Below are 57,671 nucleotides of genomic sequence, written 5' to 3' on the forward strand. Positions count from 1 at the left end.
GTGTTTGCAATCCATTGCACCGTAAGGATGACCGGTGAGACGAACTGTTGCTATCGTGCCGATGATATGTATTGCCACTCGATTGGGTTGGGGCGCCTAAACCGAAGTATAGGAGGTGGAAATTGGCACCTGACCGCTGCCCTCGGCAATTCGCTTTGCCGCATGCATCCGACAGACGCACAGCGTTTGGGTCACTTGAAGGGCAAGGCTGAACCGACCGGTGTCGATAGAACCTGGATCGAAACTGCCCTCACTCTTCAAAGGGAGCGTTCATCACAAGATCAACTGCCGAAGTCGCCTTGTAGCCTGAAACAAAGCGCTCGCCGAAGTCCCGGGCAAAGTTGTCGTAGGTGGTTTCGGGCCTGATCTCGGCGATATGGCAAAAGCATCGCGTCATCCGCCGCTTCATCCCGAGGCGCGGAAATTCGCCAACGATCTTTGCAATCTCGGCTGACGAAACGAGGCTGTATTGCAAGCCGACGACATCGAGGCAGATGCCGGCTGTGCAGAGCGCCACCTCAGCCTCCTTGTAGAGGCCGATCGACGGCGTCGAGTTGAGGGCGACGCTGTCCCAGATCAATTGGGCGCGCCGCTCGTCGAAGCCGCCCTCCCGAACGAAGGCGCGGGCGAGATCGGCGCCTTCCACTTCGAAACGGCGCGGCCCGGCGAAGTCCTCATTGAGCGTGACGTCATGCAACAGGGTTGCAACCGCAACAACCTCCGCGTCGTGCTGGATATTCTGAATCTGTCCGATCCGGGCCGCAAAAAGCCAGGATCGGGCCACGTGGTTGAACAGGTAGGGTTCACATCGAGCGCGGGCATATTCGATCGCTCGGCCAACAAGCGGAGTATCGGGGACCAAAATCCCCGCAAGTGTGCGGATGGCGATCGAATTCATGTCACTGACCGTCCCTTCGCGTACGCCCCGATGGTCCCGGGGCTGCGATTTCATTTAGCGTTCGTCGTCAGTTCCGTCTCGCTGGTGTCGACGACGAAAATAGCAAGCAGACGAGCGCCTTCCGTCTTGCTGGCGTTTTCGCTGACGGCATGACGGTCGCCAGGGAATTCCGAGAAACTCTCGCCGGCGCGATAAGTCTTCACCGGCCCGTCGTTGACCTGGCTTCGGATCGCCCCCTCCAGGACCGTGGCATAGATGAACGCGGATTTGGGATGGGTATGAGCCGGCGACGTACCCCCAGGCGCGTACTCGACGAGCACGGCTTTCATGCTCTTGCCGGGCACGTTTGGCAGAGCCTGGTCGTAGACAAGCTTCACGCTGGCGGCGTCATTGGCCATTGCTGCGGTGACGGAAGCGGAGGTGAGCGCGGCGCAGAGAAGTGTTTTGATCATGTCTGGTCTCCTTGTTGTGCGAATGGCGGGCCTATCCGATGATTACTTACTTCGGTGGTGTGTATCGGCTGAGCCAATCATCGAAACGCACGGCGCCGATGCGCGCGTTCTCGCCGGGCACCAGCGTTCGATCGTCGATTGCCACTTGGCCGTAGTAGAGCGCGCCGGGATCCGGGACGACTTTGCGCGGGTCGTTGGTGGCCTTCAGGAAGCGCTCGACAAGTTCGCTCATGCGAACACGCTCCGGGCCGGCAATTTCGATCATGCCGTTCAACGGCGCGGCAAGCGCGACGTCCGCCATCGCATCGGCAACATTATCGGCCGCCATGGGTTGGAAGTAGGCCGGCGACATATGAATGGTATCCCCGACGGCGCCCGTGTTTGCGATGGCGGCGGTGAATTCGAAGAATTGAGTGGCGTGAACGATGGTGTAGGGAATTCCGGACTCCCTGATCAGCTTTTCCTGAAGCAACTTGCCGCGGAAATAGCCCATGCCCTGCAGCCGGTCGGTACCGACGACCGACAGCGCCACGTGATGACGGACGCCGGCGGCCGTTTCGGCGGCAAAAAGATTACGCCCGGATGCCGAGAAGAACTCCAGGGCAGCCTTTTCCTCGAACGACGGCGAGTTCGCGAGGTCGACGACGACCTGCGCACCGGCAAGCGCGGCCGCCAGACCCTCTCCAGTAACGGTGTTGACGCCCGAATTCGGCGACGCCGCAAGTACGTCGTGGCCTTTGTTTCGCAGTCTCTCCACGGTCTTTGAACCGATCAGCCCGGTTCCGCCGATGACGACGATCTTCATGTCTAGTCTCCTGGTGTTGCGTGTCTATTTTCGTTGCTCGATCGGATGCTGGGCGTTTCCGGCCTGCTACTGACTGACCGATGCAGCAGCATCCTCGATGAGTGACGTGACCTCGTCGGGATGCGAAACCATGAGCGCGTGGGACGCACCCTCGATGACGACGGTCTTTACCGCGTGCGCACGCTCGGCCATGAAGCTCATGACGGCTGCCGGGATGTTGCGGTCATCCGAGCCGTAGATCATGTAGGACGGCAGCGTCTTCCATGAGGCGACGCCCGAGGCTTCAGCCAGAGCCGCCTGCGCAACAGGGCGTTGAGTGGCAGCCATCAGCAAAGTCTGCTCTTGCGGAACGTCGGCGGCGAACTGGGCGCGGAACTTGGCCGGCTCGATGAAGAGGTCTTGTCCGCCGTCCGGCAACGCGACGGGAGCAAGCGCGCTCCCCAAGGTGCTGCCGGGAAACATGCTGGACAACGCAAGGCTCGATTCGCCGGTATCCGGCGCGAAACCCGCCACGTAGACCAATGCCTTCACATTGGGATTGCCATTGGCGGCCTCGGTGATGACAGGCCCGCCGTAGGAATGCCCCACCAGCACGACCGGCCCGGAAACCGACCGGATGATGGCTGAGACTGCTTTCGCATCGCTGGCAACGCCGCGGAGCGGATTAGCCGCGGCTATCGCTACATAACCGTCTTTGCTGAGCTTGGTGATGACTGCATCCCAGCTCGACGATTCCGCGAAGGCGCCGTGCACCAGTACGATCGTCGGCTTGGGCTGAGAATTCGCGGCCTGCGCCATCCCGCCGCCCGACGCGGCAAGCGCTGCGGTGAGGGCCAGGACTCGAGTTATGTTTCGCATTTGCTTTCTCCCGTGTGGCCTGTGGTGACCAATGCTCAGGAGCATGCGCCGACGCGGCCCGCCAACCTATTGTGCGGAAGGGTCTGTCATACAATGCCAAGGTGCAGGGTAGGTCACCAAGGAGATCAGGTGCCCTGCAGCATGATTGAGGTATCTATGCGGGGTGTGCATTGTCGGCGGTCGCCGGAACAGACACTGAGGGCGCGCGGCCAGAGAGTTGTGTTTGCAAGACGCCGCTGCCGCCGTGGCGAGAACCTGGCGCGGTCGATCCGTTGAGCGCTGGTGAGCCGGCCGGATCGAACACGGCGGCAAAGCCTCCTCTCGTCAACGACATAGTTCCTGGCCTTCGGCCCGCATCGCCCAATGCCTTGGTATGGGTCAAACAGCCGGACCGGCGTTATTCGCCAGTCTATTGGCGCGACATCGCAGTCGTGGCTCAGAGCACTGCCATCCCGCCGTCGACCCGCAGATTGATACCCGTGACGAAACTGCTCGCGTCCGAGGCAAGGAACAGGGCGGCTTTTGCCAGCTCTTCCGGCTGCCCCATCCGGCCCAGGGGTATTGCCTGCGCCATCGCCTTTTCAAACAGCCCGCGCTGCTCAAAGGGTACGCCTAGCTTATCGAGAATAGCCGTATCCACCGGACCTGGGCTGAGCACGTTGACCCGGATGCCGCGAGACTTCAGTTCGATCGCCCAACCGCGCGCAAAGGCATTTATGGCCGCCTTCGAGCCCGCGTAAACAGCATGACCGTCCAGAACCTTCTCGCTGGCCAGCGAACCTGTGAGGATGATTGCGCCGCCATTCCGCATGACCGGAATCAGCTTCTGGACGCCGAAGAAGACGCCTCGCGTATTGACGGCAAATTGCGCATCATATTCTGCCTCGGAGACGTCGGCCGAGTGCGTGATGGTGTTTATGCCGGCGTTCGCCATATAGATGTCGAGCGCCCCGAACCTCTGGCGGATCTGCCGCGCTACCTCGTCATGGTGCGACACGTCGGCCACATTTCCCTGAATGCCCAGCGCGCCTGCCCCGATCTGTGCGACCGCTTCCTCGACCGCCTGCCGCCGGCGGCCGGTAATGACGACTTGCGCGCCCTCGGCCGCAAAGATTTTTGCAGCCGATAGTCCGATCCCGCTGTTTCCGCCGGTGACCACCGCGATCTTGCCCGAGAGTACGCCCATGTCGTTCCTGCCTTCGAAAAATAGCGCCGGTGCTGCTGCGATAGTCGCAATTGCTGGCCAAGAAAATTTCACGCCGAATTGAGACCGCCAACATGAGCGGCAATCGCAAACGGCTACCGATTGATAAACTCCCGGTGCTTAGCCAGTTTGACGTCTTGGAGAGCGCTTTGGCCTTCAAGGCAGAACAAGCGCGCGGCGGCGACCCCCGACAGCGCGACGTAGTGTCGAACGCCGGCGATCGCCTCCGCGCTGCACAGGCGCAGTTGCCCGAATGGCAGCCCTATCGCAGCATATGTTTCGCGCCTTTGCCAGCGCTCTAACTCGATGGCGCAGTGGTTCGGTTCCACAATCCGGGACATGAGCCGACAGAACCGGCATTCAGGCCACCACTCGGCTATGCGAGCGCACAAGGTTTGACCTGGCGCGCCACCCGAAATGCGGTTCAGGGCGCGCGAAATACTGCCAAAGGTGGTCATCGGCGGCTCCAAGGATTGCGGAGAACATGCGGTCGTGACTGAGGGTGTGCTATCCTTTGATGAAGGCGAGCAGGTCAGCATTGACCTGATCTTGGTGCGTGGCCGTGATCCCGTGGGGCGCGCCGGGGTAATAGATATCCTTTGCGCCTTTGATCAATCGGGCCGACTTGACTGCCGAGTCCTTGACGGGGACGATCTGATCGTCTTCGCCATGCAGGACGAGGGTTGGTACGTCGAACTTCTTGAGGTCCTCGGTAAAATCGGTCTCGGAGAACGCCTTGACGCTTTCGTACGCGTTCACGAGACCCGCCTGCATGCTCCAGAGCCAGAACTGATCCAGAGTCCCCTGGGAAACCTTGGCGCCCGGTCTGTTCGCGCCATAAAACAACGGTGCGAGGTCCCGGTAGTACTGCGAACGATCCTTGACGAGGCCAGCCCTTATGCCGTCGAATACCTCGATCGGCAGACCTTCCGGATTGGCCGGCGTTTTCACCATGATCGGCGGAACAGCGGCGATAAGAACAGCCTTGGCCACCCGCTTCGTCCCGTGCCGTCCGATATAGCGAGCAACCTCGCCTCCTCCGGTGGAATGGCCGACCAGCGTGGCGTCCCGGAGATCCAGCGCCTCGATCACGGCTGCAAGATCGTCCGCATAGCCGTTCATGTTGTTGCCGGACGTGGCCTGGCTCGATCGGCCATGGCCGCGCCGGTCATGCGCAACGACGCGAAAGCCGTTATGGGCAAGAAAGAGCATCTGGCCGTCCCAGGCGTCGGAATTCAGCGGCCAGCCGTGCGAGAACGTGACGACAGGACCCTTGCCCCAATCCTTGTAGTAGATTTCGGTGCCATCCTTGGTCGTGATGGTGCTCATCGTCTTGGTTCCTTTGATTGAGGGGAAAGCGGGAAGGTTTTGTTTTCGGCTCGTTGCCGAAGCAGCGCGGGGCAGTCCGGCGGCAACCGTAGAGATCAGGCCTGCCAACAAGACATCGCGGCGAGATCCGCCGACGGAGAAAAGTCCGTCTTTGTTCATCATATCCATCCATGTGCTTTGAGCATCCTGCTCACCATCACGACCGTCGAGTCGGCCTGTGCGGTCGCGTTCGGGGAGGAGCGAGCGAGGAGCGGTAGAAACGCGACGGTCGTGATGGCTTGCGAGGAACAGGATGCATCGATCCGGGCCGCGAACCTATTCTACGGAAGCATCTGTCATACGATGCCAAAGTGCAGGGCAGGCACGCCGAAGATAGGGCCGGGCTGAGGCAAGCTCTTATAGACACACGTCAATTTAGGCTTGGGTAGCGGCGCGGGGACCGACGCGGCATGGCCGGGGTCAGTTGCTGTTGCATGAAATGTTGCGAGTTTGTCGGTCAGACTGGCGCCGCCAAAGGGCGCCGCTTAGTGGTAACCAATGTTTGGCGCGGGCCTTGCCGCGAAACACCAACAGGACCACCGATGTACATCGGGATCACCCGCAGCAGCACGAGCGTACCAACAGGCAGGAGGCCTGGGCGCGCTGAGAAAGCACCTGAAATGGCCGGGCGCGCCGGGCGATCCTATTAGATGGGGCATGGATCGGCTTGTGCCAAATTCTAGACCTCGCGCATCGGCGCGGGCAGCGTTTCCCACGCCCGGATCAGCTCACCGATGGAAGCGGCTTCCATCTTGCGCATGACATTGCCGCGGTGAAGCTTGACCGTCACTTCACTGATGCCGAGGTCGAAGGCGATCTGCTTGTTGAGGCGTCCGCGCGCCACTTCACGCAGGACCTCGCGCTCGCGCGGCGTCAGCGTCTCGACGCGCTCGATGTTGCGCTTGACGATCACGGCATCCGCCCGCCGCTTGGCATCCACCGCAATGCCGGCGATCACAGCGTCAAGCAGCGTCTGATCCCGCACCGGTTTGGTGAGAAAGTCCACGGCGCCGGCCTTCATCGCCTGGACAGTCATCGGGATGTCGCCATGCCCGGTCAGGAAGATGATGGGTTTGGGGTTGCCGTTTTTCGCAAGATGGTGCTGCAGATCGAGACCGCTCGTCCCCGGCATCCGCACGTCGAGGATCAAGCAGCCGGGGCTCTCCAACACGTCGGCGTCAAGCAATTCACGGGTTGAGGTAAAGCACACCGGCAGGAAACCCGCCGACAGGATCAATTCAGACAGCGCCTCCCGAACAGAGGCATCATCATCGACAATAATGACCAGCGGCTGCTCGGCTTCAGCCCTTCGCTGCTGTGATGATGGCGTCGATCTCGGTAAGGGCAATTGGTCAACTCTCATGTTTAGCCTCCGTTTCTGGGTTGCGTAAAGCGTCGCCGATCGCCGCAAGCAGTGCCTGGCCATCGAACGGCTTGCGGAAAAGCCCGCCAATGCCCTTGGCGCGGTGCTGATCCACTATCTCGTGGCGGCCGGTGATCAGGAACACAGGCAGGTCCGGACGCGCCTTCTTGACCAAGTCACGAAGTTCAAAGCCGTCCATGCCGGGCATCCCGATGTCGGTGATAAGCATATCCAATCCAGACAGGCCGCTGACCAGCAACGCCCCCGCCGACGAGAAGCTGCGGGCCACATAGCCGGCGGACTCCAGAAGGTCCTCCAGCGACTCGAGCAGTCTTGGGTCATCGTCGACAATCGCCACGACAGGCCTCCGCTTGCTCACGCTCAGCTCCCCCCTGCCCGGCGCGAGTGCGTGATCGGTATTCCCAATCGCTCGGCGATGCGCACGAGGTCGGCGAGCGACGCCGCGACCATCTTCTGCATGACGTTCCTTCTATGAATTTCCAGCGTAACTTCGCTGATCCCCAGTTCAGCGGCGGCCTGCTTGTTGAGCAAGCCGCTGACCACCAGCGGCAGCACCTCACGTTCGCGCGGCGTCAGCTCGAGATAACGTTGCTTCAACACGCCCAGCTCGGCGCGCTCCGATCGCTGTACCCGATCCTGGGCAATCGCCGCATGGATTGCGGCCATGAGGTCTGCATCGCTGAAGGGCTTAGTCAGGAAATCCACGGCGCCGTGCTTGATCGCACGCACCGAGGACGGGATATCGCCATGTCCCGTCAGGAAAACGATCGGCGGATGATCGCCCTCGGCAATCTGCCGCTGCAGATCGAGGCCGTTAATATCCGGCAACTCGATATCGAGGATGAGGCAGGCAGGGACGTCCGGCTTGTCAGCGCGGATATAATCGCCCGCCGATCCGAACGCTACGGCACGCATGCCATGTGCGGCCAGCAGCTCACTGAGCGCCTCCCGGATGCGTTCATCGTCATCTACGATGAAGACAATTTGGCCGTCCGTCGTCATGACGCCGCTTTCGCTTCAATCGGCAACGTGAAGATAAACGTCGCTCCACGTGGTTCGTTCTTCTCGACCCATAAACGCCCGCTGTGCGACTCGATGATCGAACGGCAGATCGCCAGTCCCATGCCCATCCCTTGCTCTTTCGTGGTAAAGAACGGTTCGAATATCCGGTCGGGAAACTCGACGCCCCGGCCGCGATCTCTGACTTCGGTCTGGACAACATCCCCGATATGGCGCACGCGGATGCTGATAACTCCGTCATCCGCACCAGAGTCCATCGCCTCCATGCCGTTGCGGATGAGATTGACCAGAACCTGCTGGATTTGGACGCGATCGAACGCGACTAGCGGAATGTCGCTTCCGACATCAACGCTGATGCGAACGCCCCGCCGCATCGCTTCCTCGGTCACGAGGTCGCGTGCCTCTGCGATGACACTGCTGAGCGTCGCATTGGTCCTCGTCTCGGTGGATTGCTTGAACAGCGCGCGAATGCGGCCGACGACGTCCGCCGCCGAATTGGCGTCCCGTATAATGCGCTCGGCCGTAATCTTCGCGCGTTCGACGTTCGGCGGGACGGCGCCCAGCCAACGGTGGCATGCATGGGAATTGGCGACGATCGCGGCCAGCGGCTGATTCACCTCGTGCGCGATCGAAGCGGAAAGCTCGGCGAGACTTGCAGCCTGAGTGGCTTGCGCGAGTTTGTCGGAGGCTTGTCGCAGCGCTTCCTGGGCGCGCACCTCTTCGTCGATGTCGAGGGAAACCCCGTACCATTGCACAACCGCCCCGTCTTCATCACGCCGCGGCTCGACCCTGCACTCCGCCCAGCGATAGCCATCTGTTTCGCGCCAGCGAAACCGCATCGCGGAACCGCCGCCTGTTTCGAAACAGCTCAGCAACGTTCGCAGCACCTCGGGAGCATCTTCGGGATGAACCAGTTCTTGCAGCAATTCCTCGATGCGCGGCTCTCCGAGTGTTTCGAAATTGGCGATGACGGCGCGGAAATGGTCCTGGTATCGCTTGTTGAAGTAGACCGGCCCGCCGGTCGGCACCGCGCTCCAAATGCGGACCGGCACAGCGTCGATCATCTGCTGAAGCTGCAATTCGCTCCGCCGCAGGGCCTCTTCGGCTTGCATCTGATCGTCTATGTCGTGACAGAGGCCGTACCACTGCGCGATCAGGCAAGCGTGATCGCGCATCGGCTCCGCCCGGCTCGACATCCAGTGATAGATGCCATCGGCGCGGCGCAAGCGATACCTCATGGAGAAGCGCCCACCGGTGGCGAGGCAGTGACTGAGCGTATCGCCGAATGCTGCTGCGTCGTCCGGATGGACGATGGCCGCTATCATCGCCGCCAGCCGGCTGATGCCCTGTTTGTCCAAATCCGTTACGTCAAGGCCGAGAAAGTCGACCATTCGCTTGTTGAAAAAGGTCGGCTCGCCGTCCGGCGTCAGGCGCCAAACGTGGCTCGGAACCATGTCGACAAGCTGCGAGAGCTCCCGCTCCCGGTCGCGCAATGCCTCCTGCGCGCGCACCTCATCGTCGATGTCGATGCTGGCCGTGTACCATTGCACGATCGCCCCACTCTGGTTCCGCAGCGGCTCGGCGCGGCCCTCCCTCCAGCGGTACACGCCGTCCGCGCGACGCAGGCGATACCTTATGGGATAGGGTTCGCCGGTGGCGAGCGAGCGGCTGAGCCATTCTCTCATCCTGGGTCCATCGTGGGGATGGACGGCTGCCGCGACCACGGTCGCCAGGCGGCTCGTGCCCGGCTCGTCCCAGTCCGCGATGTCGTTGAGGCCGATATAGTCTGTCGTGCGCTTGCTGAAGAAGGTTGGTTCGCCGTTGGGCGCCATGCGGGCGATGTGAGCGGGGATCATTTCGACCAGCAACGAGAGTTCTCGCTCCCGCTCCCGCAAGGTCTCCACACTTTGGCGCAAAGTGAGCACCGCCGCCTGATGCTGCCTGGAAATGGCGGCCACGACGAGCGCCGAAAATGCAGAGATGGCCAGAAAAAGCTGCAGCATGATCTGGTTGTGCTTCTGGGACTCGGGATCGCCGGCAAATTGGCTGGCGCCGGATATCGTGAATACCGCCGTGATCAGAGCGAGGACGGTCAATGCTACGGCGGCGCCTCGGAACTCAAAGCGCACCGCGGCCCAAAGAAGAGGCGGCATGATGATGTAGGCGAAGGGCAGATAGCCGCTCAAGGAAAGGGCGGCGATACCAAGAAAGATCAGCCCCAGGACGCAAGCTTCCATCCACCGCGCCACCGAGAGCTGCGCCTTGCCGCGCCAGTTCTGGAACACGACCAGCGCCAGTGGCGCTACGATCAGGACTCCCGTCGCGTCTCCGATCCACCACAGCGGCCAAGCCGTCGCAAAGGTTTGCGATTGTATGCCAAACCACGAAAGCGCCGCACTTCCCACCGTCGCGCTTGCAACTGGCGCAACTCCAGCGGCCAGTGCGACGAATGCGAGAACGTCCCGCAACGTTTCCAGCCGAACTGGGCGCTTGCAGGCCTGGTTCACAAGCCATGCGCCGGCCACCGCTTCAAGAGCGTTGCCGGCAAAGATCAGGAAGGCCGCGGGCAGCGGAGTGTGGAACCACAAGAAGTTGCTGAACAGTTCTGCCACACAGGCCCCCAGCACCCACCACGGCCAGCTATACCTGGAGGCGAAGACAAGCGTAGCGATGAAAAGCCCGCTCGGAGGCCAAATGGAAATCCCTGTTCCAGGTATGATTGCGAGCGACTGGGCGAAGCCGCAGCCCAGGACATAGGCCGTAATAAAAAGCCCCAGATGTAAGAATTGGGGACGGTGCGACCAGACGCGCGACAACCTGCCTCTTTCAAGATCGCTGATCATGTTGCCGCGAATCAGGCCCGGTTCATTCGTCGCGAAAGATCGGCCACTTCCCGGTCCGGATCGGTCCAAGTCATGCGTTAACGCGCGCGTTGCGCTGGAATCGGTCTCGCCAAGTGAGTTGGGCGCTATCGTCATCGGGTGCCCCTGACGGACAAACAAACTCTGGAGATTGTCGGCGCTTCGTGTAGCACGTGCTCTTGATAGCTGGACTGGGCTGACGGACTCACGTAGCCACCCTAATCCCGCCACGCCCCAACCGCACCTCATGGAAATCCATGCATTGCACGGGCGGCGGCGCCCCTTCACCGAGAGCCGAAAAAACCAAGCGCTTACTGAGCGCCGCCAGTTATTGCGCAGCTTTCGCTTCAACCGGGAGGGTGAAGAAGAATGTCGCCCCACGTGGCACGCTATTCTCTGCCCAAAGGCGTCCGCCGTGAGACTCGATGATCGAACGGGAGATCGCGAGCCCCATGCCCATTCCGTTCCCTTTCGTTGTAAAGAACGGCTCGAATATCTTGTTGGGACGTTCGATACCCGGGCCTCGGTCGCGGACCTCGGTCTGGATCGTGTCCTCTATCCGGCGCACGCGCATTCCGAGAACCTTGTCGCCCGCCGTGTTGTCCATCGCCTCCATGCCGTTGCGAATGAGGTTGACCAGGACCTGCTGAATCTGGACGCGATCGAACGCAACCAGCGGAAGGTTGCTTTCGACGTCGATGTCCATGCGAACGCGACGCCGCATGGCTTCCTCGGCCATAAGGTCACGTGCTTCGGCAACGACGCTGGGGATCGGTGTGCTGGTTCTCATTTCAAGCGAAGGTCTGAACAAGGCACGGATGCGGCTGACGACATCCGCCGCCGAGTTGGCATCGCGGATGATACGCTCGGCCGTGATCTTCGCGCGCTCGACGTTCGGGGGCTCGGCGGACAGCCAACGGTGGCATGCGTTGGAGTTGGCGACGATGGCGGCCAGCGGCTGGTTCACCTCATGAGCGATGGATGCGGAGAGTTCGGCAAGGCTCGCCGCCTGGCTCGCACGCGCAAGTCTCTCTTGTGCCAGCCGAAGCTCCTCTTGTGTCCGCACCTCATTTTCGATGTCGAGGCAGATAACGTTCCACTGCACTATGGCGCCTTCAGCGTTGCGCATCGGCGCGGCGCGCGTCTCGACCCAGCGATATTCACCATCGAAGCGCCGCAGACGGTGCCGTCGCGCATACGGCTCGCCTGTGGACAGGCAATGGGCATATCTCTCTTTGACACCTGTCAGGTCGTCGGGATGAACACCGGCGTCGAGTGTGCCAGCCAGCCGGGACTTTCCCGCTTCGTCCAATTCCTCAAGATTGTATCCGAGGAATTCGCGGAGCTGCTGGCTGCGATATATCGGTTCGCCATCCGGCGCGGCGCAATCGATCATTGCCGGCAGCGTTTCAACGAGCTGCCAGAGAGCGCGTTCTCTCTCGCGCAGCGCCTCTTCGACGCGCAGCTGATCGTCGATGTCGTGCGTAAGGCCGTACCATTGGACGATGCGTCCACCCTGGTCCCGCAGCGGCTCCGCGCGGCCCTCCATCCAACGATAAACGCCATCGGCACGGCGCAGGCGATACTTCATGAAGAAGCGCTCGCCGGTGGCAAAGCAGCTGTCGAGTGCTTCCTTCAGGCTGGCTGCATCGTCGGGATGGACGACGGTGGCAATGAAGGCCGCCAGCAGGCTCGTGTCCGGCTTTTCCGCGTCCGCTATGTCCAGGCCGAGAAAATCTATCAGGCGCTTGTTGAAGAAGGTCGGCTCACCGTTGGGAGACAGCCGCCAGAGGTAGCTCGGAACCATGTTGACGAGCTGCGAGAGCTCTCGTTCCCGGTCGTGCAACGCGGCTTGCGTGGTCACCAGGTCATGGATGTCGACGCTCACGCCGTACCATTGGAGAATGCTGCCATCTTCGTCGCGCAGCGGCTCGGCGCGAGTCTCGGTCCAGCGATAGCCGCCGTCGGCCCGCCTCTGGCGATATCTCTGAACGTAAGGCACGCCCGTTGCGAATGAATGGCGGATCGCCTGCCGTGCGGTGTCGATATCGTCTGGATGGATCACGCTCAGCGACGGCGACCCGTCCGGGGCGGTGATGTCGTGGAGCGTGGCCCCGGTTACATCGGTGAACCGTTTGTTGACGTAGGAAGGCGTCCCTTCCCGTGTCGTACTCCAGATCAAAGCGGGCACGGTGTCGATCAGCTGCTGAAGGCGCCGCTCACTTTTGCGCAACGCCGCCTGCGCGCGCACCTCATCGTCGATGTCGAGAGAAACCCCGTACCACTGCACGACCGTTCCGTCGTCATCGCGTCGCGGCTCGATCCTACACTCAGCCCAGCGATAGGTGCCGTCTTTTTCGCGCCAGCGAAACCGCATAGCGGAGCCGCCGCCAGTTTCGAAACAGGTCAACAACGTGCGCTGCACCTCGGGCGCATCTTCGGGATGAATCACCTCGTGCAGCAACGTTTCGATGCCCGGCTCGCCGAGCGCATCAAAGTTCGCGATAACGGAGCGGAAATGGTCCTGGTATCGCTTGTTGAAGTAGACCGGCCCGCCGGTCGGCATCACACTCCAGATGCGGACCGGCACGGCGTCGATCATGTGCTGAAGTTGCTGCTCGCTCTGCCGCAACGCCGCTTCGGCGTGCATCTGATCGTCTATGTCGTGACAGAGGCCGTACCACTGGACGATGCGGCCAGCGTCATCGCGCATCGGCTCCGCCCGGCTCGACATCCAGCGATAGACGCCATCGGCACGGCGCAGGCGATAGCGCATCGCGAAGCTCGCACCGGTAGCGAAGCAACCACGGAGTGCATCGCCGAATGCTGCCGCGTCGTCCGGATGAACGGCGGCCTGTATCATCACCGCCAGCCGGCTCATGCCCGGTCGGTCCAGATCCGCTACATCGAGGCCGAGAAAGTCGACCATGCGCCCATTGAAGAAGATCGGCTCGCCGTCGGGATCGAGCCGCCAGATGTGACTCGGGACCATGTCCACGAGCTGCGAGAGTTCCCGCTCCCGGTCGCGCAATGCTGACTCGGCCCGCTTCTGGTCCTCAATGTCTATTGTCGTGCCGTACCATTGAACGATGCGCCCCTGGCTATCGCGAAAAGGTCGTCCTGAGCTTCGAAACCAGCGATAGACGCCATCGGCGCGCCGCAGGCGATGCTCGGTATCATAGGGATCGCCGGTTTCGAGGCAATGCCGCCATCTGGCGGCTACAGGATCATAATCGTCGGGATGGATGGCTCGACGCCAGCCGAACTCATCGTTGTCTTCGGAAGTGTTGAGACCCTCATGCGTGTTGCCGAGGAACGCCAGCGTGTTTGGGCTGACATAGGTGAATCTTCCGGCGGCATCGGCTGCCCACGCGTGGCCGGGCATGCTCTCGATGATTTGCAGCGCAAGCGTTGCTTCGGGGTCGATTTCGCCAAGTGAGTTGGACGCTGCTGTCATTGGCTTCTCCTGTCGGACAAAAAAGCCTGGGGACGGTCAGCGCTTGATATAGCACTTGTTTTCAATATCTGGACAGGCGAACTCACCGCCTAAATCTAGTTCCGCCATGCCTCGGCTGCATCTCATGGAAATCCATGCATTGCGCGGAGATATCGCCGCTACGGGGGCCCTAACGATGGCCTCGCGCGAGGAGCGACGCGGATCGATGCATCAACACCTACCACTGGGAATACGAGCCGGACAGGTAAGACGCTACCGCTCGTCGAAGCAGACAGCAGCCACATCGCGCCTGCGAAGAGCAGAATGCCAAATGGCGCAAGCGTGATCAGGCGCATCCCGGTCCTTTGGATGACGAAGCCGGACAACAGAACCTGATCGGTAGTTCGTACTGAACCTCAGCACAGGTCGTATTATCAGTCAGCCGGATTCAGGCGCGCGAACGTGCCGGCGCGGATCTCCGTAGTGCCGAAGACCGCCCACGAGAAAATCCACTTTGAAGTGTTTCCGGATCATCCTGTGGCAGCAATGATCGCAGAGAGCGCCCTCTTGAAGAGTTCGGTTGTCTTAACGTTCACCTATTTTGACAAGCGCAACACGCATTCGCTGTGCGCAGTTGCGAGGGTTCATGAAAACAACCCGCTATCTTGCCGCCGGCTAACGCGGTGCGACACGCAGCCCGGCGGCATCGAAGAGATGCATGCGCTCCGGCGGCAGAGCGAGGTTGATCGGCGGCCCTTGCGATTCAACGCCCTGCTGCTTGAGAACGGCGATAAGTTTGCTGTCGCCGGCAATGGTGGCGTGGACAACTGTTTCCGGTCCCAACGCCTCGGCCAGCGTTACCCGCGCTTCCACCGATCCCTTGCCGCCATTCGAAAGTTGGATGTCGTGTGGCCGGATGCCAAGCGTCGCGTCGTCTCCCGGTTTCAGCGCGACCCCGTCGGCGGCGATCGAGGCCGACAGCCCGCCTGGACCTTCGACACGCACCTCGGCGCCGCTTGCCGAACGCACCTTCACTGGCAGCAGGTTCATCCGCGGCGCGCCGATGAAGCCGGCGACGAACAGGTTGGCCGGCGCGTTGTAGAGATCGAGCGGCCGGCCGACCTGTTCGATCCGCCCCGAGCGCATGACCACGATGCGGTCCGCCAGCGTCATCGCCTCGATCTGGTCATGGGTGACGTAGATCATCGTGGTTGCCAGCCGCCGGTGCAGGCCCGCCAGTTCAGCGCGCATGGTGATGCGCAGTTCGGCATCGAGGTTGGACAGCGGTTCATCGAGCAGAAAGGCGGTCGGATTGCGCACCACCGCACGGCCGATCGCCACGCGCTGCTTCTGACCGCCCGACAATTGGCCGGGCCGGCGGTCTAGATAGGGAGCAATTTCCAGCATGCGCGTCGCTTCCGTGATCCGCGCGTCGATCTCGGCCTTCGGCATACGAATGTTTTCAAGCCCGAAGGCGAGGTTCTGGCGCACGCTCATGTGCGGGTAGAGCGCGTAAGACTGGAACACCATCGCCAGACCGCGTTGCGCGGCCGAAACGTTGGTGACGTCGACCCCGTCGATCTCGACCTTGCCGTCGGTCGGCCGATCGAGTCCGGCAATCAACCGCAGCAGCGTGGACTTGCCGCAACCCGACGGGCCGACGAGGACCAGCATCTCGCCGTCACCGACGTCGAGGTTGATACCGTGCAAGATCTTCATCTTGCCGTAAGCGCGATCGATGTTGGTCAGCGTTATCCGTCCCATGACATCCTCACTTCAGCCCCGTGCCGGCAATGCCGGAGGTGATGTAACGCTGCAGGAAGACGAAGACGAGGACGACGGGGATCATCGTCACCACGGTCATCGCCAGGATGTAGTGCCACTGCACGTTTAGCTGGCCGGCATAGGTGTTGAGGCCGACCTGGAGTGTGTAGAGTTCCTTGCGCGACAGCACCACCAGCGGCCACAGAAAGTCGTTCCAGCGCCAGACGACCGAGAAGATCGCCAGCACGGCGAGCGCCGGTGCTGCAAGCGGCAATACGATGCGCCAGTAGATCTGCCATTCGGAAGCGTTGTCCATGCGCGCCGCATCGAGCAGCTCGTCGGGGATGGTCAGCATATATTGGCGCAGCAGGAAGACGCCGGTTGGCGTCGCCACGGTCGGCAAGATCACGCCCCACAGCGAATCGAGCAGTCCGACGGCGCCCACCACCGAATAGAGCGGCACCAGGATGACCGACAGCGGCACCATCAGCGTACCGACGATCACAAGCATCGTCAGATCGCGACCGCGGAACTTGTATTTCGACAAGGCGAAGGCGGCCATCGAATTGGTGAGCAGCGTGATCAGCGTTGCCATTGCCGTCACAAAAACCGAATTGCGCAGATAGCGCAGGAAGTCGAAATGGACGAAGGGCTCGGTGTAATTCTCCGTCGCGAAGCCGATTTCGCGCACCGGCTGCCGGTCGGCGATGTTGACCTTCACGATATCGTTCGGCGCCTGCGGATCCATCATTTGCGCCACGATGCCGATGCGCCGCACCTCGGCCAGCACCTTGGTCGAACCATCCGGCAACTTCACCCTGTAGAGGGTCAGCGGCTTGTCGTAACCTTCGACCCTCGCGTGTTGGCTGACATAAGGCATTATGGTCGGCGGGAACTCGGCGAGCTGTGCCGGCGTCTTGAATGACGAACCCACCAGCCAGACGGCCGGGCCGAACATGATGACAACGCCGCCGAGCAGCCACAGCCAGCTCACGATATCCGTCCAGTGCCAGCCGCGACCGCCGCACCGGCGGGTCAGGAATGTCACGACCCGGCTCATTCGCGGGCTCCTTTCCGCTCACCCCGGCGTCCGACCTGCAGCTGAACCAAGGTCAGCACGACCAGCACCAACCCCATCAGGATCGAAGCCGCCGAAGCCAGCCCCGGATTGCGCAACAGGGAGGCGAAGCCGATCTCATAGATGTACTGCGTGATATAGAGGGTCGAGGTTCCCGGCCCTCCACCCGTCAGCACATAGACCTCGTCGAAGATCTGCACGGCGCGGATCAGCGCCAGTACGATGACGACAAGCAGATTCGGCATCAGCAGCGGCAGCGTGATGCGCCAGAACACCCGCGCCGGCTTCGTGCCGTCCATCTCGGCCGCTTCGTAAAGGTCGCGCGGGATCGCCTGCAATCCGGCAAGCAAGATCAGCGTATAGAAGCCCATATGTGCCCAAACCGAAACGCTGACCGCGGCGGTGAAAGCCCAGAAGCGGTCTGTCAGCCAGTTGTGCGGCTCGCCGCCCAGATCATGGACGATCAGGTTGAGCAGGCCCTGGCGCTGCAGGATCCAACGCCAGATCAGGCCGGTGACGACGGGCGACAGCAGCACCGGAAAGAAGAACACCGCGCGCCAGAAGCTGCGCCCGACGATCTCGCGGTTGAGGATCAACGCTGTCGCCATCGACACGACCGTCATCAGCGCCACCTGCACGACGACGAACAGGCCGGTATTGTGCACGGCCTTCCAGAAGAGATCCTTGTGGCAAGTGGCAGTGTCCAGGTAGTTGCCGCAATCGAGCAGGCGCTGATATTGCTCGAGCCCAACATAGGTTCGGTCCTGCAGGAAGTAGGCCGTTCCCGACGTGGCCGAATAGAAGAAGTTGATGATCATCGGCACCAGGACGAAAATGCCGAAGATCGCCATGTTTGGGGCGAGGAAGAACGCGGCCATGCCGCCGGTGCCCGTCGCTCGCTGCCAGAACTTCAGCGGCACGTTGACGATCGACGCCAGCCACACGACCGGCGCCGCGAGGGCGGCGCCAATCCATGCCTTCAGTGTCGCGGCGGCGATCACTTCGCCTCGGCAACCTTGTCGGCGATATCCTGGTCGATCCTGCCCCAGGCATCGTCGAGGCTGAGCTCGCCGGCCATCACCTGGCTGACGCGCGTCACCAGCGCGGCGAAGTAAGCGTTGGCCCACTTCCACGGCGGCAGCGCATCGGCCGCCGGCAGGGTTTCACCCGCCGCCTTGACGAACTTGTCGAGCGCCGGACCGACGTTCTTGTCGGCAGAAACCCATTTCAGCCCGCCCTTGTCTACGACGCCCGTGTGCGCGGGCAGAAACAGCGTGCGCTCGCTGAACTCTTTTACCACGTCTTCACGGGCTAGATAATCCATGACCTTGGCGACGTCCTTGGGGTTCTTCGTGTATTTGATGGCGACCAGCGCCGCGCCGCCCTTCACGCCCGAACAGCCTGCGGTACCGCAGGGCGAGCCGGTCGCCACCCAGTCGAAACTATCGCCGATCTTGGTCGATAGATTGGCGACCTGCCAGCTACCCGAATAATAAAACGGGATCTGGGCGTTGATGAAGTCGTCGGCGGCCGCGCGATAGGTCGAGCCTGCCGCCGAAACCCAGGTATCCTTCAGCATCAGGCCCTTGGCGGTCCAGTCGACGAGCTTGCCGACGAAAGCCTTGGTGCCGTCGTCCACTTTCGCCGGCATGCCATCGGGGCCGATATAGTTCGCTCCGAAGGAGACATTCGGACCCGAAATGCGGTGGCCGGAACGGTCGATGGCGAAGGCAGCCGGAAGCTGCTGGCTCTTCGCCACCTCGGCGGCGGCGTTGATCCAGTCGTCCCAGGTCGCCTTGTCACCGGGCAGCGGCACGCCGGCCTGTTCGAACAGCGTCTTGTTGGCGAAGCCGCCGGTGAGCGTGAGCTGGGTCATGAAACCCGGGATGGCGTTGGAGCCGTCGGGGCGCATCCAGTCCAGCGTATCAGCGAAATTGTCCTCCCAATATTTCGGATCGGCCACCAGTGGCCTGAGATCGAGCCAGTGCTGGGCAAGCTCCTTGATGTTTGTGACGCGGGCGATGTCCGGACCCTGGCCGGCTTCGAGCTGGATGGGCAACTGCTCCTGGATCACCTTGTAGGCGACGTTGTCGAGCGTGACGTGGATGTCGGGATTGTCCTTCATGAAGCGGTTCAGAATGTCCTGGATGACATCGCCCTCGACACCGTCCGAATACCACATGATGCGCACGTCGCCGGCAAACGCGCTGGTCGATGCGAGCAGGCTGACCGATAGCGCGGCCAGCAAAGTGCGGGTCTTATTCATGCTTCGTCTCCTCCTTTAGCGGGGCGGCGCCCCGATGGTTCAAGCCTGCTACGCCCTCCTCCTCTTGAGCGTCGCAGCCGATCTCCTCCCTACTCTCTGTGCTTCATGCGCATCGCCTCACCGCGCACGGTCCAGTTGGCCGGATCGAGTGTACGTCCCTCAGCCACGATCCTTGCGTCGGCGAGGAAATGCACCGTGCCGTATTCCGGATCCTCGACGATCAACTCGCCGTCGGGACCCGACCGCACCGACAGGTCCCCAAAAACGGCAGTCCAGGCGTCGAGGGCCGGCCGATTGGCATTCCGGTCACCGAGGCGAACGATCCATGTCGTCCTGCGTCCCGCCGCCCGCAGCTCGTTGCCGGCGGTCGGGCCGGCCACTACCTGCATGAGCGGCACATCCGTCTTCAGCATGACGAAGGCGTCGCCCGATTGCGCGAACGCCCGATCGCCACCCACTTGCACGGCATCGAAGGCACGTGCGGGGAACCAGGCGTGCGTGAAGTCGGGCTGTTCATCCGAGCAGGAGAAGCTGACGACTGCGAGGTCGCGGTATTGGTGAAGCCGGGGCAAAGTGCCTGAGCCACCCCAATATGATGGTCTGCCATATCCCGACTGCAGCACTTCGCCGGGGTGGTTGATCCAGATCTGCGCATCCGGATTCTTGCCCAGCCGGGCGTGAATGACGGTCTCCTGATAACCCCATTGGTTCCAGCGGTAGCCAGCGGCGCTGCCCATCGCATGGTCGCGCGTCTTGTAGTGGTAGAGCCGCGCGATGCGATCTTGTCCCTGCGCAAAAGTCCATTCCCACGCCGTATCGTCGGTGAGGGAAGCAATTGCTGCCAACCCGTCCGGAAGGCTCAAATCGTGATCCCGCAGGCACAATGCCAGCTGCGGCAGCGCGTGAAAGCGCATGCCGTAGTTGCCCTTGCCCCAAAGCATGCGGCAGATGCCGGATAATTCCAGGGAACGCGCGGCGCGCAGCGTGTGCTCATAGGAGCGGCCCTGCGCCCCGGTGAGGATGCCGCGATGCGCCGAGCGGGCGACGATTTCAAGCAGGCGTATGATTGCCTTGCCGGCACGTTCGGCGATGTCCTTGTCCGGGGCCAGCGCGTAGAGCGCGCACAGGCCCTTGAGGTCGATCGGGAAATAAGGCGCCGAGTTGAACTCGGCCATCTCCCATGCCTCGAAATGGTCGAGCCAGGCGCGTACACGCGCGGCTCCAACCGCGGACTGTTCGCGGCCAAGGCGGCCCGACCGCACGAACCGCACATCAGGCAACAGGCCCCCGGCAATATAGGCGGCGGTGTGGAAGAGCAGCGCGTGGTTCTCGGAGAAGTACCACTGCACATCATTGCCGGGCTCGTCCATCCAGTAGCGATAGCCGAGGATGGCGTTGTCGACGCGCGCGCGCAGGCTCGCTTCCAGCCGATCGCCATAGGCCTTGCGGCACCACAGCAGCGGCACCAGGATAAAGTCGGCGCAATCGTGACAATCCTCGATCGCCGGCAGCGTGCCGGAGATCATGGCGTCGGTCTCGGCGCCCTGCCGCCCGATCGCCAGGCGCGCCAGCGCGCGCACCGTATCGGCCTCGGCGTGACCGGCGACCTCGCGCAGGGCTTCATCTATCCGCGCGGTAAGCGTTTCCGGCGCATCGCCCTGACGGCGCGCGTGGCATATCTCGACGCCGAAGATACGCGATACGGCATGGTCTGCGACCGTCAGCGCTACCTTGAAATGGCGAAAGTCGGCCGGCAGCTGCTCGGTATCGGCGATCGGCAGCCGCGTCTGGCCCGCCGGCAGATGGAAGGCGAAGCGCACCGGCGTCTCGATCGACATGAAATCGCCTTCGATCTCGATCTCGACTTGCGCGTCGCGCGGCAGGGCCACGCCGGTGACGAGCGCCACCTCGCCGCCGTCATAGGCGGGACGGTCGAAATGCATGGCGTCAAGGGCTGCTTCCATCGCATCGGCAACGCCGCTCTCGACTTCGATCGGCAGTGCCACCGAAGCAGCCGGACCGGATAGATAATCGAGCTGGAAATAGTAGCGGGCGTCGCGCTCGGCGAGATCGTCGAACCACACGCGGATGTCGTTACGGCCGGCCCGCAGCGCGATCTTGAAATGCTCGGCACTTTCCAGGTTGCGGCCGTAGGGCGCCATCCAGCCGGCTTCCTCGCCATTGGCAAAGAGTGTGGCGCCGCCGCATGTGCGCAGCCGCACCAGCGCCTCGCCAGCCGAGGCCGCCTCGATGGTGGTCTCGGCCCAGGTTCCAAGCACCGTCGGCCGGAACCAGAAGCCCGATAGGTCGATGCGCGGCGAGGCGAAGGGCAGCCAGATGCGCTCGGCGCCGAATTCGGCGCTGACCTGTGGTCGCTTGCCGCGTCGTTCCCCTGCGAACTGCGTGCGGCACGGATATTCATGGGGAATGAAATTCTTGTGCTTGGTCAGGAAGAAGAAGGGATCCATCTCGCCTTGCATAGGCTGGTCGGCCACGTCGTAGCGTTGCTCGGCGATAGACCCGAGCCGCCAATAGACGATTGGCTGCCCCGCCATGAGCGGCCGGCGCAGCGTAAAATCCGTGCGAACGCTTTGCGCGGCCTCGCTCATCGCAAATCCTTCACGGCAACTGGATCGACATCGGTGTAGGCCTGGTTCTCGCCGGTCATGCCCCAGACGAAGGCATAGGGGCCGGTGCCGGCACCCATATGGATAGACCAGGCAGGCGACAGGACGACGTCGCCGTCGGCGACCATCAGGTGGCGCGTCTTGTCTGGCCGGCCCATCAGATGGATTACACGGTCGGCCTCGGCGAGGTCGAAATAGCAATAAGCTTCCATGCGCCGCTCATGCAGATGCGGCGGCATGGTGTTCCACACACTGCCCGGCGCGAGGTCGGTGATCCCCATCAGCAAGAGGCAGGACGGGGCCACTTCGGGATGGATGTACATACGCAGCGTGCGCCTGTTCGCACGGGCCTCCTCGCCGAGCACAAGCGGCCTGGCTTCGCTGCTGACGATGAGACGGTGCGCAATATCGGCGCCAGCCGGCACCGAGTTCATGTAGAAGCGTGCCGGCCTCTCCGGATCGTCGCTCTCCAGCGTCACCTCACGCGCTCCGCGTCCGACATAGACGATGTCGCGGTTAGCCACGTGAAAGCGCCGGCCGTCCACCGCGACCGTGCCATTGCCGCCGAGATTGGCGATGCCCATCTCGCGCGCGTCAAAGAAGAGCGGGGTGCCGACTTCGGCCCCGTTGCCGAATGCCAGCGGGTTGGCCAGCGGCACCGCGCCACCGACGATCATGCGGTCGACATGGGTGTAGACGAATTCGATCGCGCCAGGCCGGAACAAGCCGTCGACGAGGAACTCGGCCCTCAGCCGGTCCGTGTCCATGCCGGCAATATCGCCCGGCGACGCGCCATAGAGCGTCCGCATCATGCCGCCTCCACCTTCGACTGCAGATGCCGCGCCCCTTCGGTCAGGCACAGAATGGCCAGCGCCTGCCCGTAGCCCGTCGGATGGATGGGTATATCGCGATAGAACTGCAGGTCGGCGCCCATGCGTGTGCCATAGGACACGTTCGCCACCACACCTTTGTCATCGATGTTGGCCACCACGGCTTCCAAGGCGCGGAGGCCGGCGGCACGGCACTCTGTCGAGCCGATTCCGAGCCGCGCGGCCTTCATCAACCCGTAGCCGAAGCCGGCCGTGGCGGAAATCTCCTCGTAAGATGTCGGGTCGTCGAGCAGAGTGTGCCATGCGCCCGAACCTGCCTGCACCTCGAGCAGGGCGTTGATCTGCGTGTCCAGCACGCCGAGCAGATAGGCCCGGACCGAAGGTGCAATTTCGGCGAACTCCACCAGTTCCAGGATGCCGACGGTAATCCAGGCATTGCCTCTCGCCCAACGCGCGCGGGCGAAATTGTGCCGTCCCGCGAACGTCCAGCCGTGAAACCACAGCCCTGATGCCGGGTCAGCGAGATAACGGGCGTGGACCAGGAATTGCCTTTCTGCTTCCTCGACGAAGCGACGCTGGCCGGCAGCCTGGCCGTAGGATGCGAGGAACAGCGCCACCATGAACAGCGTGTCGTCCCACAATTCGTCGTCGTTGACCCGGTCCGAAACATCATGCTGGAAACCGCCTTCGGGCGTCCGCGGCAAGGCGGTGGCCACCCGCTCGGACCATTCGCGCAGCACCGGCTCGAAGCGCGGCTGGCGCCGGCGCCGCCACAATTCGCTTAGCGCCAAAAGGGGCGCGGTGGTGTTGACGTTCATCGCAGGGAGACCGGCAGCGATGCGTCGGTCGTACCAGGCCTCGATCGTCTGCAGCAGCCGATCGTCGCCGGTCTGCGCCCACAGCCGAACCAGCCCGTAGAGCCCGACGCCTTGCGGCCATTCCCAGCTGTCGAAGCTGACATAGTCGCCCGGCGTGCCGTCGAGATTCGGCTCATGGAACCGCCCGTCATGACGCAAGCCGGTCATGCCCGCCACGAGGCTGGCAAGCGCGGAATTCAGGCGTTCGGCCGATAGCGGCATCACTCCTCCCGTTTCTCCCGCTTCATCAGAACTGTTTCACAGCCATTTTTCTTGCGCAATCTGAAAATTTTTTGCATTAATCGGATGACTTTGCCGGAGACGACGGAGCGGATGAATATCCAGGGCAAGCGCGGCCGCCCCAGCCGCCGCATTCGACTTGAGGAGATCGCGGCGCGTTGCGGCGTGTCGGTCAGCACCGCCTCCCGTGCGCTGAGCGGTGTCGGCGGCGTGAGGGACGAGCTTCGCACCAGGATCATCGAAACGGCGAAGTCGATGAACTATGCCATTCCCGCCTCGGTTGCCGGCCGCAAGGTCATCCTGGCCGCAAGCAGCGTGGCAATGGTGGACAGTGCCCGCAATCAGTTCACCTACCATGTCCTTGATGGACTCAACGAGCGCGCCCGGTTGCTGGGCGTCGAACTCGTGACCCGGCCGGTTTCGGCGCCCGAGGACGAAATCGCGCTGCTGGGTGAATCCGAGCGCGACGACAGCGTCGCCGGCTGCCTGTTTCTGACGCTGGACGATGACGATGTGCTGACGCTGACAGCCGGATTCGCCAAGCCGATCGTGCTCGTCAACGGCGACGATCCCTCGATGCGCCATTCGAGTGTGACGCCCTGCAATCGCTCTGCCGCCATGCTTGCGGCGCAGCATCTGATCGGCCTCGGCCACCGCCGCATCCTGTTCCTGATGCGGCGTGGCCGGCGCACGATCGAGCGGCGTTATGAAGGTTGGCGCGACGCGCTGATCACGGCCGGCATTGCCGGCTTCGACGACTTCGTGGTCGAGGTGCAGGACTGGCTGCCGGAACTTGCGAGCAGGGCCGTGACCGAGCGCATCGCGGCCCGTGGCCTCGATTTCACCGCCGTGCTGACGGCCGGCGACAGCTTGGCGTTTGGTGCCATCGCCGGCGTCCAGGAGGCCGGATATTCGGTGCCTGGCGATGTGTCCGTGGTCGGTATGGACGACTTGCCGCTCGCTGCCTTCTGCAACCCGCCGCTGACGGCGATGCACATTCCCATGCGCGAGATCGGATCGGCGGCGCTTAGCCTGCTGCTCGACGATATGGCCCATTCGGGGTCGCCGCCGCGTCGCGTCGAACTTGCCTGCAATCTCGTGGTGCGCCAGTCGACGGCACCAGCCCGAAGCGGCGCCGGCGGTCATCAACTGGCCTCTTGAGCGCGCGACTTGCCGCCAGCAAAGAGCAGCGGCAAACCCTCTTGCGTCTGCAGTTCAAGGACACGTCCAAGCAGGATCATATGGTCGCCAGCCGGGAAGCGGTCGGCGACGCTGCATTCGAACCGCGCCAGTGCGCGCGGCAGCAATGGCACGCCGTGCTCGCTCCACGACAGGTCAAGATCGGCAAAGTCCGTCCCCGACTTCGAAAAACGCCAGCACAGATCGATTTGATCTTCCGCCAGCACGTGAATGGCGTAGTGCGCGGAATTGGCGAAGGCTTCGAACCGGCGCGAGTGGCGGCCGATAGACCAGAGCACCAGCGGCGGATCGAGCGACACGGATGAGAAGCTGTTGGCAGTGATTGCGACCGGGCCGTCGGCCGTGCCTGTGGTGACGACCGTGACGCCGGTGGCGAAGCGCCCGAAGGCATTGCGCAAAAGGCGTGGATCGCACACGACATGCTCCATCAGCGGCGCTCCCCCGTTCCCAATGGTGTCGCCGGGGTCCGTTCCGGCACACGGCCATAGGCGTGCGGGAGCGAGCATGTCTTGAGCTGGGGCAACACCTTGGTGCCGAAATGACGCGCCTCGTCGAGATGCGGGTAGCCGGAAAAGATGAAGGCGCGGATCCCCATCTTCATATACGTCTCGATTTCCGACAGAACCTGATCGGCCGAGCCCACGAGCGCCGCGCCGCAACCAGAGCGCGCCCGCCCGACGCCCGTCCACAGATGCGGCTCGACATAGCCTTCGGCATCGGCGATCTGGCGGTTCCTGGCCTGGTGCGATACGCCGAGCGATCGGGCGTCGAGCGCGCGCTCGCGGATCGCCCTGCCCTGCTCGTTGTCCAGCTTCGAAACCAGCTCCCGGGCAAATTCCTTTGCCTCGGCCTCGGTATCGCGCACGATCATGTGGACGCGCAGGCCGTAGTCGAGCGTCCGCCCATGGCGCTCGGCGCGTTCGTGTACGGCCTTCATGCGGCCGGCAAGTTCCTCCCTGGTTTCCGGCCACATCAGGTAGACATCGCACTGTTCGGCGCAAAGCTCGAGCGCGTCGGGCGAATAACCGCCGAAATAGAGCAGCGGGCCGCCATTTTGCTGATAGGGCTTCGCTGGCGCCGTCGAGAGTCCTTTATAGCGATAGACCTCGCCCTCGAAATCGATGCTGTCCCTGGTCCAGGCCTGGCGCAGGATCTGCACAACCTCGCGCGAACGCTGATAACGGTAGGCGCTGTCGGCTGTCTCGCCCGGAAAGTCCGACGAAATGATGTTCACCGTCAGCCGGCCTTCCAGCATGTGATCCAGCGTCGCAATCGTGCGCGCCAGCATGATCGGCTGCATCTCGCCGCAGCGCACAGCGGCTAGCAGATTGATCTTCGAGGTGATCGGCGCGCAGCCGGCTACGAAGCTCAGCGTGTCCTGGCCGACCTGATAGGACGACGGACACAAGATGTTGCGGAAACCTAGTTCCTCGGACGTCTTCACGATCTCAGAGCAATGCGCCCAGCTCGAGCGCAACGCGCCGTCCGGCACACCGAGATAGCGATAGTCGTCCGAGCAGAGTGCGGCGAACCACGAGACTTCGGCTGCATCGAGATCCGGCGAGGTGATTGGGACGATGCTCATTGCCACTCTTCAAAAAAGAAGCCCGGGCCATTCTTCAAAGAGGTCCGGAGCTGCGAATAGGGCTTGCGTAGCATTCGTTTTGGTGTAGATCAATACTGTATCAATTTGAGCCAAACCCGAAACCGGGATGCGATTGGACACCGGATGCATTTGACAAGGGCGGACCCCGGCCACCGATCCAGCCAGATGCGCGGTCCCTTGCCTGTGCACTTGCAGACCAGCGAAATGCTGATCCGCGAAATCGCGGCCGGACGGCTGGCCGACGGGGCGCGGTTGCCGCCCGAGCGCGAGATGGCCGCGAGCCTTGGGATTGCCGTCGGCACGCTCAGGAGGGCGCTGGCAGATTTGACCGAAAAGGGCCTTCTCGACCGCATCCAGGGCTCGGGTAACTATGTGCGGGCGCGCGGCGACTTGCTCGGGGTCTATGCCTTTTTTCGCCTGGAGCGCATCGGCGGTGGCGGCCTGCCGAGCGCCGACGTGCTGTCCGTCGAGCGGCTGCCCAAGCCCGCCGACCTGCCGCAATTCGGCAGCGCCGGCGAAGCCCACCGTATACGCCGGCTGCGGCGGCTCGACGGCGAGCCGGCCGCGGTCGAGGAGATCTGGCTGGACGTCAGCCGCGCCGAGCGGCTCAAGCGCGAGGATTTGTCGGAATCCCTCTATCTCCACTACCGGCTCGCGCTCGGCTTTTCGATCGTTCGCGCCGAAGACCATGTTGCCGTCGCGCCTGCGCCGGACTGGGCCCCGCTCGAATTCAGGCCAACGCCGGGGACGGTCGTGGGGTTCATAGAACGTATCGCCTGGGCTGGCGACGGCGCCAGCGCTGAATATTCCCGCAGCTGGTTCGATCCGGGCGCGGCGCGGTACGTCACGCGTTTCAGATAGGCCGGAGGAAGACGCAGCGTGACCAGATCATCGATCGGCTACGGCATCATCGGCTGCGGCATGATGGGCCGCGAGCATATCCGCAATGTCGCTCTGTTGCCCGACGCGCGTGTGGCCGCGATCTTCGAGCCGGACCCCGGCATGTTGGCGGCGTCGCTGGCGACGGCGTCGGGCGCGCGATCGGCGGCAGCGATCGCCGAACTGCTGGCCATGGATGAGGTGGACTGCGTCTTGATTGCCAGCCCCAACCACCAGCACCTCGGTCAGATGGAGCAGATCGCCGCACTTCGACCACTGCCGGTACTGGTGGAAAAGCCGCTCTTCACCGAGGGCGCCGACGAGGGGCGGATCGCGGCGTTGAAAGCTCGGCTTCCGCTCGTCTGGGTGGCCATGGAATATCGCTATATGCCCCCCGTCGCCGTATTCGTCGAGCAGGCGCGCCACGCCACCGGCGGCATCCGCATGCTGACGATCCGCGAGCATCGCTTCCCGTTTCTGGCCAAGGTCGGCGACTGGAACCGCTTCAACCGCAACACCGGCGGCACGTTCGTCGAGAAGTGCTGCCACTTCTTTGACCTCATGCGGCTGATCCTCGGATCGGACCCCGTCCGCGTGATGGCGAGCGCTGGACAGGCCGTAAACCATCTCGACGAACGCTATGGCGGTGAGAGGCCGGATATCCTTGACCATGGCTATGTGCTGGTTGATTTCGCGAGCGGCGCGCGCGCCATGCTGGAACTGTGCATGTTTGCCGAGGGCAGCCGCTACCAGGAGGAACTCTGCGCTGTCGGCGGCGACGGAAAGATCGAATGTCTGGTGCCCGGACCAGGCCGTTTCTGGCCGACCCACCTTGGCCCTGCGCCAGTGCCCCAGTTGATCGTTAGTCCGCGCAATCCGCCTGGACCACGCGTACTGGAAATTGCCGTCGACCCCCGGCTGCTCGAGGCAGGCGACCATAACGGTTCGACCTATTTCGAGCACGCCCGCTTCACCGCTGCGGTGCGCGGACAAGGCAAGGTGGAAGTGACCTTGCAAGACGGCTGGTGGGCCGTCGTCATGGGTCTTGCCGCCCAGAGATCGGCCCGCGAAGGCCGCGCCATCGAACTCGCCGGTGAATTCGCGTTGCCGACCTAGGCCGACGACGCATTACCGGACCACCGAGTCAGATGCGCCGACCGGTTGCTGCGTCGAACAGATGCGCACATGCGCGGTCGATCTCGATCCGCACCCCTTCGCCTTGCTTGAGCGCAAGCCTTTCTCGGAACAGGCAGGAAATTTCTTCACCGGAGCAGTCGACCTTGGCGAAGATTTCCGAGCCTGTCGCCTCGAGAAGCGTGATCGTGCCCGGCACGCCCTGCCCGGTTGCCCGGATATGTTCCGGTCGAATGCCGTAGACGAGTTCGCGTCCCGCGGCATCCGCCGGCTGGGCGCCTTCCGGCAACGGCAGGATCAACCCGCCGGCGCTGCGGAACACGCCCTCCTCGATGCGGCCGGCAATGAAGTTCATAGCGGGCGAGCCGATGAAACCGGCAACGAAGAGGTTGGCCGGATGGTCGTAGAGGTCCAGTGGCGCGCCGATCTGCTCGACCAGGCCGTCATGCAGCACGACGATCTTGTCGGCCATCGTCATGGCCTCGATCTGGTCGTGCGTGACATAGATCGTCGTGGTACCCAGCCGCTGGTGGAGGGCCTTGATCTCGCCGCGCATCTGGACGCGCAACTTGGCATCGAGGTTGGAGAGCGGCTCGTCGAACAGGAAGACCTGCGGGTCGCGTACGATCGCGCGACCCATGGCAACGCGCTGGCGCTGGCCGCCCGAAAGCTGGCGCGGATAGCGGTCAAGCAGCTTTTCCAGGCCGAGGATGCCGGCTGCCTTCCGGACCCGGCCAGCGGTGTCGGCCGGATCGGCTCTCTTGATCTTGAGGGCAAAGCCCATATTGTCGGCCACAGTCATATGCGGATAGAGCGCATAATTCTGGAACACCATGGCGATGTTCCTGTCCCGCGCGCGCAGATTGTTGACCATACGCTCGCCGATGGCGATCTTTCCGCCGGAGATCGTCTCAAGGCCTGCGATCATGCGCAGCAGCGTCGATTTTCCGCATCCCGACGGGCCGACCAGGATGACGAACTCGCCGTCGGCGATATCGACGCTGACGTCGTGAATGATCTTGGTGGCCCCGAAGGCCTTCTCCACGTTGTTGATCGTTACCGATGCCATTGGAGCTTTCCTGGAAAAAGAGTGATGTCAGGGCGGGCCCTCAGCCGCCCTTGACGGCGCCGGCGGTCAGCCCCGCGACGATCTGCCTTTGCGCGAACATGGTCAGGATCAGCACCGGCAACGTCACCACCAGCGCCGCCGCGGCGAGCGGCCCCCAGCTCACCTGCTCGTAGGACAGCATGTTGTAGACGGCGACCGGCAGTGTGCGCGTCTCACGGCTGGCAAGCACCACGCCGAAGACGAAATTGTTCCACGAGAAGATCACGGACAGGATGAAGGCGACGACGATGCCCGGCTTGGCGATGGGCAGGGCAACCAGCCGGAAAACCTGCCAGGAGCTGGCGCCGTCGATGTTGGCCGCCTCTTCCAGTTCCATCGGCGTGGTCTCGAAATAGCCGATCATCACCCACACCACGATCGGCACCGTCACCACCAGATGGATGATGATCTGCGGCCACAGCGTGCCGAGTATCCCGATCCATTGGAACAGCAGAAACAGCGGGATGAGATAGGATAGCCCAGGCGTCATGCGGGCGATCATGATGACGACCGCCGATCGTTCAGCCTTGAGCCGTGCGATGCCATAGCCGGCCGGTACGCCGATCAGCAGCGCCAGCAAGGTCGCCGTGCCGGTCACCAGAACCGAATTCCAGAGATAGAGCAGGAAATTGTTCTCCTCGAATACCTTTACATAGTTCGACCAGGCGAAGCGTTCGGGGATCAGGATCGGCGGATAGGCACCGTTGTCGATCTCGAATTTCAGCGACAGCGAGATCATCCAGAGGAAGAACAAGATCGCCGGGGAGACGAAAACCAGGGCAGCGAAAAACAGACCGATCTGGTTGAGCAGCCGTGAACTCATCTATTTGCCCTCCGTATCGATCCACTGCGAGCGTTGGCGCAGCATCAGCAGGACAAACGACAGGGCCACGATGACAATGAAGAACACCACGGCCATGGCCGAGCCGTAGCCGATATCGTAGTAGGAGAAGGCGGTGTTGTAGAGATAGATGTTGATGGTCTCCGACGCCGTTCCCGGCCCGCCCTGGGTCATCGCGTAGATGATGTCGAAGCTCTTCAGCGCATCGATGGTGCGGATGATGACCGCGATCATCAGGAACGGCGCGATCATCGGCAGAGTGAGATAGCGGAATTGCTGCCAGGCATTGGCGCCGTCGATCTCGGCGCTTTCGAAGGGCTCGCGCGGCACCGAGGCCAGCCCGCCAAGCACGATCAGCATGACCAGCGGCGTCCACTGCCAGGTCTCGACCGCAACCAGCGACGGGATGACCGTGTTGGCGTTGAATATCCATTCCTGAGCCGGGATGCCGACCAGCGACAGCAGGTAGTTGAGCACGCCAAGCTGAGGATGGAACATCATTGTCCAAACCAGTGCGACGGCAACGGGTGTCGCCATCATCGGCATGACGAAGACGCCGCGCAGCAAGCCGCGCAGCGGAAACCTGGCATCGAAGATCAGGGCGGCCAGAGTGCCCAGCAGCATCGGCGCTGCAACCGAGAGGAAGGTGTAGGTCAACGTATGAACAAGGGATTCCCAGAAACGTGGGTCGCTGGCCAGGCGGAGATAGTTTTCCATGCCGGCAAAGCTCCGCGACTGGCCGAGCGTCCAGCGATTGACGCTCATCCACAGGGTGAAAGCCCAGGGGAAAACGATGACGGCGCCGACGACGACGAGTGCGGGGACAACGAAAGGCCAGTAGTTGGGAGCCAGCCGGATCGTCTGGCTCCCGTCGACAACCGGCATCGTCACCCCGGTCTGTTCTGGGGTGGTGGCCGACATCAGCCCTGCTCGCTCCTGTCGAGAACCGGCTGGAATTGTTCGGTGGCCTTCTTCAGCTCCGCGGCTGGATCGGCGCCGGCAATCATGTTGGTCAGCGCCACGCCATAAATGTCGCGGAATTCCGTGACGGGGATGATGACCGGCAGTGCCAGCCGACTGATATTGCCCGAGCCGACCACGGCATCAAGCCAGCTTGCCGGCATGGTGACGCCTTCGCGCACCTTGGGATCCTCCAGCACGGATTTGCGGAACGGAACGCCGGCGCCGGCCTGCAACAGCCGTGCACCCATGGTTGGCGATACCGCCCACTGGCAGAACAGATAGGCAGCCTCCTTCTTCTCGCTGGCGGCGGTAACGCCAATCCCGTCGCCGAAGGTGCCCGAGGCATGCGCCTTGGGACCCTTGGGCATCACGCCGTAACCGACCTTGCCGACCACCCTCGATTTTTCCGGATTTTCCATCGGCGGGGCAAAACCCACGCCGTCGAGCCACATGCCGATCTTGCCCTGCAGGAAGGCCGACTGTGCTTCGGCCCAGTTGAACCCGGTAACGCCCGGAGGGGCGGACTTGGTCATCAATCTTTGATAGAGCGCGGCAGCCTCGATCGCCTCGGGAGCCTCGGTGCGCAGCTTGCCCTTGTCATCTAGCGGCGTCATGTCGTAGCCGAGCATCAGCGACGTCCACACCGGCGTGTTTGCGTTCTTGAGCCCGCGGGCGACGAAGCCGTATGTATTGGTCGAGGGGTCGGTCAGCGCTTCGGCGGCTGCCACCAGTTGCTCGAAGGTCTCTGGGTATTTGAGGCCCTTGGCCTCGAACAGCTCCTTGTTCCAATACAGGATCCAGTAGTCCACCGAGAACGGTAGCGAGCGCAGCACGCCCTGGCCGTCCTTGGCAAACAGAATGCCGGCTTCGGCGAAGTCGCTTTCGACCAGCGCCGGGTCGGTGAGCGACGGATCGGCGAGATAGCCGGCGATGTCGGCCAGCCAGCCACCCTTCTCGAACTGGCGCTTCTGCACGTGGTAGCTCAGATGCACGACGTCGAAGCTCGGCTTGCCCGAGCTCAACTCGATCACCGTCTTCTGGCGCTGCTGCTGCTCGGGCGTTGCCTCGGCATTGACCTTGATGCCGGTCAGTTCCTCGAACTCGGCGAGATATTTCAGGATGGTGTCGCTGCGCGGGCTTTTCACCAGATTGACGTCAAGCGTCGTCCCGGCAAAGCGTTTCCAGTCAACGCCTGCGGCAAAGCCGGGGCGAAGCCCCACAAGGCCGGCAGCGGTTAGCGCCGCGGTTCCGGCAAGGAGTTGCCTCCTGGTTGGGTTGAACAGATTGGACGACATTTCTTCCTCCCGGTTGCTGTCGTTGTGGATGCGCCGCGAACCGCGGCGCGGCTATATTTCCTCAGATCTGGAGCGCCAGCCGGCGCGCATTGTCGATATGCAGACTGATCGCTTCAACCGCTTTTTGCGGATTGCGGCTCTCCATGGCTTCGATGACCGCCAAATGTTCGCGCATCACCGGCACCACACGACCGTCGATGCGGAAACGCTCCTGGTGGATCAGCCGGATTTTCACCGAGTTGACCAGATAGGCCTTGGCGATAATCTCGTTGCCGAGCGCATTGATGAAGGTGTCGTGCATCGCCCAGTCGATGTTCTGGGCCTTGGCTTCCATTTCCGGCGTCGGCGCCTGCCCGAGAGCTTGAGCCAGCATCTCTTCATGTTCGCGCCGCATGCGGGCAAGTTCGGCATCAGAAGCGCTGGTCGTGAATAGCGCCACTGCCTCGCGTTCCATGAACAACCGAAACTGGAACGCCTCGCGGATCAGATTGATATCGATATGCGCGATCTGCATGCCGCGCTGCGGGATGGTGGTCAGCAGTCCCTCGGCCTCGAGACGCGGGACGATCTCGCGAATGGCACCCAGCGGCAGCCCGGTGAAAGCGACCAGTTCGCGCTGTGACACGAACTGCCCCGGCCGCAGATCGCGGGCCAGCAAATGCCGCGTGAAGCTGGCATAGGCCTTCTCCCGGAGAGTGATCGGTTCGCTGCCGTCTTCCACTTAAGCTCGCTTCCTTGTCGGTCAGCCTGGCCTTGTCGGTCAGGCCGCCTCTGTCGCAAACAGCCTGTCGTAGGCAGCGGCAAGCTGCCGCTGTCCCTGCGGATCGATCGCCTCTAGGGGCGGACGGACCGCCAGCCAGCGCTCGTCGCCGGTCTTGCGCGCGACCATGACCTTCACCGCCGGCGTGACCGGGTATTTGAGCAATTCGAGCACGAAGTCTTCGACGCGTGGGTCGTCGCCCCCGTTTTCGACCATTGCCCGGATTTCGCCGGTAACAAAATTAGCCATGCCGGAAATCGCGCCCTGTCCGCCGCGGCGCACGCTTCTCGCCAGATGCCGTTCGTCGCCGATGAGGATCACCAGATCGCCGTGCGCCTCAAGCAGCGCCTCACTGTAGCTCCAGTCCCCGCCGGAATCCTTCACCCCGGCCACCACTGCGGGAAAAGCGGCGCGCAGCCGGCCGATCAGCCCAAGCGGGAGCGGCACCATGGTGACTGAGGGGATGTTATAGAGCAGCACGTCGCGCGCCAGCGGACCGAGTGCGGCGAAGACGGCGGAAAACCATCCGAACAGCCCGTCCTCGCCGACATTCTTGAAGTAGCTCGGCGGAGCGAGCAGAATGTTGCGAACGCCGCGCTGCAAAGCGTGCCGGGCCTGATCGGCGGCATCTTCGGCTGCATCGACCAGCACTCCGGCGACGAGCTGATGTGGCGGAATACCGGCCGCCAGCATGGCCTCGGTGACGATCCGTCGCTCGTCGGTGCCGACCGAGGCTCCTTCGCCGGTGGTGCCGAACAGCGTCGCGCTGCTGCAGCCGGCGCCAAGGCAGGCTCGGGCATGCGCGATCATCGGCGCGAGCGCTATCTGCCCCGACGGGTCGAAGGGTGTGGTCAGGGCAACCGAAAGACCAAAGCGGGAAGCCAATGCGATCTCCGTTGAAATCAATGTGGACGTAGCGTTAGCACGCTAACATGTCAGATGTAAACGGGTGACCTTGCCAACTCGGCATCGCCGAACGGCGCTGCCGCGGCAGCGCCATCGCCGATCATTTTCCGCCGCTCGAACATCACATATGCAGCTGTCCCCGAGCCTCTGCGGGATTGGCTGGACGAGGCAGCCTAAGCTCGATCAAGTGGCGACGAGGTGGCCGTCGCCAACATCTTCGAGCTTGAGTTTCCGGGGCTCGTCACCGATGCGCCGCACAGCGCTTGGAATTTCGCTGTCCAAACGGGCGAACCTGGCGCGGCGCCGGCCTGGATCGGGAACCGGAACGGCTTCGATCAGCCGCTTTGTGTAAGGATGGCGTGGGTTGGAGAAAATCTGGTCGCGGGTGCCCATCTCGACGATCTGCCCCAGATACATTACCGCCACGCGATCGGAGATGTTCTCGACCACCGCCATGTCGTGCGAGATGAAGAGATATGCGACGCCGAATTCGCGCTGCAGCTCCTTCAGCAATCTTAACACGCGCGCCTGCACCGACACGTCGAGAGCAGAGACGCTCTCGTCGGCAATGATCAGCTTTGGTCGCAGCGCCAGCGCCCGTGCAATGCAGATTCGCTGGCGCTGCCCGCCGGAGAATTCGTGGGGATAGCGCTCCATCTGGTCAGCGGAGAGGCCGACGCGTTCGAACAGAGCGGCGATCTGGGCATGCCGTTGCTCTCTGTCGCCGAGGCCGTGGATCAGCAGAGGCTCGGCGACGAGATCGCCGACCCGCATGCGCGGGTCGAGGGACGCGAAGGGATCCTGAAAGATCATCTGCACATTGCGGCGGACAGCCTTGCGCTCCTTGCGGCTGAGCGCCGACAGGTCGTGGCCGCCGATTGAAATGCTGCCGGTGAAGGGCACCAGTCCGGCGATCGCCTTGGCCGTCGTCGACTTGCCGCAGCCCGATTCGCCGACCAGCGACAGGGTTTCGTGCGGCGCGATCGAGAAACTCACGCCTTCGACCGCGTGCACGCTGCGGTCAACGCGGCCGAAGAAGCCGCCGTGCAGGTCGAAGCGGACGTGAAGATCGCTGACAGATACAAGCTCGGCCGGCATGTTGGCGGCATCTTGTCGGTCTTCGGCCGTCCGTCCGCCGCCGATACGCGGCACGGCGGCCAGAAGCTCGCGTGTATAGTCGGCCTGCGGGCGATTGAAGATGTCAGCCGCCCTGCCCTGCTCGACCATCCGGCCATCGCGCATGATGATGACGCGGTCCGCCATCTCGGCGACGACGCCCATGTCGTGCGTGATCAGGATAACACTGGTGCCGTGCTCGCGCTGCAGGTCGCGCAGCAGCTCCAGCACCTCGCCCTGAACCGTGACATCGAGGGCGGTCGTCGGCTCATCGGCGATCAGCACGTCCGGGTTCAGGGCCAGAGCCATGGCAATCATCACGCGCTGGCGCATGCCGCCTGAGAGTTCGTGGGGATAGTGCTCGAGCCTCCGTTCGGCATCCGGAATTCGGACTGCCTTCAGCGCCTCGAGCGCCCTCAGCCGCGAGTTGGAGCGCGACATCGAGGTGTGTGCCTCGATCGCCTCCGTCAGCTGACGGCCGACGGACAGAACCGGATTGAGCGATGTCATCGGTTCCTGAAAGATCATGGCAATACGGTTGCCGCGGATGCGGCGCATGCCGCTCTCGCTGAGAGCGGCGAGATCCTGATTGCCGAGCCGGATGGAGCCTGATCCGATGCGTGCCGCCGGCTGCGGCAGCAAGCCCATGATGGCCAGCGCCGTCATCGACTTGCCGGAACCGGACTCGCCGGCGATGCAAAGCGTTTCGCCGCGCATCAGGCCGAATGTCAGGTCGGAAACGACGTCGCGCTCGCCCTCCTCGCCGCGCACGGCGACGCTCAGACCTGAGACGCTGAGTACCGGCCTGACAGAGCCACTCTCCGCGGCGGCCTGCCCGGATCGTTTGATGTCCTCCACCTTCATTCAAAGACGCAGCGGGGGAAGTAGAACGAAACCACCCAGTTGGGCATGTCGACGATCTCGCTGATGCGCAGGTCACCGCAAACCGAGACGAGCATATAGGCATCTACCGGATCCATGCGGTAGCGGCCGGAGAGCAGGTCGATCATCTGGGAAACGGCGCTCCTGGCGCCGTCCATCAGATCCGGCCCGATACCGGTTGTCACCTCGTAGCCCTTGGCGTCGAGATGCCGCGACACCGGACCGGGCGTTGTGAAACGCGGCGTCCGCAGCCGGGCATCCTTGACCAGATCGAGCGTCAGCACGGCGTTCATGGGGCTCTCGATCGCCGTGCCGCAGACCTCGCCGTCACCCTGCGCGGCGTGCGTGTCGCCGACCGAGAACAACGCTCCCGCGACCTCCACAGGGAGGTAGAGAACCGTGCCGGCGGCGAGATCACGGATGTCCAGATTGCCGCCCACGCGCCGCGGCGGGACCACCGAATGCAGACCCGGCTCAGCCGGGGCATTGCCGATGGTGCCGGCGAAGGGCTTGAGCGGCACCCGGCCGCTCTTGCCGAACAGCGCCGGTTCGAGCGAGGCGGCGTCGTACTTCCAGATATTCAGTGCCGGTTGAGTGAAGTCATCCGCCAGCAGACCGAATCCCGGGATATTCGCCGTCCAGCCGAAGCCGGACGGCTTGAACGCCTCGATGGTGATTTTCAGGGCATCGCCCGGCTCTGCCCCTTCGACATAGATTGGCCCAGTGACCGGGTTCACCTTGGCAAAATCGAGCAAAGCAACGTCGTCGACGGTGCTCTCCATCGTCAGCTGCCCGCCGGACGAGTCCAGGCACTGGAACTCGATCGTCGACCCTGGCGCGACCCGTTCGGTCGGGACAAAGGAATTGTCCCAGCCGAAATGATGGTGGCGCCCGTGGATGGTGTAGTCGCAGTTATTGCACATCGGTCACATACACATTGTCGTAGTTGATCGGGATGTGGACCGGGTCGACATAGAGGTTGTCGGCACCACCCATGCGGGTTGATTTCATGGTGAAACGCTGCTCGTTGAAGACCGGTGCCCAAGGCGCGTCTTTCATGATCTTGCCGTAGATCTCGCTCCACATCTTGGCGCGTTCGCCAGCCTTGGCCGGGTCGACGATGGAGTCGGCTTCGGCCGCCTTGGCGTCGAGCTCCTTGTTGCAATACCACGACCAGTTCCAGCCGCCCGGGACGGCACCAGCGCAGCCGAGGATCGGGCCGTAGAAGTTCGACGGATCGGGGAAGTCGGCGATCCAGGCCATGCCGCCGGACCAGATCATCGGCGCACCGGCCTTGTCGCCGCCGGCGGCGATGACGTTGGCCTGCGCGAGCGACTGGATGCTGGCCTTGATGCCGACCGCCGCCAGATCCTGCTGAATGGCCTGCGCGATGCGCGGGTTGGGATCGGTGTTCATGGCAAACAGCTGCGTGTCAAATCCGTCGGGATGCCCGGCCTCCGCAAGCAAGGCCTTGGCCTTGGCCACGTCATAGGGATAGCCCTTGAATTCCTTGTCATAGCCGGGCATCGACGGCGGCAACGGCTGATTGGCCGGCACCGCACGGTTGTTGATCAGCTGGACGATGCGGTCCTTGTTGATCGCCATGTTGACCGCTTGCCGCACCTTCACGTTGTCGAAGGGCGCCATGGTGGTATTCATGGTGATATAGCCGGTGTGCAACTGACCGCCCTCGACGACACGGGCCTTCTGCTCGGGATCGGCCATCACCTCCTGGAATTTCGCGGGCGGAATGCCGTCGCCGGGAACGTCGATCTCGCCTTTCTGGAGCCGCAGCAGCGCCACGATCGGCTCCTGGCCGATCTCAAAGGTGATCTTGTCGAGATGCGGCAGACCCTTGTGCCAGTAATCCGGGTTGCGCTCGAAGACCACGCGCTGGCCGAGCGTCCATTCGGCGAGCTTGAAGGCGCCGGTTCCGACCGGATGTTTGCCGAAGTCCGCGCCGTATTTTTCGACTTCTTCCTTCGGCACGACATGCGAGAAGTTGATCGCCATGACATGCAGGAAGGTGGCGTCGGGCCGGGTCAGCTCGAACTTGATCGTGTAGGGATCCACGACGGTTATGCCCGCCAGGCTTTCCGCCTTGCCGGCAGCGACGTTGTCATAGCCTTTGATCGAGCCGAAGAAGCCGGCACCCGGGCTCTGTGTCTTTGGATTGGTGACCCGGTCGAGCGAATATTTCACGTCGTCGGCGGTCATCTCGCGGCCATTGTGGAACTTCACTCCGTGGCGCAGCTTGAAGGTGAAGGTCTTGCCGTCGGGCGCAATCTCGTAGCTCTCGGCAAGGTCGGGCCGCAGGTTGGTAGTGCCCGGCTCGTAGTCCATCAGCCCGTCGAACAGGCTCTTGATCATCGACCAGTTCTGCCAGTCATAGCCGATGGCCGGATCGAGCGTGGCGACGTCGTCCTTGTAGGTGATGGTGATCGCGCCGCCCTGCTTGGCATTCGGATCGACGGCGTCTTCGGCGCGTACGCTTGTCATGCCAAGCACCAGCGCAAGCGCCGATGCCGCCACGGTCGATATCAGATACTTTCTCATGTCATGTTCCCTTTCTCTGGTTTTCTTGGTTTTCATCTGAGCTTGATGCGTGGATCGATGAACGGTGCGACAGTGTCGGCCAGGAGATTGCCGAGCACGATGGCAAAGGCCGAAACCAGGGTGACCCCCATGATGATCGGAATATCGATGCGCTGAATGGCCTGCCAGGCTAGCTGGCCGATGCCTGGCCAGCCGAACACGCTTTCGACAACCACGATGCCGCCCATGAAGATGCCGATGTCGATGCCGATCATGGCGATGACCGGCAGGATGGCGTTGGGCAGCGCGTGCCGGAAGATAATGGCGCTGCGTGTAAGACCCTTGGCACGCGCGGTACGCACGTAATCCTGGCGCAGCACGTCGATCATCGACGAGCGCATCATGCGGGCGTACCAGCCGGCACCGAGAATTCCCATGGTCAGCGATGGCAGCACCAGATGACGCCAGGTGCCGTAACCGCCGATCGGGAACCAGCCGAGCCGCACCGCGAACACATAAAGCAGCAGCAGGCCGACGACGAATTGCGGCGCCGAGACGCCGACGAAGGAGGCGACCATCAGCGACTGGTCGGTGGCGGTGCCACTCTTGACGGCGGCGATGAGGCCCATCGTCAGCCCGATCACGACTTCGCAGGCAATGGCGCCGAGCATCAGCAGCAGGCTTGCCGGCAGCCGCGAGACGATAAGCTCCGTGACCTCCGAGCGCTGGATGTAGGAGCGCCCCAGATCGCCGCTGAGCAGACTGATCAGATAGTGCCAATACTGGACGACGAAGGGCTGATCGAGGCCGAGCTGCCGGCGGATGTTTTCGACCGTCTCGGGCGTGGCGCTGCGGCCGGCGATCTGGCGGACGGGATCGGCGGGCAGCAGATAGAGCAACGCAAAGGTGATCAGGGAGACGCCGAGCAAGATGAGCACGGACTGGACAACGCGGCGGCCGAGATAGGCGATCATGCCCGCCCCCTTTGCGTCGGATCAAGGATGTCGCGCAGCGCATCGCCGACCAGGTTAAAGGCTAGCGCCAGCGCCAGGATCGCCGCACCCGGAAAGAAAACGAGCCAGGGCGCGGCCTGAAAATAGGTTTGGTTTTCGAAGATGATGTTGCCCCAGGAAGCAGTCGGCGGTTGCACGCCGATGCCGAGATAGCTGAGAGTCGCTTCAAGAAGCACCGTCGTCGAGATGCCGAGCGTGCCCCAGACGATGATCGTCGGCAAAAGGTGCGGCAGGATATGACGAAACAGGATGCGCGGGGCGCTTGCGCCGATGGTGCGCTCGGCATCGATGAACTCGCGCTCGGAGAGCGAACTTGTCTCGGTGTAGATGACGCGGGCGGTCTGCACCCAGTTCACCAATGCGATCACCATGGCGACGATCCATAGGCTCGGCTGGAGCACCGCCGCCAGGCAGATGGCGAGCAGCAGCGCCGGGAAAGCCATCATCAAATCGGTGAAACGCATAAGCGCGCTGCCGATCCAGCCGCGGAAATAGCCGGCCGTGATGCCGACCAACGTGCCGATCAGAAGCGCCACGCCATTGGCGACGATGCCGATGATCAGCGACGTGCGCGCGCCGAAAAGGAGACGGGTCAGCAGGTCGCGGCCAAGCAGGTCGGTGCCCAGCCAGAATTGGGCCCCCGGCGGCAGTGGCGCGCCTTCAAGCGTGAGCCCGTCGAACATCTGCTCGTTTGGATCGTAGCCTGTCAGCCACGGTGCAAGAATGGCGCCGGCCAAGACAACGGCAATAATCCCGAGGCCGAGCAAAGCGAGAGGCCGTTTTAGCAGACGTCGCCAGACGCCGGCGCGAGGCTTGGCTGGCATACGCCCGGCGGCCGAAAGCTCAGGCGCGATCGGATTGGTCATCGTCGCCTTCTTCTTGTGTCATCGCCACGATCCTGCGCGCGGCTTCCTCGACACTGATTTGCCAGCTCATCGCCAGCGAGCGGAGCTGCGCATAGGCACGGCCGTCCTCGGCGCCCTTCGACAAGACCTCCACCGCGCGTACGATGGTCTGGCGCTCCGCGACCCGCTGACGAAGCGAGGCAATCTCGCTGGCCAGAAGCTTGCGCGCCTCGAAACTCTGCCTTGCAATCAAAAGCGCGCTATAGACGCCGGCATTGCCGACCGGTTTCAGCAACTGCGCATCGGCCTTGTGCGACAATGCCCATTCGACGCGCCCCGGCGCCTCGGAGCCGATCAGTGCTATCAGCGGCATCGGTGCCTCGCCCGGCTTCCACGGAAATTGCTCGTCAAAGCCGAGATCGACGTCGAAGAAGACGAAGTCCGCCGCCAAGGCTTCGGCCGACAGTTCCGGCCAGAAGCCAATCGCCTCAAGGCCGATGGCCGACAATTGCCTTGTGATCGCCTGCACGGTCGGATGTGGACGATGCAGGACAAAAGCCCTGGCGCCTCCAAGGTTCGGGATACGCGCCATCTTGCTCACGACACCACCCGCAGGCGTGGCCGCCCGAACGTCTCCGTCCGGTCATAGCGGGAAAGGTAGGGATCGGGTGCCACGCCCTTCGTCAGCGTGACCGTTTTGAACGATGTTCCATCGATACGTCCGATTAGCACCGGCAAGGTAGCATGCTGGGTTTGCGGGTCGATGGCGATGTCGCCCAGTGGCGTTCGAAATGATGTTTCGGTAAAGACCTTGGGAAGGTCCGTCCATTGTGCACCGGGGTTGCGGGTGAGGATCTCGGCCAGCATGCGCACCGAGGCATAAGCCGCCGCCTCGAAGGATGAGACCGGCATGACGGAAGGCACTGGAGCCGCACCGCGATCCGCCCCCGAAATGTCGTGAAAATAGGGCCCGACGGAAAGGTGGCCATCGCCTGCCCCGTTGAGCGCCGGCAATTCGCATTCCGTGAGATTGCAGGACAGGATCGGGCAACGCTCCGGCCTGAAATGCGGGTCGCGCCGGCCAAGCTCCGCATAGGCAGCGATGAAGGCATAAGAAGAAGGGCCGATGAGATTGTTCAGAATGAAATCAGGTCTCGTCGCCTGTATCTCCGCGATCAGCCGCGCAACATCGACCTCGCCGAGCGGCAGATAGCGTTCGCCCAGCACCTTGCCGCCGGCGTCCGCAATCAGGTCGCGCGCCACGCGGTTGGTCTCCCAACCCCAGATGTAGTTGGAACCGAGCAGGAAGCCGTCGGCGCCGAAACGAGGCACGACATAGGCAAGCAGCGGTACGAGATGCTGATTGGGGCAGGCATGTGTGTAGACGACATGCTCGTTGGCTTCGAAGCCCTCGTACGGGCAGGCGTACCACAGCGTGCCGCCTGCCCTCTCCAGGATTGGAATGACCTCCTTGCGGCTCCACGAGGTGACGCAGCCAACGATGTGACGCGCGCCGCTGTTGGCGAGGATGTCCGCGCAGCCGCTTGCATAGCGATCGATGTTGCCCTGCGGGTCGCGCTCGATCGGGATGAATTCGAATGGGATAGCGGGATCGGCGTTGACGTCGGCGATGGCGTTCATCGCACCCGCACGGCAGGATTCGGACACCAGCCGGTAGTTGCCGGACCGCGAATAGAGAATGCCGATCTCGATATGCCGTTTCAAGCAATGCCTCAAAATGACAATGCCCCGCAGCCACCGCCGCCAGGCGAGAGCATACGAGGCATTCTTGCCGCCCGGCGGTCAGAGCCGGTATTTGTCCTCACCGTATTACGCCCGCGCTCCCAGTCAAGAGCCGCCACGCGAAACTTTGGCCAGCCGAAACGGTTCGGCGCGGAGCACGCAACTCATGCCGCTGGTCGTGTAGAGTCCGCCAGGAACCAAAATTGCTGATGTCCAGGTATGGGGCCGGACAAACCCGGTTCGCTACCATTCAAAGCAACGACTTTAATATCGGTTTACCTGAATCTGCTAGCAGCAATGACGCCGGTTTTTCGTCGGTCAAGCAAAGGGTTCCACCTTGCCGCAGCAATTCAGCACTCCGTTCGGTCACCGGGGCGATCGCAACTGGCCGAGGTTACACGGCTTCATGGGCGTCGAGTTGGAACGCGCGCCCGATGTTCTCGTGCCTCGCGTCGCCTTGGCCCGGAAGCTCGGTGGATGGGACTTTGGTGGCGGGAGCCGGGCTTGAGCGTCATTCGCGCCTTGCAAGGCGCCGACCTCCCGGCAGTTGCGAACATGTTTCAGCGCGTGCTGTTGAAGGAGAGGACCGAAGCGCCGGCTTCTCTCGTGGAATACATGAAACGGTTTTATCTGGATGCGCCCGGTTGCGCAGACAACCTCCGGTCGCTTGTCCATGTCAACGACGCCGGTCGCGTCTCCGGATTTGTCGGCGTCCACGTCCTGCCGATGACGTTCAACGGCCGACAACTACGCGCGGCCATCTGTAGCTCGCTCATGGTCGAGGACCATGAGCACGACCCGCTGGCCGGCGCCCGCTTGCTGAAAGCTTACCTGGATGGTCCGCAGGACATCTCCTTCAGCGAGACGGCCAACGATATTTCCGTGAAATTGTGGACCCGGCTGCGCGGCGTGGTCCTGCCGCAATACAGCCTTGACTGGGTCCGCGTGATGCGCCCCGCGGCCTTCATGCTCAGCCTTTCCGCCAATCGCATGGCGCTTGCGCGAATGCTCAATCCGCTGGCGCGTACAGTCGACCGATTTTACTGCAGAAGGATGACGTCCAGCGAACGACGTTGGTCGGGTGTGGCGGTGGACGGGGCAGGCCACGGAGCATTTCGTACATCCGAAATCGACAGCCACGCATTTGCCAGGCTCATCGAACCGTTTACCGCTCAATTCGCCCTGCGCCCAGATTGGACGAAAGGCCAACTCGACCACATCCTGACCGATGCGGCACAAAAGCCGGATCTGGGCGAGCTTGTCTACGTTTGTGTGACGTCGCCAGTCGGCACCAATGTCGGCGCTTTCGCCTATTACGCACGAAAGTATGAAATTGGTCGCGTGCTGCAGATCCTCGCCCTCCCCGGCCAGGCGGGCCCGGTGATTGACTGCCTGATCGATCACGCCGCCGCGCGCGGCGTCAGCGGCCTGCGCGGACGTATTCAACCTGCACTTCTGGAGGCGATGCTTGGACGACGCATTGCTTTCCTGACCGTTGCCTCAACGGTGGTACATTCACGTGATCCAGAGCTTTTGGACGCGATGAAGAACTCGCAAGTCTTCCTGAATGGGCTTGCGGGCGAGCAGTGGAGCCGGCTGATCGGCAGCCGTTTCAGCTGAGACGGGATGCTTTCAAGTTGAACCGAGCATCCCGCTCTATCTATTTATTTTAGTCGCGTTTCCACTTGGCTGCAAAATGCTTGGGTCAAAACCCAATCACTCTGAACGACCGAGTTCGACCCTTTGCCGTCATCCAGTTGGGAGCGTCGCATGACGCGATCTGACCCTTGTCCGACATTCGGGCTCTCATGCAGCAAGGTACACAGACCCGAAAAGCTGTCTTTCAGGGGTGGCGGCAATGGCATCAACCTGCGACCTGCTGTAAGCTTGGAAAGCGGGTAACAATCCGCGAAGGATTGGGGGGATGGAACGTCATCTCGCAGCCGTCCTGATTGCCGATGTCGTCGGCTATGGCCGCTTGAGCCAGATCGACGACGAGGGTACGCGTGCGCTTTTCCGAACCGACCTGAACGAAGTATTCGAGCCAAGGATCGCTGCGCACCATGGTCGACTGGTGAAAACCATGGGAGATGGGATGCTGGTCGAGTTCCACAGTGTGGTCGACGCCCTACGCTGCGCGGTCGAAATCCAGCAACAGAAGGCGGAGGTGAACGTTCTCACGCAGCCAGAACGGCGGCTTGATTTCCGCATCGGCATCAATCTGGGCGATGTTATCGTTGAGGGTGACGACATCCACGGCGATGCGGTGAACATCGCCGATCGGCTGCAAGGGCTGGCGGAACCTGGAGGAATCGCGATTTCCGCCACCGCCTGCGACCATGTGAGGGGAAAGGTGCCGATCGGCTTTGCCTCACTCGGCGTGCAGAAAATGAAAGTATCGCCGAACCGGTTCGCGTGTACCGTGTCTTGATCGACCCCGCTACTGCGGGCAAGATCGTCGATGCCAAACCAGGCCTTTCTTCCGGCGACGACAGTAAGCCGCCGGTAATTGCGGTTTTGCCGTTCGAAAACCTGAGCGCCGACGACGGCTGGACGCGGCTGGCAGACGGCCTGTCGGCCGACATGATCGGCGACCTAGCGCGCTATCCCGACCTTGCGGTCATTTCGCGCCAGACCATGCAGTCCTATCGGGGACGGGCGAGCGACACACGCTCGGTTGGACGGGAACTGAACGCCGATTACCTGCTGGAAGGCACCCTCCAGGCGATAGGACAGCGTGTCCGCGTCGCGGTGCAGCTGGTCGACACCCGGACCGGAGCCAACCTTTGGTCGGCGCGGTTCGACGAGTCGACCGATGATTTTTTTCTCATGCAGGACAGCATCACACAGAACGTCATCAATGCCCTGGCAGGCACTTTCGGCAAGCTCGCCAATCTCGGGCGTGAGGTGGCTCGGCGGAAGCCTCCCTCGAGCCTGGGTGCTTACGACTGCTATCTACTCGGGGTGGAACTGCACGACAGATTCACGACCGATGCGAGGGCAGAAGCCATACGCATGCTGTCCCGCGCCGTGGAACTCGACCCCGGCTTCGCGCGGGCCTGGATGACGTTGGGATTGGCACATGCGGTCGATGCCTTCAATGCCTTCACGCCAGATTCAGCCGCTTCGGTCGAGCGCTGGCGAGAATGCGTGGAAAAGGCTCTGGCGCTCGACCCTACCGATCCGATGACGCGCCTTTACATGGGCGCTCTCCGCGCCATTGACGGCGATATCAGCGGGGCCGCAGAGGAATACGACCGGGCGCTGGCCCTGGCACCCAATGACGCCGATGTGCTGTCGATGCTTGCCTCAAGCCGAGCTCTCGTGTGTGGAAATCCGGAAGAAGGCTGTGCTCTTGCCGAACGGGCGCTTCGCCTCAATCCGCAGGCTCCGAGTTGGTACTACGCGCAGCTCGCCCGGGCGCGGTTCGTCGCCGGTCGCTATGCCGACAGTCTGTCGTCGCTGCGCCAAAGTCCGCCGGATATTCCCGTCACTCTGATGTTCCGTGCCCTGTGTCACGCGCTGCTTGAAGAGCCGGCGCAGGCGCAGTCGATCGCCAGGCGGATTGCCGTCGAGTTTCCAAGGTTCACCGTCGAGAACTTCATCCGAACCTATCCCGTCACCAATCCTCTGGCCCTCGCTGCGATTAAGGAAGGGGCTCGTCGCGCAGGTATAGCGTAGAGCCGAAAACGGTGCCTAGCTGAGGAGGGGGACGCGCTTCCTGGATATGCCACTTGGTAAGCCGGGCCCCGCTTCCGGCACAGGCTGAAGGTCTGCTTCGTAGCGCTAACTGGGCGCTGGCGTGACCCCTGCTAAGCTTCCGCTCCTGGCGCAACGTGCTCGTCTGGCAGATGAGACGAACGGCAACTTCCCGCCCATCTCGGCCATTGGCGGCAGCCTGCTGATTGAGTTTTGACCCTAAGGCGCTTTTTGGGACGTGGCCGGTCTCGAAGCAGGTCAGGTACCGAGTTCTTCGACTTCCTCGACGAGTTGCGGACGCTGGTGCAGATAACGCGTCGCCTTGCGCTTGGCGATGATATCGGCCCAGACGCGTTCCACTTGTGTGGCGGCCAACCCGGCCGCCTGCCCCACCACCGCAGCCGCCACGCCGTTGTTGAGACCGTAAAGGCAGAGATCCATACGGTCATAAGGAAGCGAGAAGTAGAACTCCTCCTGGGTCTGCGCCAGCGAGTAGGTATCGGTGGTCGGAGGCCGGTTCAGGATTTCCTCCGGAACACCGAGATGGGCCGCCAGCGCATAGACCTGCGTTTTATAGAGGTGGGCGATCGGCTTGACGTCCGCGGCGCCGTCACCGTTCTTCACGAAGAATCCCTGATCATATTCCAGCCGGTTCGGTGTTCCAAGAACGGCGAAGTTCAGACGATCAGCATGATAGTATTCGATCTGCTTGCGGGTGCGCTGCTTCATATTGGTAGCGGCGACGACGCCGAGATAGACAGGCAACGGCATTCTCAGTTTCGTCTGCTTGCCTTCGGGATCCTGCACCACCAGCGACGAGATATTATAGCCTTGGCCCTCGAGCGCGTTCGCGATCACGATCTTCGAGGCCCAGCCTTCGCCGTATTCCGGGACCAATTCGCGGATGAAGGCGTCGCGGCGCTGGTAGCAGCCCATCGCGCGCAAGGCCGGCCCGATATCCTCCGTCACAGCCTCGACACCGAAAGTTTCGGCGACGAGGCGGCCGAGCCGCAGACTTTCAGGATCGGAATCGCTTTCCGGCATGAACAGGCAAAGCACATTCTTGGGGCCGACGGCTCGTGCCGCCAACGCGACCGACACGCTCGAATCGATCCCGCCCGAAAGACCGAGCACAAGGCCCCGCTTGCGAAGCCCGCGCAACTGCTGGCGCAAGGCCGTTACGATACGGTCCGTTTCGGTGATCAGGTCGATTGCCAGAGCCTGCGCCAGAAAGGTCCGCGCATCCTCGGTCGGGCGAACATTCATTGCGCGGCCTCCATGGTTTCTGCCGCAAGCCGACGGCTGACCTTGCCGGTATCGGTCTTCGGCAGCTCGCGGCGGAACTCGATGACCTTGGGGACCATGAAGTCCTCAAGGTGGCGCGCACAGTGGCGTATGATATCCTTTTCGCTAAGCGCTGGGTCGGATCGTACGATAACTGCGCCGATCGCATGCCCGAGCACGGGATCCGGCACACCGACAACCACCGCTTCCGCGATGCCCGGATGAGCATGAAGCACGGCTTCCACTTCCTTGGGCGCCACCTTCTCTCCCCGCGACTTTATGATGTCGTCCTTGCGGCCGACGAAATAGAGAAAGCCGTCCTCATCGGCCCTGAACAGATCGCCGGTGTAGAGAACCTTCTCCCAAGGGTTCGGGCCTGGGCGCAGGGTTTGTTCCGTCGCAGCTTCGTTTCGCCAATAACCCTGCATGACGTGCGGCCCGCGAATGACCAATTCACCTGCTATGCCCGGCGGCACTCGTTGCCCATGGTCGTCGACGATAAAGGCTTCGGTGTTTGGAATGGCTATTCCGACCGATCCCGGCCGGCGGTCGAGCTCCTCGGGCGGCAGATAGGTGCAGCGCTTGCATTCCGTCAGGCCATACATCGAATAGAGCCTGACACCGGGAAAAAGGAACCGCAAGCGTTCTATGTGAGCCGGCGGCAAGGCAGCCGCCGTGTTGGAAATATAGCGAAGGCTGGGCAGGAAGCCCGGCGCCAGATCACGCATCTGCAGGATCATCGCTGCCATCGTGGGCACGAGCGGAAGCCCGGTGACGCCTTCCTGGCGGATGCGTTCAAAGACCGCCTGGGGAAAAGCGAAGGACTTCTCGAGCACGAGCGTGGCGCCGAGCCTGACAGCCATCAGCAACTGATAGAGGCCGTAGTCGAAAGCGAGGGGCAGAACATTCAAGATGATGTCGTCTGGGGAGTTGCGCAGATAAGTGATGATGGAGCCCGCCGCCGCGTCGCAATTGCGGTGCGTCATCATCACGCCCTTGGGCCGGCCGGTCGAGCCCGAGGTGTAGATCAACATCGCAAGATCGACGTCAACGCCGCGGTGGTCAATCTCCCTGGCTTGGAGCGTCAAGCAATCCGCCAGGGACATCGCCCCTGCCGGGCATTGATTATCGGCAGCAACGGTGGAAGCCACGAAGATGCCGGTCTTGCCGGAGGACGTCTTGCCGGACGATCCGCACGCCTCGGCGACCACGGGCATCAGTTTTGCTTGCGTGAGGATCGCAGCTGCGTCGCAATCGCCGATGATGTAGGCCAGCTTTTCGGCCTTGGTGGATGCATTGATCGGACTGAAAGTCGCGCCTGCTTTAAGAACTGCGAAAATCGAAACCGCAGCCTCCCAGCAATTGTCCATGAAGATCAGGACCCGGTCGTCGCGACTGACGCCATTCATGAAAAGGGCGGCGGCCAGGCGGCTCGAAAGATCGTCCAGCTCTTCATAGCACAGCCTTTTGTGCTCGGTGATCAATGCCGTTTTGGCTGGATGGGCAGCGGCCTTCGCCGTCAGAAAATGTTCGATCCGCACGGACGCTCCTCGCCGATGGCGCCTACGCTGCCAGCGCTTCTGCCTTTGCCTTGATGAAGGCTGAGATGCGGTCAATCGAATCCAGATTGGCCGGTACGATGTCGGCATCGACCATCGCTATGCCGAAATCATCCTCTATGAATGCCACGAGCTCCAACACGGCCGTCGAGTCGATGATGCCGTTCTCGATCAGTGATACGGAGTCTGCAAGCTCGTAGGACGTGTCCCCGAACAGGAAGTTGTCGACGATAAAGGTTTTGACCTTGTCCTTGATTGCTACCATGATTTTTCATTCCCTCGATTTCTCAGGCCGCTCGTGCTGCACCGACCTTTTCGCCAGTGAAAATCTTCTGCCACAGTTGCGTCGACAAAATGCCGACGAAAGCCGCATTGTCGCGGAATCCGGACGCTGGCTGCAAGCGGCATTTCTCGTGCAGGTTCGCCACCGCCTTGGCGTTGAATAGTCCGCCGGCGGCGATGCTCGCTTCGCTCAGTGAGTCGCGTACGTAGTCCAGTTCTCCCGCTCCAACGAAGGAGCGGGCTTCCGGTGCCCGGTAAGGCTGTTTGGTGCGCTCGCGGATGGCCGTCGGAAGCAGGTGCTTGGCAGCTTTGCGCAATATGTGTTTTTCCACCAGTCCCTTCAGCTTCATCTCCGGCGGAAGTCTGGCCGCAAACTCCACCAAGCGATGGTCAAGGAAGGGGAAACGCCCTTCGATACCGTGTGCCATGGCCATGCGATCGCCCTGGCTGGAGAGGATGTAGCCCGGCAGGAGAAAGCGGGTTTCGAGATATTGCGCCTGATGCAGCGGATGCCACCGGGAAAATGCCTCAGGCAACCGGCTGGCCAGGTCCTCGGCTGCGTCATACCCCTTCAATGTCGCGCGCAGGTCACCGGAAAAGAACATCTTCGCCGCTGATGTGGTCTTGAAACGCGGCCGATGCGAGAACAGCGGATCGTCCAGGGCAGCGCTGCCGGTTCCGAAGAACGCAGCCAGGTACTCCACGGACTGCTGTTGCAGGCCCGGCAGATAGGGATAAAGCTTGCGGAACAGTTGTGGCCTTATGCGCGATGCCGGCTGTCGCGCGCAGAAACGGCGAACCCGCGCTTCCTTGAAGACATCATAACCGGCAAAGACCTCGTCGGCGCCTTCGCCTGTCAGCACCACTTTCAAACCGGCCTGGCGAACGAGGCCGGACAGTTGATATAGGGGGGCCGGGGCCGTGCGGATGATCGGCCGCTCGGTAAAGCGGATGACTTCGGGAAACACACCGGCGATATCGCCGGCACGGCAGGCGATGGTTCGATGCTGCGTGCTAATTGCCGACGCCATTTCGGTCTGGAAGGCGCTTTCGTCATGCTCGGCGCTGTCGAACGTCACGGAAAATGTCTGCAGCTTAAGAGGAGTCATGCCGGCCGCGAGTGCCGAAACGAGGGATGAATCGAGCCCGCCCGAAAGGTAAGAACCGACCGGCACGTCGGCGCGCATGCGAAGCCTCACCGCGTCGGTCAACAGGGCCTGCAGTTCCTCGGCCGCGTCGTCCTCATTGGTGATCTTCGATGGCGTATCCGGATACGGGTAGTCTAGGTGCCAATATGGTTTGACCGTGACTTGCCCCTGTGTCGCGATCATCACGCTTGCCGGCTCCAGCTCGTGGATGTTGCGGAAAGCCGTGCGTGGAGCGATCGGCGCCCACAGCGTAAAGATCTGGTCGAGTGCAATCGGATCGATTTCGGCCGAGACGCCGGGTACCTTCAGCAGGGCCTTTATCTCCGACGCAAAGTAGAGCACCCCGTCCTTGCTGGTGTAGAACAGCGGCCGAACACCCATGCGGTCTCTTGCAAGCACCATCCGCCGCCGCCGGTTATCCCAAATCGCGAAGGCGAAATCACCGTTCAGGAGCGACAGGCAGTCTTCGCCCATCTCGTCATACAGCTGCAGGAGAACTTCGGTATCGCTCGACGTGCGAAAGCGTCGGCCCCTGGCCAGCAGCCCTTCGCGCAATTCCACGTAGTTGAAGATCTCGCCGTTGAACGCAATCGTCAAATTGCCGGTTTCGTCGGACATCGGCTGCTGGCCATCGCCAATCCCGATCACCGACAGCCGCGCATGCCCAAGTCCAGCCTCGGGCGCTACGAATTTCCCTTGTTCATCCGGCCCGCGATGGGCGATCGCAGACGTCATGCGCGCAAGCAAAGCTTCCGCATCCCGGACTGAACCGAAATAGCCCCCGAATCCGCACATCCACACAGCTCATACTGAACAGCAAGCCACGAAACATAGCGGTCATAAGCGCCTCAAAGGTTAATCGGATACTTTTCAGCAAGCATGTGGTTAACAGGATGTTAGGACAAAATGATGCTTTTGCGGACCGACTTGCGCCCCACTCCAGGTGTCACGCTTGAAGGCGTCACGGCGAGCGTTGCAAATCACTGCTTCGAGTACGGCCGGTACCAGGCAACAAACTTCTTCAGCCCGTCCTCTATCGAAACGCTAGGCCTGAAACCGAAATTCCGCTCCAGCGCGGTCATGTCGGCGTAAGTCTTCTCGACGTCGCTCGCCTGCATCGGTTCGTTGTGGCGGATTGCCTTGACCTCGAGCAGCCTTTCCAGAATGTCGATGAAGTCGCCCAGACGCACCGGCCGGTTGTTGCCGACATTGTAGAGCCTGTTCGGCGGAACGTCAGCCGCCGGCGGCTTGTCGAGCACGGCGACAACCGCCTTCACAACATCGTCTATGTAGGTGAAATCGCGCCACATTTCGCCATTGTTGAAGACCCGGATCGGCTTGCCCTCGAGCATCGCCTGGGTGAACATCCAATAGGCCATGTCGGGACGGCCCCAGGGACCGTAGACCGTGAAAAACCGCAGGCCGGTCTGCGGTATGCCGAACAGATGGGCGTAGGTGTGGCTCATCAACTCATCAGTTTTCTTGGTGGCAGCGTAAAGCGAAACGGGCTTGTCGACCGGATCGGCTTCGCTGAACGGCACGCTGCGGTTGCCGCCATACACCGAGCTCGACGAGGCATAGACCAGATGCTCGAATGCCGGTTCGGCGCGACAGAATTCGAGCACTTCGAGGTGGCCCATGACATTGGAGCGGATATAGAGCCGCGGATTGTCGAGTGAGTGGCGCACGCCCGCCTGCGCGGCAAGGTGCACGATCCTAACGATGCCTTGCCCGGCCAAAGCGGCTGTAAGCGCGCCCTGTTCGGCAATATCGATCTGGTGGAACGAAAAATCCTTGTGGGGCAGAAGGCGGGCAAGCCGCCCCTTTTTGAGCGCCAGGTCGTAATAGTCGTTCATGTTGTCGACGCCGACGACCGCTTCTCCCCGGTCGAGCAGATGGTGGCAAACGTGGCTGCCAATGAACCCCGCGGCTCCGGTGACAAGTATAGGCAACAAGCTTCTCCACGCGCATAGCCGGGCCGGTATCTGGAGCGGCAGATCCGGCCCATTTTGTCGTGCTATAGTCGAAAGCCGAGGTGGAGACCACCATTAAGCTGATGCGTCAGCTTGCCTCGCGCATGGCTTCGGCCGCCTGCAGGTCAACCGACACCAGTTGGCTGACGCCTTGCTCGGCCATGGTCACCCCAAACAGCCGGTCCATGCGCGCCATGGTGATCGGGTTGTGTGTGATGATGACGAAGCGCGTTTCGGTGGTTGCGGCCATTTCGTCCATCAGATTGCAGAAACGCTCGACATTGTGGTCGTCGAGCGGCGCGTCGACTTCGTCGAGCACGCAGATCGGCGCCGGGTTGGTCAGGAACACGGCGAAGATCAGCGACATCGCCGTCAACGCCTGCTCGCCGCCGGACAGCAGCGTCATCGTCTGCGGCTTCTTGCCGGGCGGGCGCGCCAGGATCTCGAGCCCCGCTTCGAGCGGATCGTCGGACTCGATCAGTTGCAGCTCGGCGGTGCCGCCACCGAACAGATGCGAAAACAGCCGTTGAAAATGGCCGTTGACCACCTCGAAGGCGGCGAGCAGCCGCTCGCGGCCTTCGCGGTTCAGGCTATGGATCGCCTGCCGCAGCTTGCGGATCGCCTCGATGATGTCGTCGCGCTCGGAGACGATGGTCTCCAGCCGGTCCGACAGTTCCTTCTGCTCCTCCTCGGCGCGCAAATTGACGGCACCGAGCCGTTCGCGTTCGACCTTCAGCCGGTCGAGCTGACGCTCGATCTCGGCCATTTCGGGCATCGGGCTGTCGGATTCGAGGCCGGTGTGGCGGATCACCAGATGCGGCGGCGTGTTCAGCGTTTCCTGGATGCGCGCCTCGACTTCCAGCCGACGCTCGTCGGCGGCGGTCAGCCGCTCTTCGGCGCGAACGCGGGATTCGCGCGCCTCGGCCAGCGACTGGATGGCAGCAGTCGCAGCCTTGTCCAGCTCGGACTGCCGGTTCTCCGCTTCCTGCAAGCGGTCGCCCGCTGCCTTGCGCAGGCTTTCGGCCTCGGCGAGCTGCGACAGCAGGGCGCGCCGCTTGGCGTCAATCTCGTCGGGGGCGTCGGCCAGTTGCTCGCGCTCGGCCTCGGCCTCTGCCTTGCGTTCGCCGAGCGCCGCGATCTGCGTCGAGGCGTTTTCGGCGCGCTCGACCCAGTTGCGCCGTTCAACGCCGATGGCGTCGAGCCGACGCGCACGTGCCTCGGCTTCCCGCCTCAGGCCCTCGTGAACGGCACGCGCATCGGCAAGGGCGGCGCGGTCGCGGGCGACGTTGGCGGCCGACTGCTCGAGCTGCAATTGCAGATCGCCGAGATCGGGCGCGTCCTGCAGCAGCATTTCCGCCTCGACGAATGCCGCCGCCGTTTCCTCATGGCTGTCGACAATGCGTGCGCGCGCCTCGTCAAGTGCTGCACGCCGGCTCGACAGCTCGCCGCCGGCTTTTTCGGCCTCGGCCAGCGTGTTGCGGGCAGCGTCGAGCCAGTGCTGGGCGTCGCGCCCGGCCTGTCGGGCGTTGCGTTCGGCATCGCTCGCCTGGGCAAGCGCCTGTTCGGCCTGGGCAAGGGCTTGTTCAGCTTCGCGCAGGGTGCGCGTGGCATGGACTGCTTCGGCATCGAGCTCGGCCAACCGGTTTTTCTGCGCCAGCCGCTGCGCGGCGGCGGTCGGGGCATCGGCGCTGGCGGTGAAGCCGTCCCAACGCCAGAGCGCGCCTTCGCGGCTGACCAGCCGTTGACCGGGAGCAAGCAGCGTCTGCAGCCGTCTTCCGTCGGCGGCTTCGACAATGCCGATCTGGGCCAGCCTGCGGGCCAGCTGTGCCGGCGCACGCACAACGCTGGCGAGGCTCCTTATGCCTTCGGGCAATGCGGCGTCGGCAGGCTGGATTTCGCTCTGGCCCCAATGTACCGGCGCACTGCGGTCGAGCGGCACGTCGAGATCTTCGCCAAGCGCGGCACCCAGCGCCGTCTCGTAGCCACGCTCGACGCTGATCTGCTCCAGCACCGAGGGAAATAGATCGCCGCTGGCGGCGTTGAGGATCTTGGCCAGCGTGCGGGCCTCGGTTTCGATCCGCGCCAGCTCGGCCTTTGCGTCCTGAACCGGTGGGCGGGCAGCACTTTCGCCTGCACGCGCCTCGGCGACCGCCTGTTCGGCGACAATGGCGGCTGCCTCAGCCTCTTCGAGCAGCGTCAGCGCCTGATCGACCAGCAGCCGCTTCTCGGCGGGATCGGGCAGGCCGGCGACCCTGGAGACGATCTCCGACAGTTCGCGGTCGACATCGGCAAGCTGGCGGGCAAAGCGGTCGCGGCGCTCAGCGGTGTCGCGCAGCGTCCGTTCGATCTGGTTGCGCGAGGCGGCAGCCTCCGCCCGTTCGGCGGTCAGCGCGGTGAGCCTGGCCTCGCTCGAGGCAAGCGTCGATGCCGCCTGCTCGAAAGCCGCGCGAGTGCTGGCCTCGCGCTCGGCGGCGCCGGCGTTTTCGGCGTTGAGCGCGGCTTCTTCGGCGGCGAGGCGTTCGAGGATATCCGCATTGTCGCGGACCATGCGCTCCTCGCGGGCAAGGTCGCCATCGAGCTGTTGCAGTCGGCGGTCGAGCTCAGCCTGGCGGGCGCGGATGCGGCCTGCCTCTTCCTCGATCTGCGCCTTGGCGATCGATAGACGCTGGAAGGCGGCGGCGGCAGCGGCTTCCGCATCGCGCAGGTCCGGCAGCCGGTGGGCGTTGATGCCTTGTTCCCTGGCGGCAGCCATCTGGGCGGCGGCACGGTCACCGACCAGCGCGGTGGCAATCGCCAGCGCCGAACGCGCTTCGCCTTCCTGCGTCTTGGCCAGCGTCCAGCGCAGATGCAGCAGCGTCGCTTCGGCCTTGCGGATGTCGGCCGACAGGTTCTTGAAGCGCGAGGCCTGGCGGGCCTGGCGTTTCAGGCTTTCGATCTGGCTTTCCAGCTCGCCGACGACGTCGTCCAGCCTTTCGAGGTTCTGTTCCGCCGCCTTCAGCCGCAGCTCGGCTTCGTGGCGGCGCGTATGCAGGCCGGAAATTCCGGCCGCCTCTTCCAGCAGCGCGCGGCGCGCCTGCGGCTTTGCCTGGATCAGCTCGCCGATGCGGCCCTGGCCGACCATCGAGGGCGAGCGGGCGCCGGTCGACTGGTCGGCGAACAGCAGCTGAACGTCCTTGGCGCGAGCCTCCTTGCCGTTGATGCGGTAGAGCGAGCCGGCCTCGCGCTCGATGCGGCGCGAGACCTGCAACTCGTCGGCGTCGTTGAAGGCGGACGGCGCGGTGCGGTCGCTATTGTCGAGGAACAGCGTGACTTCGGCGGTGTTGCGGGCCGGACGCGTTCCCGAGCCGGAAAAGATGACGTCGTCCATGCCGGACGCACGCATGTTCTTGTAGGAGCTTTCGCCCATGACCCAGCGCAGCGCCTCGACCAGGTTCGACTTGCCGCAGCCGTTCGGCCCGACGATGCCGGTCAGGCCGCGTTCGATGACGAACTCGCCGGGTTCGACGAAGGATTTGAAGCCGAGGAGGCGAAGGCGCGAGAACTTCATTCGCGCCGGCCCATAGCCAAGTTTCGCAAAACTGTGCCGCGGTTTTGCAAAGAGAACCCGCGGCAAGACAAAGAAGTGCGCACGCCGAAGCTACGCCGCTTCGGCGCTGCCGAAACGTCAGAGCAGAGGGTCGATGATGGCCGACATTTCCGCAATCGACATCGCCCCTTTGTAGGTCTTTCCGTTGATGAAAAAGGTCGGTGTGGAATCGACCTTGAATTCGTCGGCGCCGCGCTTCTGGACGGATCTCACATCGTCCAGAAGTTTCTGGTCCGTCAAGCAGGCCTCGAAGGACTCCTGTGTAAAACCGGCAAGCTTGGCGATTTGCAGCAGTGCGTCCTTGGTATTGTTCACACCAACCCAGTTCGCCTGCTGCCTGAACAGTACGTCGACCATCGGGAAATAGTTGTCCTTGGAGCAGCGCGCCAGCATGAAACCGGCCTCGGCGCTGGGATCGAACGGAAACTCGCGCAGTATGTAACGGGCCTTGCCGGTGTCGATATATTTCGTCTTCAGCTCCGGAAAAGTGGTCTCGGCGAAATGCGCGCAATGCGGGCAGGTCATCGATGCATATTCGACGATGGTGACCTTTGCATCGTCCTTGCCGAGCTGCATGTCGGGCAATGCGCCGGGCTTCAGCAGCGCCGCCATATCGACCGTGCCCTGAGCCTCCGGCGCCGCCGCGGCGGCCGGAGCGGCCGGCTTCGCAGGTTCCGGAGCCGCAGGCTTCACATCCTGCGCCTCGGCTTTCTCGCCCGAGTCGCTGCAGGCGGCAAGCAGCGCCACCGCTGGTATTGCGGCCAGCGAAGTCAAAAGGTTTCTGCGGGACAAGGAACGGATCATACGAATCACCTGGCAATAGTTGGATTTTGCAATGCAAAGTCTACAAAAAGCGAGAGTTGGCGCGAATTAAGGCATTACCGCCCCTATTCCAATCGCCAAATCCGGGCATACCATCACGATAGCGCGAGATCACGGCTTCTTTCGACCGAGAATGGTGGCGCCAAGCCGCTCTAGCGAGGCGCGCAGCCCGCCGTCCTCGATCAAACCAACGGTGCCCGACAGCTTCGCTTTCTCGGCCGCAGTCAGCGGCCGCAAACTGGGTTTCGGCTTGTCCTTGCCCGCCATTACCGGCTTCTGCACGATCCTGATGCGACCTATCGCATTGAAACCGAGGAAGGCATTGACCCGGTTGATGATCTCGCCGGTCTCGTGCTGCAGATGCAGCGCCGCCACACCCTCGCAGGCAATCACCAGCACCGCCGGTTCGAAAGGATCGTCCTCGTGCATGCGGCGCGGCCACTGGATCTTTTCCGGGCGCGAGCGGCCGGCAAGCCGCGGCCCGGCAATTTCTTCCCATGACTGGACCAGTCCGATCGACATACCGGCCCGCTTGCGCAGCACT

Annotated in this window: 46 protein-coding genes and 1 pseudogene (1 of these 47 cut by a window edge); 5 read left to right on the forward strand and 42 right to left on the reverse strand. The window is 62.7% G+C overall.

What is annotated here, in order from left to right:
- Positions 1-250: 250 nt before the first annotated feature.
- The 19 genes from NKJ55_RS10475 to bglB all read right to left on the reverse strand — a co-directional run bounded on the left by NKJ55_RS10475 (position 251) and on the right by bglB (position 23,930).
- Entirely contained in the window at positions 251-898 is a 648-nt protein-coding gene (locus NKJ55_RS10475; RefSeq protein ID WP_352449953.1) for an HD domain-containing protein, read from the reverse strand.
- Positions 899-948: 50 nt separating this feature from the next.
- Positions 949-1,350 (reverse strand): cupin domain-containing protein, encoded by a 402-nt coding sequence (locus NKJ55_RS10480; RefSeq protein WP_352449836.1) that lies wholly within the window; start codon positions 1,348-1,350, stop codon positions 949-951.
- A gap of 46 nt (positions 1,351-1,396) precedes the next feature.
- Entirely contained in the window at positions 1,397-2,155 is a 759-nt protein-coding gene (locus NKJ55_RS10485) for an SDR family oxidoreductase (protein WP_352449837.1), read from the reverse strand.
- A 66-nt stretch (positions 2,156-2,221) separates the two neighbouring features.
- A complete protein-coding gene (locus tag NKJ55_RS10490) occupies positions 2,222-3,013 on the reverse strand; it encodes an alpha/beta fold hydrolase (RefSeq protein WP_352449838.1) in 792 nt (263 codons plus the stop codon).
- 436 nt (positions 3,014-3,449) lie between these two features.
- Positions 3,450-4,199 carry a glucose 1-dehydrogenase gene (locus tag NKJ55_RS10495; protein WP_352449839.1) on the reverse strand — a complete coding sequence of 250 codons (750 nt, stop codon included), beginning with the start codon at positions 4,197-4,199 and terminating at the stop codon, positions 3,450-3,452.
- A 113-nt stretch (positions 4,200-4,312) separates the two neighbouring features.
- Positions 4,313-4,675, reverse strand: coding sequence for a hypothetical protein (locus NKJ55_RS10500; RefSeq protein ID WP_352449840.1), 363 nt, complete (start codon positions 4,673-4,675; stop codon positions 4,313-4,315).
- Between the two features lie 49 nt (positions 4,676-4,724).
- Positions 4,725-5,705 (reverse strand): alpha/beta fold hydrolase, encoded by a 981-nt coding sequence (locus NKJ55_RS10505; RefSeq protein WP_502904473.1) that lies wholly within the window; start codon positions 5,703-5,705, stop codon positions 4,725-4,727.
- Positions 5,706-6,264: 559 nt separating this feature from the next.
- Positions 6,265-6,948: a response regulator transcription factor gene (locus NKJ55_RS10510; RefSeq protein ID WP_031211078.1), complete on the reverse strand. Its 684-nt coding sequence runs from the start codon at positions 6,946-6,948 to the stop codon at positions 6,265-6,267.
- A complete protein-coding gene (locus NKJ55_RS10515) occupies positions 6,938-7,327 on the reverse strand; it encodes a response regulator (RefSeq protein WP_023716983.1) in 390 nt (129 codons plus the stop codon). Before NKJ55_RS10515 ends, NKJ55_RS10510 begins: the two co-directional genes overlap by 11 nt.
- 2 nt (positions 7,328-7,329) lie before the next feature.
- Complete coding sequence (locus NKJ55_RS10520) at positions 7,330-7,971, reverse strand: response regulator transcription factor (RefSeq protein ID WP_352449842.1); 642 nt, start codon at positions 7,969-7,971, stop codon at positions 7,330-7,332.
- Positions 7,968-10,805, reverse strand: a complete 2,838-nt coding sequence (locus NKJ55_RS10525) for a sensor histidine kinase (protein WP_352449954.1) — start codon at positions 10,803-10,805, stop codon at positions 7,968-7,970. Before NKJ55_RS10525 ends, NKJ55_RS10520 begins: the two co-directional genes overlap by 4 nt.
- A gap of 373 nt (positions 10,806-11,178) precedes the next feature.
- Positions 11,179-14,307: a PAS domain-containing protein gene (locus NKJ55_RS10530; protein WP_352449843.1), complete on the reverse strand. Its 3,129-nt coding sequence runs from the start codon at positions 14,305-14,307 to the stop codon at positions 11,179-11,181.
- 654 nt (positions 14,308-14,961) lie between these two features.
- Positions 14,962-16,050, reverse strand: a complete 1,089-nt coding sequence (locus NKJ55_RS10535) for an ABC transporter ATP-binding protein (protein WP_352449844.1) — start codon at positions 16,048-16,050, stop codon at positions 14,962-14,964.
- A gap of 7 nt (positions 16,051-16,057) precedes the next feature.
- Complete coding sequence (locus tag NKJ55_RS10540; RefSeq protein ID WP_352449845.1) at positions 16,058-17,110, reverse strand: carbohydrate ABC transporter permease; 1,053 nt, start codon at positions 17,108-17,110, stop codon at positions 16,058-16,060.
- Positions 17,107-18,129, reverse strand: coding sequence for a carbohydrate ABC transporter permease (locus NKJ55_RS10545; RefSeq protein ID WP_502904474.1), 1,023 nt, complete (start codon positions 18,127-18,129; stop codon positions 17,107-17,109). Before NKJ55_RS10545 ends, NKJ55_RS10540 begins: the two co-directional genes overlap by 4 nt.
- On the reverse strand, positions 18,126-19,394 hold the full coding sequence (locus tag NKJ55_RS10550; RefSeq protein ID WP_352449846.1) for an ABC transporter substrate-binding protein: 1,269 nt from the start codon (positions 19,392-19,394) through the stop codon (positions 18,126-18,128). Before NKJ55_RS10550 ends, NKJ55_RS10545 begins: the two co-directional genes overlap by 4 nt.
- An 89-nt stretch (positions 19,395-19,483) precedes the next feature.
- Entirely contained in the window at positions 19,484-22,003 is a 2,520-nt protein-coding gene (locus NKJ55_RS10555) for a hypothetical protein (protein ID WP_502904475.1), read from the reverse strand.
- Positions 22,000-22,833, reverse strand: a complete 834-nt coding sequence (gene kduI / locus NKJ55_RS10560) for a 5-dehydro-4-deoxy-D-glucuronate isomerase (RefSeq protein ID WP_352449847.1) — start codon at positions 22,831-22,833, stop codon at positions 22,000-22,002. The genes NKJ55_RS10555 and kduI overlap by 4 nt, the downstream gene beginning before the upstream one ends.
- A complete protein-coding gene (gene bglB / locus NKJ55_RS10565) occupies positions 22,830-23,930 on the reverse strand; it encodes a beta-galactosidase BglB (RefSeq protein WP_352449848.1) in 1,101 nt (366 codons plus the stop codon). Before bglB ends, kduI begins: the two co-directional genes overlap by 4 nt.
- Before the next feature lie 111 nt (positions 23,931-24,041).
- Here bglB and NKJ55_RS10570 point away from each other — a divergent pair, with 111 nt between their 5' ends.
- Complete coding sequence (locus tag NKJ55_RS10570; protein WP_352449849.1) at positions 24,042-25,109, forward strand: LacI family DNA-binding transcriptional regulator; 1,068 nt, start codon at positions 24,042-24,044, stop codon at positions 25,107-25,109.
- Here the strand turns inward: NKJ55_RS10570 and NKJ55_RS10575 are convergent.
- Together NKJ55_RS10575 and NKJ55_RS10580 are read right to left on the reverse strand one after the other, a co-directional pair.
- Entirely contained in the window at positions 25,094-25,576 is a 483-nt protein-coding gene (locus NKJ55_RS10575) for a flavin reductase family protein (RefSeq protein ID WP_023674185.1), read from the reverse strand. The two genes, NKJ55_RS10570 and NKJ55_RS10575, sit on opposite strands and share 16 nt — an antisense overlap.
- Positions 25,576-26,733 (reverse strand): LLM class flavin-dependent oxidoreductase, encoded by a 1,158-nt coding sequence (locus NKJ55_RS10580; RefSeq protein ID WP_352449850.1) that lies wholly within the window; start codon positions 26,731-26,733, stop codon positions 25,576-25,578. Before NKJ55_RS10580 ends, NKJ55_RS10575 begins: the two co-directional genes overlap by 1 nt.
- Positions 26,734-26,958: 225 nt before the next feature.
- On the opposite strand from NKJ55_RS10580, the gene NKJ55_RS10585 reads away from it, so the two are divergent.
- Positions 26,959-27,615 (forward strand): GntR family transcriptional regulator, encoded by a 657-nt coding sequence (locus NKJ55_RS10585; RefSeq protein WP_352449851.1) that lies wholly within the window; start codon positions 26,959-26,961, stop codon positions 27,613-27,615.
- A 60-nt stretch (positions 27,616-27,675) separates the two neighbouring features.
- Positions 27,676-28,749, forward strand: a complete 1,074-nt coding sequence (locus tag NKJ55_RS10590; RefSeq protein ID WP_502904477.1) for a Gfo/Idh/MocA family protein — start codon at positions 27,676-27,678, stop codon at positions 28,747-28,749.
- Between the two features lie 28 nt (positions 28,750-28,777).
- Here NKJ55_RS10590 and NKJ55_RS10595 read toward each other — a convergent pair whose 3' ends face one another.
- From NKJ55_RS10595 to NKJ55_RS10655, 13 genes are all read right to left on the reverse strand, one after another.
- Positions 28,778-29,836, reverse strand: a complete 1,059-nt coding sequence (locus NKJ55_RS10595; protein ID WP_352449853.1) for an ABC transporter ATP-binding protein — start codon at positions 29,834-29,836, stop codon at positions 28,778-28,780.
- Positions 29,837-29,876: 40 nt separating this feature from the next.
- Positions 29,877-30,698, reverse strand: coding sequence for a carbohydrate ABC transporter permease (locus NKJ55_RS10600; RefSeq protein ID WP_023674179.1), 822 nt, complete (start codon positions 30,696-30,698; stop codon positions 29,877-29,879).
- On the reverse strand, positions 30,699-31,601 hold the full coding sequence (locus NKJ55_RS10605) for a carbohydrate ABC transporter permease (RefSeq protein WP_352449957.1): 903 nt from the start codon (positions 31,599-31,601) through the stop codon (positions 30,699-30,701).
- Between the two features lie 35 nt (positions 31,602-31,636).
- On the reverse strand, positions 31,637-32,974 hold the full coding sequence (locus NKJ55_RS10610; RefSeq protein ID WP_352449854.1) for an extracellular solute-binding protein: 1,338 nt from the start codon (positions 32,972-32,974) through the stop codon (positions 31,637-31,639).
- A 61-nt stretch (positions 32,975-33,035) separates the two neighbouring features.
- A complete protein-coding gene (locus NKJ55_RS10615) occupies positions 33,036-33,695 on the reverse strand; it encodes a GntR family transcriptional regulator (RefSeq protein WP_023674176.1) in 660 nt (219 codons plus the stop codon).
- A 39-nt stretch (positions 33,696-33,734) separates the two neighbouring features.
- Positions 33,735-34,619 (reverse strand): dihydrodipicolinate synthase family protein, encoded by an 885-nt coding sequence (locus NKJ55_RS10620; protein WP_031211068.1) that lies wholly within the window; start codon positions 34,617-34,619, stop codon positions 33,735-33,737.
- Positions 34,620-34,823: 204 nt separating this feature from the next.
- The gene (locus tag NKJ55_RS10625; protein ID WP_352449855.1) at positions 34,824-36,620 is read right to left on the reverse strand and encodes an ABC transporter ATP-binding protein; all 1,797 of its coding nucleotides are present in this window, start codon (positions 36,618-36,620) and stop codon (positions 34,824-34,826) included.
- On the reverse strand, positions 36,617-37,561 hold the full coding sequence (locus NKJ55_RS10630; RefSeq protein WP_352449856.1) for an acetamidase/formamidase family protein: 945 nt from the start codon (positions 37,559-37,561) through the stop codon (positions 36,617-36,619). The genes NKJ55_RS10625 and NKJ55_RS10630 overlap by 4 nt, the downstream gene beginning before the upstream one ends.
- Complete coding sequence (locus NKJ55_RS10635; protein ID WP_352449857.1) at positions 37,551-39,194, reverse strand: ABC transporter substrate-binding protein; 1,644 nt, start codon at positions 39,192-39,194, stop codon at positions 37,551-37,553. The genes NKJ55_RS10630 and NKJ55_RS10635 overlap by 11 nt, the downstream gene beginning before the upstream one ends.
- 32 nt (positions 39,195-39,226) lie before the next feature.
- Complete coding sequence (locus NKJ55_RS10640) at positions 39,227-40,147, reverse strand: ABC transporter permease (RefSeq protein ID WP_352449858.1); 921 nt, start codon at positions 40,145-40,147, stop codon at positions 39,227-39,229.
- Positions 40,144-41,010 (reverse strand): ABC transporter permease, encoded by an 867-nt coding sequence (locus tag NKJ55_RS10645; protein ID WP_198023515.1) that lies wholly within the window; start codon positions 41,008-41,010, stop codon positions 40,144-40,146. Before NKJ55_RS10645 ends, NKJ55_RS10640 begins: the two co-directional genes overlap by 4 nt.
- A gap of 19 nt (positions 41,011-41,029) precedes the next feature.
- Positions 41,030-41,632 (reverse strand): ANTAR domain-containing response regulator, encoded by a 603-nt coding sequence (locus tag NKJ55_RS10650; protein WP_352449859.1) that lies wholly within the window; start codon positions 41,630-41,632, stop codon positions 41,030-41,032.
- On the reverse strand, positions 41,629-42,756 hold the full coding sequence (locus tag NKJ55_RS10655) for a transporter substrate-binding protein (RefSeq protein WP_352449860.1): 1,128 nt from the start codon (positions 42,754-42,756) through the stop codon (positions 41,629-41,631). Before NKJ55_RS10655 ends, NKJ55_RS10650 begins: the two co-directional genes overlap by 4 nt.
- A gap of 522 nt (positions 42,757-43,278) precedes the next feature.
- Between NKJ55_RS10655 and NKJ55_RS10660 the strand changes: the two genes are divergently transcribed.
- Positions 43,279-44,394 (forward strand): hypothetical protein, encoded by a 1,116-nt coding sequence (locus NKJ55_RS10660; protein ID WP_352449861.1) that lies wholly within the window; start codon positions 43,279-43,281, stop codon positions 44,392-44,394.
- Between the two features lie 304 nt (positions 44,395-44,698).
- Positions 44,699-46,455, forward strand: a pseudogene (locus NKJ55_RS10670) (adenylate/guanylate cyclase domain-containing protein).
- Between the two features lie 276 nt (positions 46,456-46,731).
- Here NKJ55_RS10670 and nadE read toward each other — a convergent pair.
- From nadE to NKJ55_RS10710, 8 genes are all read right to left on the reverse strand, one after another.
- Positions 46,732-47,739: an NAD(+) synthase gene (nadE, locus tag NKJ55_RS10675; RefSeq protein ID WP_352449862.1), complete on the reverse strand. Its 1,008-nt coding sequence runs from the start codon at positions 47,737-47,739 to the stop codon at positions 46,732-46,734.
- Positions 47,736-49,298 (reverse strand): class I adenylate-forming enzyme family protein, encoded by a 1,563-nt coding sequence (locus tag NKJ55_RS10680; protein ID WP_352449863.1) that lies wholly within the window; start codon positions 49,296-49,298, stop codon positions 47,736-47,738. Before NKJ55_RS10680 ends, nadE begins: the two co-directional genes overlap by 4 nt.
- A gap of 22 nt (positions 49,299-49,320) precedes the next feature.
- On the reverse strand, positions 49,321-49,584 hold the full coding sequence (locus NKJ55_RS10685; protein ID WP_352449958.1) for an acyl carrier protein: 264 nt from the start codon (positions 49,582-49,584) through the stop codon (positions 49,321-49,323).
- A 19-nt stretch (positions 49,585-49,603) separates the two neighbouring features.
- Entirely contained in the window at positions 49,604-51,541 is a 1,938-nt protein-coding gene (asnB, locus tag NKJ55_RS10690) for an asparagine synthase (glutamine-hydrolyzing) (protein ID WP_352449864.1), read from the reverse strand.
- A 185-nt stretch (positions 51,542-51,726) separates the two neighbouring features.
- Positions 51,727-52,698 (reverse strand): NAD-dependent epimerase/dehydratase family protein, encoded by a 972-nt coding sequence (locus NKJ55_RS10695; protein WP_352449865.1) that lies wholly within the window; start codon positions 52,696-52,698, stop codon positions 51,727-51,729.
- Positions 52,699-52,807: 109 nt separating this feature from the next.
- Positions 52,808-56,266, reverse strand: coding sequence for a chromosome segregation protein SMC (smc, locus tag NKJ55_RS10700; protein ID WP_352449866.1), 3,459 nt, complete (start codon positions 56,264-56,266; stop codon positions 52,808-52,810).
- A 117-nt stretch (positions 56,267-56,383) separates the two neighbouring features.
- Positions 56,384-57,109, reverse strand: coding sequence for a DsbA family protein (locus tag NKJ55_RS10705; RefSeq protein WP_023674158.1), 726 nt, complete (start codon positions 57,107-57,109; stop codon positions 56,384-56,386).
- Positions 57,110-57,238: 129 nt separating this feature from the next.
- Positions 57,239-57,671, reverse strand: the 3' portion of a protein-coding gene (locus NKJ55_RS10710; RefSeq protein WP_352449867.1) for a DUF721 domain-containing protein. 68 nt of this gene lie beyond the right edge of the window; the window shows 433 of its 501 coding nt (coding positions 69-501); its start codon lies off the right edge, out of view — the gene reads right to left on this strand; it ends in the stop codon at positions 57,239-57,241.

Source organism: Mesorhizobium sp. M0106 (genome assembly GCF_040322715.1).
In the GTDB taxonomy this organism is placed as follows: domain Bacteria; phylum Pseudomonadota; class Alphaproteobacteria; order Rhizobiales; family Rhizobiaceae; genus Mesorhizobium.

Excerpts from the sequence above, each read along its gene's own strand:
- nadE (WP_352449862.1), bottom strand. The coding sequence starts at position 47,739 with ATGAATGTTCGCCCGACCGAGGATGCGCGGACCTTTCTGGCGCAGGCT.
- NKJ55_RS10590 (WP_502904477.1), top strand. The coding sequence starts at position 27,676 with ATGATGGGCCGCGAGCATATCCGCAATGTCGCTCTGTTGCCCGACGCG.
- asnB (WP_352449864.1), bottom strand. The coding sequence starts at position 51,541 with ATGTGCGGATTCGGGGGCTATTTCGGTTCAGTCCGGGATGCGGAAGCT.
- NKJ55_RS10520 (WP_352449842.1), bottom strand. The coding sequence starts at position 7,971 with ATGACGACGGACGGCCAAATTGTCTTCATCGTAGATGACGATGAACGC.
- NKJ55_RS10605 (WP_352449957.1), bottom strand. The coding sequence starts at position 31,601 with ATGCCGGTTGTCGACGGGAGCCAGACGATCCGGCTGGCTCCCAACTAC.
- NKJ55_RS10630 (WP_352449856.1), bottom strand. The coding sequence starts at position 37,561 with ATGTGCAATAACTGCGACTACACCATCCACGGGCGCCACCATCATTTC.
- NKJ55_RS10570 (WP_352449849.1), top strand. The coding sequence starts at position 24,042 with ATGAATATCCAGGGCAAGCGCGGCCGCCCCAGCCGCCGCATTCGACTT.
- NKJ55_RS10600 (WP_023674179.1), bottom strand. The coding sequence starts at position 30,698 with ATGAGTTCACGGCTGCTCAACCAGATCGGTCTGTTTTTCGCTGCCCTG.
- NKJ55_RS10705 (WP_023674158.1), bottom strand. The coding sequence starts at position 57,109 with ATGATCCGTTCCTTGTCCCGCAGAAACCTTTTGACTTCGCTGGCCGCA.
- NKJ55_RS10595 (WP_352449853.1), bottom strand. The coding sequence starts at position 29,836 with ATGGCATCGGTAACGATCAACAACGTGGAGAAGGCCTTCGGGGCCACC.
- NKJ55_RS10550 (WP_352449846.1), bottom strand. The coding sequence starts at position 19,394 with ATGAATAAGACCCGCACTTTGCTGGCCGCGCTATCGGTCAGCCTGCTC.
- NKJ55_RS10475 (WP_352449953.1), bottom strand. The coding sequence starts at position 898 with ATGAATTCGATCGCCATCCGCACACTTGCGGGGATTTTGGTCCCCGAT.
- NKJ55_RS10530 (WP_352449843.1), bottom strand. The coding sequence starts at position 14,307 with ATGACAGCAGCGTCCAACTCACTTGGCGAAATCGACCCCGAAGCAACG.
- NKJ55_RS10500 (WP_352449840.1), bottom strand. The coding sequence starts at position 4,675 with ATGACCACCTTTGGCAGTATTTCGCGCGCCCTGAACCGCATTTCGGGT.
- NKJ55_RS10505 (WP_502904473.1), bottom strand. The coding sequence starts at position 5,705 with ATGAACAAAGACGGACTTTTCTCCGTCGGCGGATCTCGCCGCGATGTC.
- NKJ55_RS10555 (WP_502904475.1), bottom strand. The coding sequence starts at position 22,003 with ATGAGCGAGGCCGCGCAAAGCGTTCGCACGGATTTTACGCTGCGCCGG.
- smc (WP_352449866.1), bottom strand. The coding sequence starts at position 56,266 with ATGAAGTTCTCGCGCCTTCGCCTCCTCGGCTTCAAATCCTTCGTCGAA.
- NKJ55_RS10540 (WP_352449845.1), bottom strand. The coding sequence starts at position 17,110 with ATGAGCCGGGTCGTGACATTCCTGACCCGCCGGTGCGGCGGTCGCGGC.
- NKJ55_RS10585 (WP_352449851.1), top strand. The coding sequence starts at position 26,959 with ATGCTGATCCGCGAAATCGCGGCCGGACGGCTGGCCGACGGGGCGCGG.
- NKJ55_RS10490 (WP_352449838.1), bottom strand. The coding sequence starts at position 3,013 with ATGCGAAACATAACTCGAGTCCTGGCCCTCACCGCAGCGCTTGCCGCG.
- NKJ55_RS10480 (WP_352449836.1), bottom strand. The coding sequence starts at position 1,350 with ATGATCAAAACACTTCTCTGCGCCGCGCTCACCTCCGCTTCCGTCACC.
- NKJ55_RS10640 (WP_352449858.1), bottom strand. The coding sequence starts at position 40,147 with ATGATCGCCTATCTCGGCCGCCGCGTTGTCCAGTCCGTGCTCATCTTG.
- NKJ55_RS10535 (WP_352449844.1), bottom strand. The coding sequence starts at position 16,050 with ATGGGACGGATAACGCTGACCAACATCGATCGCGCTTACGGCAAGATG.
- NKJ55_RS10495 (WP_352449839.1), bottom strand. The coding sequence starts at position 4,199 with ATGGGCGTACTCTCGGGCAAGATCGCGGTGGTCACCGGCGGAAACAGC.
- NKJ55_RS10580 (WP_352449850.1), bottom strand. The coding sequence starts at position 26,733 with ATGAGCATCGTCCCAATCACCTCGCCGGATCTCGATGCAGCCGAAGTC.
- bglB (WP_352449848.1), bottom strand. The coding sequence starts at position 23,930 with ATGCCGCTATCGGCCGAACGCCTGAATTCCGCGCTTGCCAGCCTCGTG.
- NKJ55_RS10575 (WP_023674185.1), bottom strand. The coding sequence starts at position 25,576 with ATGGAGCATGTCGTGTGCGATCCACGCCTTTTGCGCAATGCCTTCGGG.
- NKJ55_RS10645 (WP_198023515.1), bottom strand. The coding sequence starts at position 41,010 with ATGCCAGCCAAGCCTCGCGCCGGCGTCTGGCGACGTCTGCTAAAACGG.
- kduI (WP_352449847.1), bottom strand. The coding sequence starts at position 22,833 with ATGATGCGGACGCTCTATGGCGCGTCGCCGGGCGATATTGCCGGCATG.
- NKJ55_RS10625 (WP_352449855.1), bottom strand. The coding sequence starts at position 36,620 with ATGAAGGTGGAGGACATCAAACGATCCGGGCAGGCCGCCGCGGAGAGT.
- NKJ55_RS10485 (WP_352449837.1), bottom strand. The coding sequence starts at position 2,155 with ATGAAGATCGTCGTCATCGGCGGAACCGGGCTGATCGGTTCAAAGACC.
- NKJ55_RS10610 (WP_352449854.1), bottom strand. The coding sequence starts at position 32,974 with ATGTCGTCCAATCTGTTCAACCCAACCAGGAGGCAACTCCTTGCCGGA.
- NKJ55_RS10635 (WP_352449857.1), bottom strand. The coding sequence starts at position 39,194 with ATGAGAAAGTATCTGATATCGACCGTGGCGGCATCGGCGCTTGCGCTG.
- NKJ55_RS10510 (WP_031211078.1), bottom strand. The coding sequence starts at position 6,948 with ATGAGAGTTGACCAATTGCCCTTACCGAGATCGACGCCATCATCACAG.